Origin of the sequence: Kocuria sp. CPCC 205258 (assembly GCF_040981005.1) — a bacterium.
In the GTDB taxonomy this organism is placed as follows: domain Bacteria; phylum Actinomycetota; class Actinomycetes; order Actinomycetales; family Micrococcaceae; genus Kocuria; species Kocuria rosea.
This window is the reverse complement of record NZ_JAVKPS010000004.1, coordinates 168,394-225,873: the sequence shown is the minus strand read 5'-3', so window position 1 is coordinate 225,873 and position 57,480 is coordinate 168,394. Positions and strand designations below refer to the sequence as shown.

The window sequence follows — 57,480 nt, the reverse complement described above, 5'->3', positions numbered from 1 at the left end:
GAGGCGGTCGGTAGCCTGCGGGGCAGGACCCGGAGCACCGGGACCGCCCCGGGCCCCGGGGCGAGGCGAGGGAGAGGCGACGAGCAGCGTGACACAGCCCAGGCTGGCGGAACAGACCGAGTACGGGCGGATGTACGCGAGGTCCGTGGCGGACCAGGCGACCGTCCCCTCCATCACCACGGTCCTCTCCCGGGCCGCCACGGACCTGGACGGGTGGTACGGCTACTCCGCCGCGCAGGCCGCCGTGCGGGACGACCGGCTGCGCGCGGCCCTGGGCTCGCCGGCCCAGCTGCGCGCCGTGGTGCGCGACGCGGCCAAGGCGGCCGAGCGGCACCGCGACGAGGCCGCCGCGCGCGGGGACCGCGTGCACACCTACGCCGAGCAGATCGCCCTGCGGGCCCTCGGCCGGCCCCACCGGGCCGCGGAGGCGCGGGCCGCGCTGGCCGAGCACGGCGAGGAGCGCTTCGCCTCGCGCTTCGACGAGTGGTGGGACCTCTACGCCCCCGAGCCGCTGGCCGTGGAGGTCACGGTGTGGAACTCCACCGTGGGCTACGCGGGGACCCTCGACCTCGTGGCCCGGATCGCGGGCAAGGTGTGCCTGATCGACTACAAGACGAAGGGCACGGACCGGGACGGGCGCGTGAAGTCCCTGGACCCCAAGGTCGTGACCCAGCTCGTGGCCGGGCTCAAGGCGGAGGAGTCCCTCGTGGACGCGGACGCCGGCACCTGGGAGCCGTGGGCGTACGGCAGCGCGGACCTGCTGCTGGGCGTGGCGGTCGGCGAGACGGAGGTCGTGCCCGTGCAGGCCGTCCCGGCGGTGCTCGAGCAGCACTGGTACAAGTTCTGCGCCCTGCACCGGCTGTGGACCCAGGAGACGGCCCTCGCCGCGGCCGGCCCCGCCCTGCGCCCCGTGCCGCCGCCGCCGCTGCGCGAGCAGGCGTAGGCCGGGAGCGCCCCGCGTGCCCGCGGGGTGGCGGGCGGCCCGTAGACTTGCCGGGTCGAGAGCGAGGTCCCGCCATGTCCGTCCTGCCCATCCGCACCATCGGTGATCCCGTCCTGCGCACCCGCGCGGAGGAGGTCACGGCCTTCGACGACGCCCTGCGCCGGCTCGTCGCCGACATGCACGAGACGATGCTGGACGTCGGCGGCGTAGGCCTCGCCGCGCCCCAGGTGGGCGTCAGCGTGCGGCTGTTCACCTGGGCGGTCGAGGGCAGCGCGGGACACGTGGTCAACCCGGTCCTGGAGGTGGGCGAGGAGCCCCAGGAGGGCGGCGAGGGCTGCCTCTCCGTCCCGGGACTGGCCTACGACACCCCGCGCCGGAACTGGGCCCGGGTCACCGGCCTGGACCAGCACGGCGCCCCCGTGACCGTCGAGGGCACCGGCCTGCTGGCGCGCTGCCTGCAGCACGAGACCGACCACCTGGACGGGCGGCTCTACGTCGACCGGCTGACCGGCGCCGAGAAGCGGGACGCGATGCGGGCCATCCGCGCCGCCGGCTACGACGGCGTGGTGCGCGGCGTGGCCGGGCAGCGCGCCGCGCACGTCGGCACCTCCTTCGGCGCCGGCTCCTTCGGCGCCGGCCCGGCCTGAATCCCGCCCCCGTCCCCACCCGTCAGGAGAGCCGTGAAGATCCTCTACGCCGGCACGCCGTCCGTCGCCGTGCCGCCCCTGGTCCACCTGGCCGAGCGGCCCGACGTCGAGATCGTGGCCGTCCTCACCCGCACCGACGCCCCCGTGGGTCGCAAGAAGGTGCTCACCCCCTCGCCCGTGGCCGAAGAGGCCGGGCGGCGGGGCCTGCCCGTGCTCAAAGCCAACCGGGTGGACGCCGAGCTCACCGAGCGGATCCGGGGACTGGGCGCGGACGTCGCCGCCGTCGTCGCCTACGGGGCCCTGGTCCCGCAAGCGGCCCTGGACGCCGTGCCGCACGGCTGGATCAACCTGCACTTCTCCCTGCTGCCGCAGTGGCGCGGTGCCGCCCCCGTCCAGCGGGCCCTGATGGCCGGGGACACGGTGGTCGGGGCCAGCACCTTCCTGCTGGAGGCCGGCCTGGACACCGGGCCCGTCCTCGGCACGATGACCGACGAGGTCCGTCCCGACGACACGGCCGGGACGGTCCTGGAGCGCCTGTCCCGCACCGCGGCGCCGCTGTTGGCGGACTCCCTGCGCGCCGTGGTCGACGGCTCCGCGCGCCCGGCCCCGCAGCAGGGCGACGCGACCCACGCCCCGAAGCTCACCGCCGAGGACGGGCGGGTCCGCTGGTCGGACCCCGCCGTGGCCGTGGCCCACCGGGTGCGCGGGGCGACCCCCGAGCCCGGGGCGTGGACCCGGCTCGAGGAGCGCCGGCTCAAGCTCGACCTCGTGCTGCCCCGGCCCGACGTCCGAGACCTCGCGCCGGGCCGGTGCGTCCTGCGCGGGGACGCCGTGCTCGTGGGCACGGGTTCGTACGCCGTCCAGCTCACCCGGGTGCAGCCGGCGGGGAAGAAGACCATGGAGGCCACCGCCTGGGCGCGGGGCCGCAGCACGGAGGACGAGGTGGTGTTCCAGTGAGCGGGCACGAGGACAGGCAGGGCGGCGACCGGCGGGGCGACCGCGACCGGCGACCAGGAGGCCCGCGGCGCAACACGAGGGGCCACGAGCGCAACCGGCGGGCGCAGTCCGACCGCGCCTTCTCCTCGTCGGCGCCCGCGGGACGCACGCGGCGGGCCGATCCGGCCCGGCTGGCGGCGTTCGAGACCCTGCGCGCGGTGTCCGAGGAGGGCGCCTACGGCAACCTCGTGCTCCCCAAGCTGGTCCGGGCCCACCGCCTGGACCGGCGGGACGCGGGCTTCGCCACGGAGCTGGCCTACGGGGCGCTGCGCTGGCAGGGCACCTGGGACGCCGTGCTGGCCCGGTGCGTCGACCGCCCCCTGGGCGAGCTCGACGGCGCGGTGCTGGACGCCCTGCGCCTGGGCACCCACCAGCTGCTCGCGATGCGGGTGCCCGACCACGCGGCCCTCGACCAGACGGTGGGCCTCGTCCGGGCCGTCGTCGGCGCGGGCCCCGGCGGGCTCGTCAACGCGGTGCTGCGCAAGGTCGCGGCCCGGGACCTGCCCGCGTGGATCGCGGAGCTGACCGCCGACGCCGCCGACGAGACCGCCCGCCTGGGCCTGGCCCACGCCCACCCGGCGTGGGTGGTCCGGGCCCTGCGCCAGGCGCTCACCGCCCACGGGCGGGACGCCGCCGAGCTCGAGGCGCTGCTCGAGGCGGACAACGCCGCCCCCGTGGTCAACCTCGTGGCCCTGCCCGGCCTCGGCGACCTCGACGAGGCCCTCGTCGCCGGCGCGGAGCAGGGGACGCTCGTCCCGGGCTCGGCGCTGAGCAGCGGCGGCGACCTGCACCGGCTCGCCTCCGTCCGGGAAGGCGGGGTCCGCGTCCAGGACGCCGGGTCCCAGCTCGTCGCCCGCGCCCTGCTCACCGCCGGCCAGGACGCCGACGGCGGCGCCGGGGGCGGGCGCTGGCTGGACCTGTGCGCCGGCCCGGGCGGAAAGGCGGCCCTGCTGGCGGCGCTCGCCGACCGGCAGGGGGTGCACCTGACGGCCAACGAGGTGGCCCCGCACCGGGCCGAGCTCGTGCGCCGGGCCCTGCGGCCGGTCCCGGAGCGCGCCTGGACGGTGCGCACGGGGGACGGCCGCGCCGCCGACGAGCTGCTCGGCGGCCGCCCCGTCGAGGAGGCCGGCTTCGACCGGGTCCTCGTCGACGCCCCGTGCACCGGCCTCGGGGCGCTGCGCCGCCGCCCGGAGTCCCGCTGGCGGCGCACCCCCCGCGACCTGGCCGAGCTCGGGCCGCTGCAGCGGGAGCTGCTGCACGCCGCCCTGGACGTCGCCCGCCCCGGCGGCCTGGTCGCCTACGCGACCTGCTCCCCGCACGCGGCCGAGACCCTCGCCGTGGTCCAGGACGTGCTGGCCCGCCGCGAGGACGCCGAGCTGGTCGACGCCCTGGCGCCGGTCCGGGCCGCGGCCCTGCCCGGCAGCCTCGACGGGGACCGCGACCCGTCCCGCCCGTGGGCGGGGGAGTCCGGCCCCGCGACCGTGCAGCTGTGGCCGCACGTCCACGGCACGGACGCCATGTTCCTGGCCCTGCTGCGCAAGCGCTGAGCCCCCGACCGCCCGACCACCAGGAGTCCCCGTGCCCCGCACCTGCATCCACCCCTCGATCCTCTCCGCCGACTTCGTCAACCTCGAGACCGAGCTGGGCCGGATCGCCGCCGCCGACGCCGTGCACGTGGACGTCATGGACAACCACTTCGTCCCGAACCTGACGCTGGGCATGCCCCTCGTGGAACGGATCCTCGCCGTCAGCCCCCTCCCGCTGGACGTGCACCTGATGATCGAGGACGCGGACCGCTGGGCCGCGGGCTACGCCGAGCTCGGCTGCGAGTCGGTCACCTTCCACGCCGAGGCCGCGCGCGCCCCGCTGAAGCTGGCCCGCGAGCTGCGCGCCCACGGCGCCCGCGCCGGGATGGCCCTGCGCCCCGCGACCCCCGTGGAGCCGTACCTCGACCTGCTGCCCGAGCTGGACATGCTCCTGGTCATGACGGTGGAGCCCGGCTTCGGCGGCCAGGCCTTCCTCGACGTCACGCTGCCGAAGATCCGCCGGGCCGCCGAGGCGATCCGGGCCGGCGGGGGACGGGTGGCGCTGCAGGTGGACGGCGGGATCACCGAGGAAACCATCGTGCGGGCCGCGGAGGCCGGGGCCGACACGTTCGTGGCGGGCTCCGCCGTCTACGGCGCGGAGGACCCCGGGGCCGCGATCACGGCCCTGCGCGGGGCGGCCCGCTCCGCGCAGTCCTGAGCCGGCCGGCCGCGGGCCGCCGCGGGCACGCCCTGTGACATAATCGGGGCACGAACAACGTGTTCCGGGGTCGGTGGAAGTCCGAACCGGCGGTCACAGTCCGCGAACCGGACGACCACGTCCCTGCGGGCGCCCAGCGCCCGCACCGACGGGTCGCCCGGCCGAACCGGTGGAACTCCGGTACCGACAGTCACAGTCTGGATGGAAGGCAACACGTTCAACGGCCCTCGTGGCGTGCCGTCGACGGCACCCGCCACGGCGCCGTCCGGACCCGTGGGTCCCGACGGCGGCACCGTTGTCCTGCGCCCCGGTTCCGCCCCGGGAAAGGACGACGTGATGGACCCGCAGCACCGGACCGGCGACGACGCCGAGCGCTCGGTCATGCGGACCGCCCTGCACGCGGCGGCGCGCGGCCCGCGCGGGGCCAACCCCCTCGTCGGAGCCGTCCTCGTCGACGCCGAGGGGCGGATCCTGCACGTCGGCCACCACCGCGGGGCGGGCACCGTCCACGCCGAGGTCGACGTCCTGGATCGCGCCGGGTCCGCCGGCACCGACCTCCGGGGCACCACCATGTACGTCACCCTCGAGCCGTGCAACCACTGGGGCCGCACCGGCCCGTGCGCCGAGGCGATCGTGGAGGCCGGTGTGCCCCGCGTGGTCTACGGCGCCCCCGACCGCACCGCCGCCGCCGCCGGCGGAGCCGCCACCCTGCACGCCGCGGGCCTCGAGGTCCGCTCGGGGCTGCTGGCCGAGGAGGCCGAGCGGCTCAACGACCGCTGGGGCGAGACCGTGCGCGCCCAGCGCCCGTTCGTGACCCTGAAGGTCGCCCAGAGCCTCGACGCCCGGATCGCCGCCGCGGACGGGACCAGCCGGTGGATCACGTCGTCGTCGGCCCGCGAGCACGGGCACGACCTGCGCGCCCGCGCCGACGCGGTGCTCGTGGGCAGCGGCACGGTCCTGGCCGACGACCCCCGGCTCACCGCCCGCACCGGCGACGGCGGCGTGGTCCCGCGGCAACCCCTGCGCGTGGCCATGGGCCTGCGCCCCGTGCCCCGGGACGCCGCGATCCGCGGGACCGACGGTCGGTTCCGGCACGTCGCCACCCACGACCCCCACTCCGCCCTGGCCGAGCTCTACGACGCCGGCGTGCGCCACGTGCTGATCGAGGGCGGGGCCACCGTCGCCGCCGGCTTCCTGCGCGCGGGGCTCGTCGACGAGCTCAGCCTCTACCAGGCGCCCCTCGTGCTCGGGGCGGGACGGCCCGCCTTCGAGGAGCTGGGCATCGGCACCCTCGCGGACGCCTCCCGGTGGCGGCTCGACCCCGCCGGCGGCGGGCCCGTGCAGCAGCTCGGCCCCGACCTGTGGATCCACCTGCGGCCCGTCCCGCCGGACTGAGCGGACCAACGGCCCCGAAGACCGACAGACAGACAGACAGACAGACAGAGTCAGAGTCAGAGACCAAGACAGAGACAGAGGTAGCACCGCATGTTCACAGGAATCGTCGCCGGCCAGGGCACCGTGCGCTCGGTCGACCCCCGCCCCGACGGCACGAGCGCCCGCCTCCTCGTGGACGCCGGCCCGCTCGTGGCCGACCTGCCGCACGGCGGCTCCCTCGCCGTCAACGGGGTCTGCCTCACGGCCACGCGCACCGAGGAGATCGGCCCCGGGCAGTTCCTGGCCGACGTCATCGGCGAGACGCTCGTGCGCACCAACCTCGGGGCGCTGGCCGCCGGGGACACCGTGAACCTGGAGCGCTGCGTGCCCGCCGGCGGGCGGCTGGACGGGCACGTGGTCCAGGGCCACGTCGACGGCACGGGCACCGTCACGGTCCGCGAGGACCTGGGGGAGTGGGAGCGGGTCCGGATCGCCGTGCCCGCCGAGCTCGCCCCGTTCCTCGCCGAGAAGGGGTCGATCGCCGTGGACGGCGTGTCCCTCACCGTGACGGCGGTCAGCGCCCCCGGTGCCGGGGAGCACTGGTTCGAGGTCGGGCTCATCCCGGCCACCCTCGCCGAGACCACCCTCGGACGCCGCCCCGTCGGCGCGTCCGTCAACCTCGAGGTCGACGTCCTCGCGAAGTACGCCCAGCGCCTGCTGGCCTTCGCCCGGACCGACAGCACCCCGGCGCCGGAGACGGCCCGGACCACGGCAGGAGAAGGAGCATGATGCGGACCAGCAGCACCCACGAGGGGACCGGCCGCGGGGGCGACGGGGCGACCGGGGAGATCCGGCTCGACCCCGTGGGGGCGGCCGTCGAGGCCATGGCCCAGGGCCGGCCCGTCGTCGTCGTGGACGACGCCGACCGGGAGAACGAGGGCGACATCGTCTTCGCGGCCGAGCACGCCACGCCCGCGCTGATGGGCTTCACCATCCGGCACAGCTCCGGGGTCGTGTGCGTGCCCATGACCGGGGCGCGGGCCGAGGCGATGCGGCTGCCCCCGATGGTCGACGTCAACGAGGACTCGAAGGGCACCGCCTACACCGTCACGTGCGACGCCCGCCTCGGGGTGAGCACCGGCATCAGCGCCGCCGACCGCGCGCTCACCGCCCGGGTGCTGGCCGACCCCGCGGCCGGGCCCGGGGACATCACCCGGCCCGGGCACGTGCTGCCCCTCCGGGCCGCCGAGGGCGGGGTCGCCGTGCGCCGCGGGCACACCGAGGCCGCCGTCGAGCTGTGCTCCCTCGCCGGGCTCGAGCCGGTCGGCGTGATCGCCGAGCTCGTCCACGACGAGGGCGAGATGATGCGGCTGCCCGCCCTGCGCGCCTTCGCCGACCGGCACGGCATCCCGCTCGTGAGCATCGAGGACCTGGCGGCGCAGCTGCAGGAGGACCGCCGATGAGGCCGGACGCCCCCCTGGTCAGCTCCGAGCCCGTGGTGGTGCCCACGCCCGAGGGCCGGTTCGAGGTCATCGGCTGGCAGCTGCCGGGCGGGCCCGGGGACGCGGTCGCCGAGCACCTCAGCCTCACCGCGCCCTCCTCGGACCGCGTGCCCGTGGGCCGGCCCCCGCTCGTGCGGCTGCACTCCGAGTGCCTCACGGGGGACGTCTTCGGCTCCTACCGGTGCGACTGCGGGCCCCAGCTGCACCTGGCGCTGCGCCGGATCTCCGACGACGGCGGCACCCTCATCTACCTGCGCAACCACGAGGGCCGGGGGATCGGGCTGGTGAACAAGCTGCGCGCCTACAAGCTCCAGGACGGCGGGGCGGACACGGTCGAGGCGAACGAGCTGCTCGGCCTGCCCGCCGACGCCCGGGACTACACCGCCGCGGCGGCCATCCTGCACCGGCTCGGGCTGACCCGGATCCGGCTGCTGAGCAACAACCCCGTCAAGGCCGAGCGCCTGGCCGACCTGGGGATCGAGGTGGTCGCCATGGTGCCCAACGAGGTGCCGGCCCGCCCGGAGAACCACGACTACCTCGTGACCAAGCGGGACCGCATGCGGCACCGCCTGCGCCACGTCGACGACCCCACCGCCCACCGCGGCCCCGCGGCGGAGCCCGGCGGCCGGGCCGACCGCACCACCGACCGCACCACCGACCGCACCACCGATCGCACGACCGACCGCACGTACGACAGCACCACCGACAGCACCACCAACGGCACCACCAACGGCACAGGAGACCACACCCCATGAGCGGACACGGCGCCCCCGACATCGACCTCAGCACCGACGACGCGAGCGGCCTGCGCGTCGCCGTCGTCGCCTCCAGCTGGCACACGGAGATCATGGACGGGCTGGTCGACGGCGCCCGCCGCGCCCTCGCCGACGCCGGCGTGCGGGACGCGCCGGTCGTGCGCGTGCCCGGCAGCTTCGAGCTGCCCGTCGCCGCGGCCCGCCTCGCCCCGGGCCTCGACGCCGTGGTGGCCCTCGGCGTGGTCGTGCGCGGCGGCACCCCGCACTTCGACTACGTGTGCTCGGCGGCCACCCAGGGCCTCACGGACGTGTCGGTGCGCACCGGCGTGCCCGTGGGCTTCGGCGTGCTCACGTGCGACACCGAGCAGCAGGGCCTGGACCGCGCCGGGCTCGAGGGTTCCCAGGAGGACAAGGGCTACGAGGCCACGGCCGCCGCGGTGCGCACCGCGCTGCTGCTGCGCTCCCTCGGGGTCTGAGCCCCGCCCCGCGGGGCGTACGGGCCCGCGCCGGTCCGGAGGCCGTCGCGGACCCATTACCCTGGTAGTCGTGAAAACCTTCGAGACCCTCTTCGCCGAGATCAGCGACAAAGCCGTGACCCGACCGGAGGGCTCCGGCACGGTCCGGGAGCTCGACACCGGCGTGCACGGCATCGGCAAGAAGGTCGTCGAGGAGGCCGCCGAGGTCTGGATGGCCTGCGAGTACGAGACCTCGGAGCAGGCCGCGGAGGAGATCTCGCAGCTGCTCTACCACGTGCAGGTGATGATGGTCGCGAAGGGCCTGCGGCTCGAGGACGTCTACCGCCACCTCTGAGCGCCCCGCCGCACCGTCCGTCCCCGCCCCACCGAACTCCCTGAGCCGAGAAGGAACCCCATGCTGCGTGTCGCAGTGCCCAACAAGGGCGCCCTGTCCGAGTCCTCCGTCACCATGCTCAAGGAGGCCGGCTACCGGCAGCGGCGGGACTCCCGCGAGCTGGTGCTCGTGGACCCCGAGAACAACGTCGAGTTCTTCTACCTGCGCCCCCGGGACATCGCGGTGTACGTGGGCGGGGGCATCCTCGACGTCGGGATCACCGGCCGGGACCTGCTCCTGGACTCCGGGGCCCACGCCGACGAGGACCTGGGGCTGGACTTCGCCCGCTCCACGTTCCGGTTCGCGGGCCCGGCGGGCGAGTTCTCCTCGATCGCCGAGCTGGCCGGGAAGCGCATCGCCACGAGCTACGACGGCCTGCTGCGCGACTACCTCGCCGAGCAGGGTGTGGAGGCCTCTGTGGTCCGCCTCGACGGCGCCGTGGAGTCCTCCATCCGGCTGGGCGTGGCGGACGCGATCGCCGACGTCGTGGAGACCGGCAACACCCTGCGCGCCGCGGGCCTGCAGGTCTTCGGCGACCCCATCATGACCTCCGAGGCGCTGCTCATCCGCAGCCGCGCGGCCGGGGAGCCCGAGGGCCTCGCCGTGCTGCGCCGGCGCCTGCAGGGCGTGCTCGTGGCCCGGCAGTACGTGCTGATGGACTACGACGTCGCCGAGGAGTACGTCGAGGCCGCCACCCGGATCACCCCCGGCATGGAGGGGCCCACCATCTCCCGGCTCGGCCGCGGCAACGCCTGGGCCGTGCGCGCCATGGTCCCCAAGTCCGAGACCAACAAGGTCATGGACGCCCTCTACGACGTCGGGGCACGCGCCATCCTGGTCTCCCCGATCCAGGCCGCCCGGATCTGACCCCCTTCCCGCCCCATCCCCGCAGCCGAGGAGGTGCCGCCCGTGGGCGTTGCCGTACGTGTCATCCCCTGCCTGGACGTCGACGCCGGTCGAGTCGTCAAGGGAGTGAACTTCGAGAACCTGCGCGACGCCGGTGACCCGGTGGAGCTCGCCAAGCGCTACAACGAGGCCGGTGCGGACGAGCTGACGTTCCTCGACGTCACGGCGTCCTCGGCCGCCCGGGCCACGACCTTCGACGTGGTCTCCCGCACGGCCGAGCAGGTCTTCATCCCGCTCACGGTGGGCGGCGGCGTCCGCGCGGTCGCCGACGTCGACCGGCTGCTGCGCTGCGGCGCGGACAAGGCGTCCATCAACACCGCCGCGGTCGCCCGGCCCGGCGTGATCGACGAGATCACCGGGCACTTCGGCAGCCAGGTGCTCGTCCTCTCCCTCGACGCCCGCCGCACGGGCAACACGCCCTCCGGCTTCGAGGTCACGACCCACGGGGGGCGCACGCTGACCGGTCTCGACGCCCTGGACTGGGCGCAGGAGGCCGAGGACCGCGGCGTGGGGGAGATCCTGCTCAACTCCATGGACGCGGACGGCACCCAGGCGGGCTTCGACCTGGAGATGATCCGGGCCGTGCGCGCCCGGGTGCACGTGCCCCTCATCGCCTCCGGCGGCGCGGGCGCCCCCGAGCACTTCCCGCCGGCGGTGGACGCGGGCGCTGACGCCGTGCTCGCCGCCTCGATCTTCCACTTCGGTCCCGTGCACGCGATCGCCGAGGTCAAGGACGCGCTGCGCGCGGCCGGCCACGAGGTCCGCTGAACGGCCCCGTGGTCCGGGACGTCCACCGGGCGTAGAGTCGACAGTGAGCTGACGACAGTCGCTCGACAGGCCGACCCGAAGGAGAATCCACCGTGGGACTGAACAGCATCATCAGGAGCTTCACCGGACGTGCCGGGGGGACCGCCGGCCGTCCCGCCGGCGGACGCCGGGGCACCCGCGGAATGAACGCCGCCGGACAGGCGGGCGCGGGCAGGAGCGGCCGCGGTCTGGGCGGCAAGCTGCGAGGCCTCCTCAACCGCCGATAGCGCACCGCACGAGGGGCGGCCCCGGGACGGGGCCGCCCCTGCACATGCCGAGGACATCCATGACCACGAACGAGACGTCCGCGCCGGGAGAGGACTCCGGCCCCGCGGCGGACCCGGTCCGCCGGACGTCGTTCGCCACGAACGACGCCGACCGGGGCATCGCCGCCATGTCAGAGCTCTACACGGGCCTCGGCATGCGCTCGCCCACCGACGGCTCGTTCGAGCTACGCATGGCTGCGGCCTCGACGGGTCCGCTCCTGGCACACCGGTTCCGGCTGTCCACCTCGGAGTCCTCCGGCACGGGCGACGTCTCGGGCACGTACTCGGTCGTGCACGTGCTGACCGGGCGGCTGACGGTCAGCTCCGGGAAGGAGCGCATCGGCACGACCCTGCCGTTCCTGCTGCCCCAGGGACTGTACGGCGGCCGGTGGGACGGGCTGCTGGAGCTGAGCACCGTGGTCCTGGACGCCCGCTCGGTCGAAGAGCTCGCGCGCGACCTGCTCGGCGCGCCGGACTTCGCGCTGCGCTTCACGGGCAGCACGCCCGTGTCCGCGCAGATGACGCGGCACTGGCTGGCCCAGGTCCGGCACTTCCACCGGGACCTGCTGCCCAACGCGGAGGCGCTGCGCACGCCCCTGGTGCGGGCCGAGGCGTTCCGGTCGCTGGCCGGTGCCCTGCTGCACTGCTTCCCGAACACCTTCCTGGGGCAGCCGGCGCCGTCGGAGAGCGCCCCGGCGCTGCCGGCGCAGGTGCGCCGGGCGGTCGCCTTCGTCGACGAGCACCTGCACGAGGACGTGGGTCTCGCCGAGATCGCCGCGGCGGCACGGATGAGCCCCCGCGGGCTGCAGGCCGCGTTCCGCCGGGAGCTCGGGCGCACCCCCGTCGGCTACCTGCGGGAGGCCCGCCTGGATGCCGCCCGGCAGGAGCTGCTCCGGGTCGACCCGGCCGGGGGCGTGACGGTCGCGGCCGTCGCCGCCCGCTGGGGCTTCGGCCATCCCGGGCGCTTCGCGACCGCCTACCGGGCCAGGTTCGGGGAGCCGCCCGGCGCCACACTGCACCGCTGAGACCTCAGGCTCGGTCCCCGTCCCGGCAGGTCTCCTCCAGCCAGTCCCGCACCGGGACGAGCGCCTCGTCGAGCGCCTGCCCGTCGAACCGTGCCGAGGGGTCCTCCGCCAGGTCCTCCCCGTAGGAGTCGACCAGCAGCTGAACCCGCGCGTAGTCCGCGGCCAGCGCCGGAGGAGCGGCCCCGCGCACGGACTCGACCTCGTCCTCGACGTCCTGCACCTCCGCCACGGTCGGGCCCGCCGACAGTCCGGCCGGCAGCAGCGCGAGCACCAGGAGGTCGTCGGCGACCGCCGCGCACGCCTCCCGGCGGTTCGGATAGGCGCCCCACGTGACGTCCGTGGCGGGAGCGGTCGACGCAGCGGGGGAGGCCGGGGACGCCGTCGCCGTGGGGGACCCGGCCGGCGGGCCCGGTGCGCCGGGGCTCCCGCAGCCGCACAGCACCGCGACGACGAGCGCGGCCACCGCCGTGCCGGGGGCGGCGCGCCGCCCCGTCGCCGTCCTGGGATGCATCGTCTCGGTCCCGCCCGCCGTCGCCGCTCTGGTCCTGCTCCCACCATAGGCGCCGCCGACCCGACCCGGCAGGGCCACGGGCGGGCGGGCACGGCCTGCGGGTGCCTGAACTCCTATCCTGGAGCCCGGAGGGCCGGGAGGAGGACGCACGTGCGAGTCGTCGTCGTCGCCGCCCGGGCCTGCGCCCTGGCCGTCGCGGTCTGGGCCCTGGTCTCCCGGGCGGACTGCGCCTTCGTGACGCGCACCTGCCTGGGGTCGAACCTGTTCAGCTACTTCACGGTCCACAGCGCCGTGCTGCTGATCCTCGCCGTGCTGCTGGCCCTCCTGCACACCGCCGCCGGGGCGCGGGAGCCGGGCTGGCTGACCGGGCTCCGGGCGATGGCCACCACCTACACCGTGGTCTCCGGGGCGGTGTTCGGGGTGCTGCTGGCCAACGCGGAGCTGTTCGGCCACCTCTTCCTCGTCCCGCTGTCCTCGCAGGTGCTGCACTTCGTGCTGCCGGTCTACGCCGTGGCCGACTTCCTGCTGTGCCCGGGCCGCCGGCGGCTGCGCTGGGCCGCCACCTGGGCGTCCACCGTGTTCCCGGCGCTGTGGGCCGTGTACACCCTGGTCCGGGGGCAGCTGGTGGGCTGGTACCCGTACTTCTTCCTCGACCCCGCCCTGGTGGGCGGCTATCGCGCGGTGGGCACCTACGCCCTCGGGCTGTCCGTGCTGATCCTCGCGGTGTCCTTCCTGACCGTCGCCGCCACCCGTCTGCCCACCGTCCCGGTAGGGTCGGCCCATGGACGACTCCTCTCCCGCCGGCCCGCTCCCTGATCCGGACGACGCCCAGCTCCTGCGCTCGGTCCGGCGCCTGGTGGACCGCCTCGCCGCCCTGCCGCCCGAGCGCGGGGACGAGCCCACGCCGCTCGGGCGGCACCTGTCCGCGGTGCTCGGCGCGGACGTGCGGACCCTGCCCGTGGTCCAGGAGGACTTCGCCCCGCACCGCCTGGCGGACGTCGACATCGCCCTCGCCGAGCTGGCGGGGGACGGGCCGGGCTCCCTCCTCGGCGTCAGCGGCGGCCGGAGCCGCGACGACCTCGGCCTCGCCGAGCTGCTCACGGCCCCGTACTCCGGGGCCGACATCGGCCCCGTCGACTACGCGACCCGGGCCACGGGCCCGGCCACCGGGCGGCAGGTCGTCGCGTTCGGCATCCGGTGCCTCACCGTGGACGGGGTGCCGGTGGCCGTGCTCCAGCGCATGCCCCGGCCCGAGTACGGCCGGCCGCAGGTGGTCCTGGAGGTGCTCGCCGCGGACCCCGCCGTCTGCGGCACGTTCCTCGCCCGGCTGCGGGCGCTGATGCTCGAGCGCAGCGTGCTGCGCGGCCAGGTGCTCTCGTTCGCCGCCACCGAGTACGGCAGCGAGGCCGGGGCCACGTTCCTGCCGCGCCCGCACGTGCCCGCCGACGAGATCGTGCTGCCCCCGGGCCTGCTGGAGCAGGTGGTGGGGCACGTCGTGGGCATCGGGGAGCACCGCGACGCGCTCCGGGCCGCGGGCCAGCACCTCAAGCGCGGGATCCTGCTCCACGGCCCGCCGGGGACCGGCAAGACCCTCACGGTCCGGCACCTGCTCTCCGTCACCCCGGGGACCACGGCGATCCTGCTGACCGGGTCGGGCCTGCACCTCATCGGGGCCGCCGCCGAGGTGGCCCGCACCTTCCAGCCGTCGATCGTGGTGCTCGAGGACGTCGACCTCGTGGCGATGGACCGGGACCTCGGGCCCGGGCCCCAGCCGGTGCTCTTCGAGGTGCTCGACGCCCTGGACGGGCTCGACGGCGACGCCGACGTCGCGTTCGTGCTCACGACCAACCGCGTGGCCGTGCTGGAGCGGGCGCTCGCCGAGCGCCCCGGGCGCGTGGACCTCGCGGTCGAGGTGCCGTTGCCGGACGCGGACGCCCGGTCCCGGCTGTTCCGGCGGTACGCGGGGGAGCAGCGGTTCTCCGCCGCCGCCCTCGACGCCGCGGCGGCGCGCGCGGAGGGGACCACCGGCTCCTTCCCGAAGGAGCTGGTCCGCCGGGCCGTCCTCGCGGCGGCGGTCCGGGGCGAGGACGCGGCGGACGCGGACCTGTCCGCCGCCCTCGACGAGCTCCTCTCCGGTCGGGAGGCGCTGACCCGCCGGCTGCTCGGCCACGCGGACACCGGGGGGTCCCCCGACGAGTACGAGGACACGGACGAGGACACGGGCGAGGACACGGGCGAGGACACGGACGGGCTCCGGTGGTGCGCCCGGCCGGAGGCCCCCTGACGGCTCCGGAGGTCCCCGGCGAACGCCGGGGGACGCCGGGGGCCGGGCCGCCCGGACAGGTCGATAGGATGGGTGGCGATGAGCGAGCAGACCCCCGACACCGGAACCGACGTCCTCGACCCCGCCGTGGCCCGGCGGCTCAAGCGCGACCCCTCGGGCCTCGTGGCCGCCGTGGTGCAGCAGCACGACACCCTCGAGGTGCTCATGCTGGGCTGGATGGACGACGAGGCCCTGCGCCGCACCCTCACGGAGGGCCGCGTGACCTTCTGGTCCCGCTCCCGCCAGGAGTACTGGCGCAAGGGCGACACGTCCGGGCACGTCCAGGCCGTGCACAGCGTGAGCCTCGACTGCGACGGCGACGCCCTCCTCGTCCGGGTCGACCAGACCGGGGCGGCCTGCCACACCGGCACCCGCAGCTGCTTCGACGGCCGCGACCTCGGCGCCGTCGCCGCCGTCTGAGTCCCGCCACCCTCCTCCCTCCCGTCCGCCACCAGGAAGTCAGGTCGACACCCATGCAGGACCTGGGCAGCATCAGCCCCACGCTCGAGGAGTTCCGCGCGCTCGCCGCGGAGCGCCGCGTCATCCCCGTCCGCGTCAAGATCCTCGCGGACGCCATGACCCCGATCGGTCTCTACCGGGCCCTCGCCCTCGAGGACGGGGCGGCCCGGGCGGGCACGTTCCTCCTCGAGTCCGCCGCCGAGGGCGGCGTCTGGTCCCGCTACTCCTTCATCGGCGCCGACTCGCGGGCCACGCTCACCGCCCGGGACGGAGAGGCGCACTGGATCGGGCAGGCCCCGGCCGGCGCCCCCACCGGCGGCAACCCCGTCGAGGCGCTGCGGGACACCATGGCGCTGCTGCACACGGAGCGCTTCGAGGACGTCCCCCCGCTGACCTCCGGGCTCGTGGGCTTCGTCGGCTGGGAGGCCGTGCGCCGCTGGGAGAAGCTCCCGCACCCGCCGGAGGACGACCTCCGCATCCCCGAGCTGGCCATGAACCTGGTCTCGGACATCGCCGTCCACGACAACACGGACGGCACCGTGATGCTCGTGGCCAACGCGATCAACTTCGACGACACCGACGAGCGCGTCGACGAGGCCTGGGCCGACGCCGTGGACCGGGTGCACGCGATGCTGGAGCGGCTCGCCCGGCCCCTCGGCCACGGCACGGCCTCGACGCTCACCGGCAGCGACGAGATCCGGGGGGACCTGGAGTCCAAGGTCGACCAGAGCTGGGACCGCACCCTGTTCATGAACTCCATCGTGGAGGGCAAGAAGGCCATCGTGGACGGGGACATCTTCCAGGTGGTCGTCTCCCGGCGCTTCGAGACCGGGTGCACGGCCGACTCCCTCGACGTCTACCGCATGCTGCGCGCCATCAACCCCAGCCCGTACATGTACCTGTACAGCTTCGAGGACGCCGGCGGCCGTCCCTTCTCGATCGTCGGCTCCTCCCCGGAGGCGCTCGTGACCGTCACGGGGGACCAGGCGGTGACCCACCCCATCGCCGGGTCCCGCCCGCGCGGGCGCACCGTCGAGGAGGACCTCGCGCTGGAGCGGGACCTGCTCCAGGACGAGAAGGAGCGCTCCGAGCACCTCATGCTCGTGGACCTCGCGCGCAACGACATCTCCAAGATCGCCGTCCCGGGCTCGGTGGAGGTCACGGAGTTCATGGAGGTGGAGCGCTTCAGCCACATCATGCACCTGTGCTCCAACGTCGTCGGCCGGATGCGCCCGGACGCCACCGCCTACGACGTGCTCGCCGCGACGTTCCCCGCCGGCACCCTCTCCGGGGCGCCCAAGCCCCGGGCCCTGCGCCTGCTCGACGAGTACGAGCCCCTGCGCCGCGCCGTCTACGGCGGCGTGGTCGGCTACCTCGACTTCGCGGGGGACATGGACATGGCCATCGCCATCCGCACGGCCCTGCTCGTCGACGGCAAGGCCTACGTCCAGGCCGGCGGCGGGATCGTCGCGGACTCCGACCCCGAGACCGAGGCCCTCGAGTCCCTCACCAAGGCCACCGCACCGCTGCGAGCGGTGCTGCTCGCCGAGCGGTTGCACGCCCTGGACCTCGACCGGGTGGCCGTGCCGGAGACGGGCGCCGGGCGTGCCTGAGGCCAGCGGCTCCCGGCGGGCGGCGCTGTCCCGGCGGTCCACGGTGGTGCTCGCCACCCTGGTCGCCGCCCTGGCCGTGTTCGCCTGCTCGGCCGCCACCTGGGTCTCCGCCACGGTGCAGACCACGCTCGAGCCCGTGACCGTGGACGTCGCCGGGTCCGACGCGGCGCCGGCCGTCACCGCCCTCGGGCTCGTCGCGGCCGCCGGCGCCCTCACCACGGCGATCTCCGGCCGGGTGCTGCGCACCGTGGTCTCCGTGGTGGTCGTGCTCGCCGGCCTCGGCGCCCTGGCCGCGTCCGTGGCCGTGCTGGCCGATCCGGCCGGGGCCGCGCAGACCGCCGTGGGCGAGGCCACCGGCATGATCAACGCCGGCGGCGACTTCGCCGTCACCGCCTGGCCCCCGCTCGCGGCGGCCGCCTCGGCGCTCGTGGCGCTGTGCGGCGCCTGGGCCCTCGTGGCCGGCCGCACCTGGACCGCGGCCCGGCGCTACGAGCGCTCCGGGGCGGACGGGCCCCCGGCCGGGACGGCCCGCTCCGGCGACGAGATCGACTCGTGGGACGCCCTCACCGAGGGCCGCGACCCCACCGCCTGAGCGCCCTGTCCGCCCCGGGGCTCCGGGCGCGCCGCGGCGGGGCAGCGGGCGCCCCCGGGCCCCGTGGGGCGTGCGCGGGCGCGGCCCGAGGGGTGGCACAATGGGACGGGACAGACTGTCAGCAACCGCCGCGCCCCGCCGGGGCCGTGCGCGCGGAGCCGGCTGGCTCCGGCAGGGAAATCGGGAGTGCAACAACATGGCAAACGGAAACGAGATCGTCCTCGACCACACCGGCTTCGTGGGGCACGGCAACACGCTGGCCGCGTGGGTGACCGTCGGCATCATGTCGGTGGGCGTCATCGTGGGCGTGGTGGGCTTCACGGTGGGCAGCACCGCCCTGCTGATCGCGGGCATCGTGCTGGTCGTCGTCGGGCTCGTCGCCGGCGCCGTGCTGAGCAGGATGGGCCACGGCAGCGGCTCCGAGCAGCGCAAGCACGAGGCGCGCCAGCACCAGGGCTGAGACCGGGCCGGCGCGGGCCGGCCCCGGCAGCGCGGCACGCGCACGGGCCGACCGGTCCCCGGAAGGGACGGGTCGCCGTCCCCGCCCGGTCCGGGCGCGGCCCACGAACGCACCAGCGCGGCCAGCGCCGCCGAGAGGACAGGAAACCATGTCGCAACAGAGCACCGGGACGGTCCTGGACGCCATCATCGAGGGCGTCCGGGCGGATCTCGCGGAGCGCCGTGAGCACGTCGGCCTCGACGAGCTCCGCCGGGCCGCCGCACAGCGGCCGCCGGCCCTGGACGCCGAGTCGGCGCTCCGGGGACCCAGCGCGGACGCCGTGCAGGTCATCGCCGAGGTCAAGCGCTCGAGCCCCTCCAAGGGCGCGCTGGCACCGATCGAGGACCCGGCGCGCCTGGCCGCGGCCTACGAGCACGGCGGGGCCTCGGTGATCTCCGTGCTGACGGAGCAGCGACGCTTCAACGGCTCCCTGGCGGACCTCGACGCCGTGCGCGCGGCCGTGGGGGTGCCCGTGCTGCGCAAGGACTTCACGGTCGACGAGTACCAGATCTGGGAGGCGCGCGCCCACGGGGCCGACCTCGTCCTGCTGATCGTCGCCGCCCTCTCCGACGACGAGCTGCGCCGCTTCCTCGCGCTGACCCACGAGCTGGGCATGCACGCCCTGGTGGAGACGCACACGCCCGAGGAGATCGAGCGGGCGGTCGCCGTGGGCGCGCGCATCGTGGGCGTCAACGTCCGCAACCTCAAGACCCTCGACACCGACGTCGAGACCTTCGGCCGGCTCGCCGGCCTCCTGCCCCAGGACGCGGTGATCGTGGCCGAGTCCGGTGTCGAGGGCGAGGAGCAGATCGCCCTCTACGCCTCGCACGGGGCCAAGGCCGTCCTGGTCGGCGAGGCCCTCGTGCGCAGCGCCGAGCCCGCGTCCACCATCGCGGCCTTCCGCGCCGCCGGTGCCGCCGCGCGCGCCCGGCGGCACGTCCCCGAGACCGAGGCGGAGGCCGTCGCCGCGGAGGCCGCCTCCCTGCGCGAGGCCCCCGGGCCGTACTTCGGGGACTTCGGGGGCCGGTGGATGCCCGAGTCCCTCATCGCCGCCCTCGACGAGCTCACGGACGTGTTCGAGAAGGCGAAGGCCGACCCGGAGTTCATCGCGGAGTTCCAGCGGCTCTCCCGCGACTACTCGAACCGGCCCTCCCTGCTCACCGAGGCCCAGCGCTTCGCCGCCGAGGCCGGGTGCCGGATCTTCCTCAAGCGGGAGGACCTCAACCACACCGGCTCGCACAAGATCAACAACGTGCTCGGCCAGGCCCTGCTGGCGCGCCGGATGGGCAAGACCCGGCTGATCGCCGAGACCGGCGCCGGCCAGCACGGCGTGGCCTCGGCCACCGCCGCCGCCCTGTTCGGCATGGAGTGCGTGGTCTACATGGGCGAGGAGGACACCCGGCGCCAGGCCCTCAACGTCGCGCGCATGGAGCTGCTGGGCGCCACCGTGGTGCCCGTGACCAACGGCTCCCGCACGCTCAAGGACGCGATCAACGAGGCCCTGCGGGACTGGGTCGCCTCCGTCGAGCACACCCACTACCTGCTGGGCACCGCGGCGGGGCCGTACCCGTTCCCCGCGATGGTCCGCTACTTCCACGAGCAGATCGGCGAGGAGACCCGCGAGCAGATCCTGGCCCAGGCCGGGCGCCTCCCGGACGCCGTCGCGGCCTGCGTGGGCGGCGGGTCCAACGCGATCGGCATCTTCCACGGCTTCCTGGACGACCCCTCGGTGGAGCTCTACGGCCTGGAGGCCGGCGGGGACGGCGTGGAGTCCGGACGCCACGCCGCCACGATCTCGCTGGGCCGTCCCGGGGTGCTGCACGGCGCCCGGACCTACCTCATGCAGGACGAGGACGGGCAGACGCTCGAGTCCCACTCGATCTCCGCGGGCCTGGACTACCCGGCCGTGGGCCCCGAGCACTCCTACCTGCACGACATCGGGCGGGCGCGCTACGAGGCGATCACCGACGTGGAGGCGATGGAGTCCTTCCGGCTCCTGTGCCGCACCGAGGGCATCATCCCCGCCATCGAGACCTCCCACGCCCTGGCCGGCGCGCTGAAGATCGGCCGGCGCTGGGTGGAGGAGCTCGGGCCGGAGGCGGCCGCGGAGAAGATCATCGTGGTCTCCCTCTCCGGGCGGGGCGACAAGGACGTGGCGACCGCCGCGGAATGGTTCGGGATGCTACCGGACGACAGCGCCGAGGCCGAGCTCGGCGAGAAGGGCGAGCGACTGTGAGCACCACCCGACACGAGACCCCCGGGGCGGACCTCGCCTCCCGCCTCCTGCCGCCGGGCCTGAGCGCCGACCCCGGCTCGCGGCTGGCCGCGCGCATCGCCGAGTGCCGGGACCAGGGCCGGCCGGCCCTCGTCGGCTACCTCCCCGCCGGCTTCCCGACCGTCGACGAGTCCATCGAGGCGGCCGTGGCCCTGGGCACCAACGGCGCCGACGTCATCGAGATCGGCATCCCGTACTCGGACCCCGTCATGGACGGGCCGGTGATCCAGCACGCGACCACCACGGCCCTCGCCAACGGGTTCCGGGTGGCCGACGTGTTCCGCGTGGTCCGTGCCGTGGCCGAGCGCACCGACGCGGTGCCCGTGGTGATGACCTACTGGAACCCCGTCCTGCAGATGGGCGTCGACACGTTCGCCCGCCGGCTCGCCGAGGCCGGGGGAGCGGGGATGATCACCCCCGACCTGATCCCCGACGAGGCCCGGGAGTGGTTCGCCGCGTCCCAGGCCCACGGCCTGGACCGGATCTTCCTGGTGGCGCCCTCCTCCTCGCGGGAGCGGCTCGACCTGGTGGTCAAGGCCGCGAGCGGCTTCGTCTACGCGGTCTCCGTGATGGGCGTCACCGGCGCCCGGGACGCCGTCTCCGACGTCGCCGAGAAGCTCGTGGCGGACACCCGCGCCGCCGGGGCCCAGCACGTGTGCGTGGGCCTGGGCGTCTCCCGCCGGGAGCACGTCGAGGAGATCGGGGCCTACGCGGACGGCGTCATCGTGGGCACCGCCCTCGTGCAGGCGCTGGCCGACGGCGGCCCCGAGGCCGTGGGCGCGCTGGCCCGGGAACTGGCCGGGCGCGCCTGATAGCGTGACGTGGCGCCCCGCCCTCCTCCGGGCGGGGCCGCCCGTCCCGACGACCCCACGAGCCGAGGCCCCACCGCATGCTGCTGAGCGCCGTTCCCCCCGTGCCCGCCCTGATGAGCGCCCCGCTCCGGCAGGGCATCCCCTCCCCGGACTGGTCCGGCTTCTCGCTCGGCCCGCTGACCGTGCACGCCTACGCGCTGTGCATCCTCGCGGGCATCGCGGCCGCGCTGTGGCTGACCACGCGCCGCTGGGCGGCCCGGGGGCTGGACCCGGAGATCGTGTGGGACATCGTGATGTGGGCCGTTCCCGCCGGGATCGTGGGCGCCCGCGTCTACCACGTGCTCATCACCGACCCGGCCGGCTACTTCGGCCCGGGCGCCGACCCCGTCGACGCGCTGCGGATCTGGGAGGGCGGTCTCGGGATCATGGGGGCCGTGGCCTTCGGCGCGGCGGCCGCGTGGTGGGTGTGCCGCCGCAACAACGTCTCCCTGGCCGTCTTCGCCGACGCCGCGGCACCCGGCCTGCTCCTCGCGCAGGCGATCGGGCGCTGGGGCAACTGGTTCAACCAGGAGCTCTTCGGCCGGCCCACCACCGCCCCGTGGGGCCTCGAGATCGACCCCGGAAGCCCGAACTTCCCGGCCGGGCTGCCGGCGGACACCCTCTTCCACCCCACGTTCCTCTACGAGTCCCTGTGGAACCTGCTCGGCGTGGTGCTCCTGCTGGCCCTGGACCGGCGGTTCCGCCTGGACGGCGGCCGCCTCTTCGCGCTCTACCTGGTCCACTACGGCCTGGGCCGGATGCTCATCGAGCTGTTCCTGCGGATCGACCCGTCCCTCATGGTGCTGGGCCTGCGCGTGCACGTGTGGACCGCCCTGGGGCTCGTGCTGCTCGGGCTGGCCCTCTTCGCGGCGGTGGTGCTCCGCCGCCGCAGGGCCCGCGGCGCCGCGGTGGAGGCCTCGCGCGCCTGATACCGCACCGGGGGCCGCACCGGAGCTCCTGGCCGGAGAGTTTTCAGAGCTGTAACATCTGAGTGCTAGATTTTTCCAGCGCCTGACCGGCGGACGGGTGAACCACGTCCACCGCTCCGGTGCACGCCACGATCGTCCATCGTCGGACATTCCTGGAACGGGGCCCTTCCGCCGCCCGGCACCTCCTCGACCACTGCTCGAGGACGCCGGCGGCAGCTCACGATCCGGCGGCACCTCCCGACCGGAGCTCTGCCGCGGGGGCCGCTCCTGTTGACCGCATCCCATGGTGAGGAGACGTCAGTCATGACCTCTACCCCGGCCGGCACCCCCGGTGACACTTCCGCCCAGGGCGGCACGGACCCGCGTCCGGCCGATCCCGCCGAGACCGCGCAGGAGCAGCCGGAGTCCCCGTTCGAGCAGTTCTCCAACGCGCCCGAGGAGCAGGGCCTCTACCACCCGGACGAGGAGAAGGACGCGTGCGGCCTCGCCGTGGTCGCGACCCTCAACGGCGCCCCGAGCCACGAGATCGTCGACGCGGCGCTGACGGCGCTGCGCAACCTGGAGCACCGCGGCGCCGTGGGCGGCGACGAGGGCACCGGTGACGGCGCCGGTCTGCTGACCCAGCTGCCGGACGCGTTCTTCCGCGCCGTGCTGGACTTCGAGCTGCCGCCCCTGGGCGGCTACGCCGTGGGCACCGCGTTCCTCCCGCACGGCGGGGAGAACGCGGAGCGGATCCAGGGCGCCCTCGAGGAGCTCGCGCGCTCCGAGGAGCTGCAGGTCCTCGGCTGGCGGCCCGTCCCGGTCGCCGAGTCCGTGGTGGGCCGGTCCGCGCTGGAGGTCATGCCCTACTTCGTGCAGCTGTTCGTGGCCGAGTCCACGCCGGCCCCCGAGGACGAGGCCGCCCGGCGGCGCCTGGACCAGAAGGCGTTCCGGCTGCGCAAGCGCGCCCAGAACCGGTCCGGCGTCTACTTCCCCTCGCTGTCCTCGCGCACGATCGTCTACAAGGGCATGCTGACCACCCAGCAGCTCGAGCCCTTCTACCCGGACCTGTCCGACGAGCGGTTCACCACCGAGCTCGCGATCGTGCACTCCCGGTTCTCCACCAACACCTTCCCCTCGTGGCCGCTGGCCCAGCCCATGCGCACGCTCGCGCACAACGGCGAGATCAACACCGTCAAGGGCAACCGGAACTGGATGCGCGCCCGCCAGTCGCAGCTGAAGTCCCCGCTGCTGGGCCGCAACCCCGAGGAGCTGTTCCCGATCTGCTCGGAGGGCGCCTCCGACTCGCAGTCCCTGGACGAGGTCGCCGAGCTGCTCGTGCTCTCCGGCCGGCCCGTCACCCAGGCCATGATGATGATGATCCCGGAGGCCTGGGAGAACCACGAGACCATGGACCCCGCCCGCAAGGCGTTCTACCGCTACCACGCCTCCTTCATGGAGCCGTGGGACGGGCCCGCCGCGGTGGCCTTCACCGACGGCGTGCAGGTCGGGTCCCTGCTGGACCGCAACGGGCTGCGCCCCGGCCGGTTCTGGGTCACGGACGACGGCCTGGTCGTCTTCGCCTCGGAGGTCGGCGTCGTCGACGTCGGGGACCGCAAGATCGTGCGCAAGGGCCGCGTGTCCCCGGGCACGATGTTCCTCGTGGACACCGCGCAGGGCCGGATCGTCGAGGACGCCGAGATCAAGGCCCAGATCGCCTCCGCCGCCCCGTGGGAGGAGTGGGCCGACAGCAACATCGTCGACATCACGGACCTCCCCGAGCGCGAGCACATGATCCACCCGCGCTCCTCCATCACCCTGCGCCAGAAGACCTTCGGGTACACGCAGGAGGAGCTGAAGATGATCGTCGGGCCCATGGCGGCCAAGGGCGCCGAGCCCATCTACGCGATGGGCACCGACACCCCGATCGCCGTGCTCTCCGAGAAGTCCCGCACCCTGTTCGACTACTTCGTGCAGTCCTTCGCCCAGGTCACCAACCCCCCGCTGGACGCCATCCGCGAGGAGCTCGTCACGAGCCTGCGCGGCTCCGTGGGCCCCTCCGGCAACCTGCTGACCACCGAGCGGGTCCGAACCCGCCAGGTCGCGGTGGACTTCCCGGTCATCGACAACGACCAGCTGGACCAGTTCCTGCACATCGAGGGCGAGGACGGGATGCCCGCCGCGCTCAAGGTGCGGGGCCTGTACCGCCCCGACGGCGGCGCGGAGTCCCTGCGCGCCCGGATCGCGGAGATCTGCGAGAAGGTCTCCGCGGCCGTGGCCCGCGGCGTCGAGTACGTGATCGTCTCCGACCGCGACTCCAACGGCGCGTGGGCCCCGATCCCGTCGCTGCTGCTCACCTCGGCCGTGCACCACCACCTCCTGCGCTCCGCGACCCGCACCAAGGTGGCGCTGATCGTGGAGGCGGGCGACGTGCGCGAGGTCCACCACGTGGCGTTGCTCATCGGCTACGGCGCGTCCGCGGTGAACCCCTACCTGGCGATGGAGTCCGCGGAGGAGCTGGTCCGCTCGGGCGACCTCACCGGGATCACCACCGAGCACGCGGTGCACAACCTGATCAAGGCCCTGGGCAAGGGCGTGCAGAAGATCATGTCCAAGATGGGCATCTCCACGGTCTCCTCCTACTGCGGCGCCCAGGTCTTCGAGGCCCTCGGCCTGTCGCGCGAGCTCGTGGACGACTACTTCACCGGCACCCACACCCAGATCGGCGGCATCGGCCTCGACGTGATCGCCGAGGAGACGGCCTCCCGCCACCGCCGGGCGTACCCGGCCGACGGCGTGACCGAGCCCCACCGGGACCTCGAGACCGGCGGCGAGTACGACTGGCGCCGGGACGGCCCGCCGCACCTGTTCAACCCGCAGACCGTGTTCCGGCTGCAGCACGCCACCCGCACCGGGCGCTACGACATCTTCAAGTCCTACACGAAGCTCGTGGACGACCAGACGAAGAAGCTGCTGACCCTGCGCGGGCTGCTCGGCTTCACCGCGGACCGCAAGCCGGTGCCGCTCGAGGAGGTCGAGCCCGTCAGCTCGATCGTCAAGCGCTTCCAGACCGGGGCGATGAGCTACGGCTCCATCTCCCAGGAGGCGCACGAGACCCTGGCGATCGCGATGAACCGGCTCGGCGCGAAGTCCAACACCGGTGAGGGCGGCGAGGACGTCGACCGGCTGCTCGACCCGCAGCGGCGCTCGGCGATCAAGCAGGTGGCCTCCGGTCGGTTCGGCGTCACGAGCCTGTACCTGACCAACGCCGACGACATCCAGATCAAGATGGCCCAGGGCGCCAAGCCCGGCGAGGGCGGCCAGCTCATGGCGCAGAAGCTGTACCCGTGGATCGCCCGCACGCGCCACTCCACCCCGGGCGTGTCCCTGATCTCGCCGCCGCCGCACCACGACATCTACTCGATCGAGGACCTGGCGCAGCTGATCTACGACCTCAAGCGCTCCAACCCGCAGGCCCGGGTGCACGTCAAGCTGGTCTCCGAGATCGGCATCGGCACCGTGGCCTCGGGCGTCACCAAGGCCAAGGCGGACGTGGTGCTCGTCTCCGGGCACGACGGCGGCACGGGCGCGGCCCCGCTGAACTCCCTCAAGCACGCCGGCGCCCCCTGGGAGCTCGGCCTCGCCGAGACCCAGCAGACGCTGATGCTCAACGGGCTGCGGGACCGCGTGGTCGTCCAGGCGGACGGGCAGATGAAGACCGGCCGGGACGTGATCGTCGCCGCGCTGCTCGGCGCGGAGGAGTTCGGCTTCGCCACGGCGCCGCTGATCGTCGAGGGCTGCATCATGATGCGCAAGTGCCACCTGGACACCTGCCCGGTGGGCGTGGCCACCCAGAACCCGGAGCTGCGCAAGCGGTTCACGGGGCGGGCCGAGCACGTGGTGAACTTCTTCGAGTTCATCGCCGAGGAGGTCCGGGAGTACCTGGCCCAGCTCGGGTTCCGCTCGATCGAGGAGGCCGTCGGGCACGCCGAGGTCCTCGAGACCAAGGACGCCATCGACCACTGGAAGGCGCACGGGCTGGACCTCTCGCCGATCCTGCACTCCACGGTGCTGGAGCACCGGGGCGCGGCGGTGCGCAACATGCGCGGCCAGGACCACGAGCTGGAGAAGCACTTCGACAACGAGCTGATCCGGCTCTCCCGGGCCGCTCTGGAGAAGCGCGAGCCCGTGCGGATCCAGCAGCACATCATCAACACCGACCGCGCGGTCGGCACGATGCTCGGCCACGTGGTGACGCGGACGTTCGGCACGGACGTCCTCGCCCACGACACCATCGACGTGACGCTCACGGGCCAGGCCGGCCAGTCCCTCGGCGCGTTCCTCCCGCAGGGCATCACCCTGCGGCTCGAGGGCGACGCCAACGACTACAGCGGCAAGGGCCTGTCCGGGGGGCGGATCATCGTGCGCCCCGAGCGGGACGCGGTGTTCGAGGCCTCCGAGAACGTCATCGCGGGCAACGTGATCGGCTACGGCGCCACGAGCGGGGAGATCTTCCTGCGCGGCACCGTGGGCGAGCGGTTCCTGGTGCGCAACTCGGGCGCCACCGCGGTGGTCGAGGGCATCGGCGACCACGGCTGCGAGTACATGACCGGCGGCACCGCCCTGGTGCTGGGCCGCACCGGCCGCAACTTCGGCGCCGGCATGTCCGGCGGCGTGGCCTACGTCATCGACCTCGCCGAGACCTCGGTCAACAAGCAGGCGCGCGACGGCGGCGAGCTGCAGCTGCTGCCCCTGGACGAGGCCGACGCCGAGGTCGTGCTGGCCCTCATCACGAAGCACGCCGAGGAGACGGGCTCCGAGCTCGCGGACCGGCTCCTGGCCGACCCCGTGGCCACGCTCGGGCGTTTCACCAAGGTCCTGCCGCGGGAGTACGCCGCCGTGCAGGGCATCCGCGAAGAGGCCCGGACGCAGGGGCAGGACCCCGACGGCGACGAGGCCTGGCACAAGATCCTGGAGGTGACGACCCGTGGCTGATCCGCGCGGTTTCATGAAGGTGACCGAGCGCGTCGACCGCCCCAAGCGGCCGGTGCCCGTCCGGATCATGGACTGGAAGGAGGTCCAGGAGGCCCAGGACCGGGGGGTCCTGCAGAAGCAGGCCGGCCGGTGCATGGACTGCGGGATCCCCTTCTGCCACGAGGGCTGCCCCCTCGGCAACCTGATCCCCGAGTGGAACGACCTCGTGTGGCGGGGCCTCGACGCCGAGGCGGTCGAGCGCATGCACGCCACCAACAACTTCCCGGAGTTCACCGGGCGGGTCTGCCCGGCCCCGTGCGAGTCCTCGTGCGTGCTCGGCATCAACCAGCCGGCGGTGACCATCAAGCAGATCGAGTACTCGATCGGGGAGATGGGCTTCGACGAGGGCATCGTCAAGCCGTACGTGCCCCAGCGCCTGGTCGGCAAGACCGTGGCGGTCGTGGGCTCCGGTCCCGGCGGCCTCGCGGTCGCCCAGCAGCTGACCCAGGCCGGGTTCACTGTGGCGGTCTACGAGCGCGACGACCGCATCGGCGGGCTGCTGCGCTACGGCATCCCCGACTTCAAGATGGAGAAGGAGGTCCTCGACCGGCGCCTCGACGTGATGCGCGCCGAGGGCACCCGTTTCCGCCCCGGGGTGGAGATCGGCAAGGACATCACCTGGGACCAGCTCAAGCGCCGCTACGACGCCGTGGTGGTCGCCACCGGCGCCACCCGGCCGCGGGACCTCGAGATCCCGGGCCGGGACCTGGACGGCGTCCACTTCGCGATGGACTACCTGGTGCAGGGCAACCGCGTGGTGGCCGGGGACGAGGTCGAGGACCAGATCTCCGCGGCGGGCAAGCACGTGATCGTCCTGGGCGGCGGTGACACCGGCTCCGACTGCATCGGCACCGCCAACCGCCAGGGCGCGGCGTCGATCACGTCCCTGGCGATCGGGCGCAAGCCCGCCGCAGACCGCTCCGACGCCGACCCGTGGCCCATGATGCCCAGGGTCTTCGAGGTCTCGACCTCCCACGAGGAGGGCGGCGACCGCACCTACATGGCCTCCACCGTGGAGTTCGTGGGGAAGGACGGCAGGCTCACCGGCCTGAAGGTCGCCGAGACCGAGTACCTGCCCGACGGCCGGCGCGCGCCCAAGGGCGGCACCGAGCGGGTGATCCCGGCGGACCTCGTCTTCCTGGCCCTGGGCTTCACCGGCAACGAGTCCGAGGACATCACGGAGCAGATCGGCGCCGAGCTGGACGGCCGGACCAACCTGGCCCGGGACGACCGGTACATGACCAGCGTGGACGGCGTGTTCGCGTGCGGCGACGCCGGCCGCGGCCAGTCCCTCGTCGTCTGGGCGATCGCCGAGGGCCGCGCCTGCGCGGCCGCCGTCGAACGGTTCCTCATGGGCTCGACCCGTCTGCCGGAGCCCGTGGCCCCGACCGACCGGGCCATCGACCTCACCCTGTAGGGCGGCACCGGGCCCCACGGTCCCGCGGCGCGGGCCGCCCCCTTCTGAGAGGGCGGCGGTCCGCGCCGTCGCACGTCCGGGGCGGGCGGACGGGCCGGGCGCCTCGACACCGGCGGCGGCGTTGGTAGGCTGGGAACGACCTCCCGCCCCAGGGCGGACATCCAGGCAGTGCGGCCGGGAGCTGCGTCGTGTCCTGCGCGACGGAGCCCCCGGCCGCAGTGCTGTGCACGTCCTCCCCGGTGGCATCCCTCGACCCAAGGCGGCACACATGCGACGAGCAAAGATCGTGGCCACGATCGGCCCGGCCATCTCCTCGTACGAGAACCTCTCCCAGGCGATCCGGTCCGGCATGAACGTGGCCCGGCTCAACATGAGCCACGGCGACCACTCCGTGCACGACGCGTCCTACGAGAACCTGCGGCGCGCCTCGGCGGACGTCGGGCAGACGGTCGCGATCCTCGCGGACCTCCAGGGGCCGAAGATCCGGCTCGGCCGCTTCGCGGACGGTCCGCACGAGCTGCTCCCCGGCGACGTGTTCTCCATCACCGTCGACGACGTCGAGGGCACCGCGAGCCTGTGCTCCACCACGCACAAGGCCCTGCCGGGCGACGTCAACGTGGGCGACCCGCTGCTCATCGACGACGGCCGGGTGGCGCTGCGCGCCACCGCCGTCTCGGACACCACCGTCACCACCGAGGTGGTCGTGGGCGGGGCGGTGTCCAACAACAAGGGCATCAACCTGCCCGGCGTGGCCGTGAACGTCCCCGCCCTGTCCGACAAGGACGAGGACGACCTGCGCTGGGCCCTGCGCCGCGGCGTGGACCTGATCGCCCTGTCCTTCGTGCGCGACGCCAAGGACATCGTGCGGGTGCACGAGATCATGGACGAGGAGGGCCGGCGGCTGCCGGTGATCGCCAAGATCGAGAAGCCGCAGGCGGTGGACTCCCTGCACGAGATCATCGACGCGTTCGACGGCATCATGGTGGCCCGCGGGGACCTCGGCGTGGAGCTGCCGCTGGAGCAGGTCCCGATCGTGCAGAAGCGCGCCATCGAGCTCGCCCGGCGCTGGGCCAAGCCCGTGATCGTCGCGACCCAGGTGCTCGAGTCGATGATCGACAGCCCCCGCCCCACCCGGGCCGAGGCCTCCGACTGCGCCAACGCCGTGCTCGACGGCGCCGACGCGGTCATGCTCTCCGGGGAGACCTCGGTGGGCAAGTACCCGATCGAGACGATCGAGACGATGGCCCGCATCATCGAGGCCATCGAGTCCCAGGCCCTCGAGCGCGTCCCGGCGCTGGGCACGGAGCCCCGAACCCGCGGTGGCGCGGTGACGCGGGCGGCGGTGACCATCGCCCGGCAGCTCGACGTCAGCTACCTCTGCACGTTCACCCAGTCCGGGGACTCCGCCCGCCGGCTCTCCCGGCTGCGCCCGGCCCACCCGATCCTGGCGTTCACCCCGGAGCCCCTCGTCACGGCGCTCATGTCCCTGCTGTGGGGCGTGCAGCCGATCCAGGTCGCGAAGGTCGACCACACCGACGAGATGACCCGGCAGGTCGACCTGCACCTCCAGGAGCAGGGCCTCGCGGGAAAGGACGACCTCGTGGTGATCTGCGCCGGCTCGCCCCCCGGGGTCGCCGGCACCACGAACCTCGTCAAGGTGCACCGCGTGGGCGACGTCGCCGACGCCGGGGAGCTGCTGGGGAGCGGTCAGCGGCGCGAGCGCGTGGGACCGTGGCGGGAGGGGTGAGCAGCCCCCCGGCCATGACCCCCGAGGAGCACTCCCGGGACCTGCGCGAGCACGGGGTCCCCGAGGAGCTGCACGCAGCCTTCCCCGGGCACGGGATGGGCGGTCTCGCCCGGGCGATGGGCATCCGGTTCACGGAGCTCACGCCCGGGCGGGCGGTCGCCACGATGCCGGTCGAGCCGAACACGCAGCCGGGCGGGATCCTGCACGGGGGAGCGCACTGCGTCCTCGCCGAGACGCTCGCCTCGACCGCGGCCAGCGTGCACGCCGGTCCGGGGCGGTACGCGGTGGGTGTCGACGTCAACGCGACGCACCAGCGCGGCGTGGCCTCCGGGACGGTCACCGGCACGTGCACGGCGCTGCACCTGGGCGCTACGCTCACCGTCCACGAGGTCGTGATGACCGACGAGCGGGGGCGGCGGCTGTCCACCGCCCGGGTCACCAACCTGGTGCGGGAGCGGGGCGCCGCGGGCTGACGGCACGGGGGTGGGACGAGAAGACCCCGGACCGAGAGGTCCGGGGTGCTGGTGCCCAAGGTGGGACTCGAACCCACACTCCAGGGGAACCGCATTTTGAGTGCGGCGCGTCTGCCAATTCCGCCACTTGGGCCTGCGGTCGCAGTCCGCGCCGCCTCGGGAGGGCGGCTCCTGCGCTCGACCACTCTACAACAGTTATAGGCTGGGGCTGATCGGACGGAACGCGCGGCGCCGGGCAGTCGGGCGCCGCCGGCCCCGCTGCCCGCGCGGCGCGGGCAACGACGCACCAGCAGCCAAGGAGTCAGCGTGACGGAGCAGCCGAACCCCTCCCCGGCGGAGGAGCCCGAGACCCGCGACGACCTGTCCGGCGAGGCGGCGGAGAACGACCTGCGCCCGGCCCGCCGGGTGGTGGTCGCCGAGGACGAGACCCTGATCCGCCTGGACATCGTGGAGATGCTCCAGGACGCGGGCTACGAGGTGGTCGCGGAGGCCGACAACGGCCAGCGCGCCGTGGAGCTCGCCCGCGAGCACCGCCCCGACCTCGTGCTCATGGACGTGAAGATGCCCGTCCTCGACGGGATCACCGCGGCGGAGCAGATCGCCTCGGACCGGATCGCCCCGGTGGTCCTGCTGACGGCCTTCAGCCAGCGGGAACTCGTGGAGCGCGCCCGCGAGGCGGGGGCCATGGCCTACGTGGTCAAGCCGTTCACGGTGGACGACCTCGTGCCCGCGATCGAGATCGCGATCTCCCGCGCCGAGGAGATCGCCGCGCTCGAGCGCGAGGTCTCGGACATGAAGGAGCAGTTCGCCACCCGCAAGCTCGTGGAGCGCGCGAAGTCGCTGCTGACCACCAAGATGGGCCTCACTGAGCCCGAGGCGTTCCGCTGGATCCAGAAGACCTCCATGGACCGCCGGCTCTCCATGCGGGAGGTCGCCGAGGCCATCATCAACCAGGTCGCCTGAGCGCACCGTCCGGCCGCGCGGGCTGACCCGCCGGGCCCCGGCGGACCGCCGACCCCCGCTCCCGCCCGGCCCTAGGATGGGTCCGTGGAGAAAACGACGCAGCACACGCAGACCGACCCGAGCCCCGAGACCGCTGTCCGCACGGTGACCGTCGGGACCGACACCGACCACCCCGTCGACGTCGAGATCCCCCACCCGGTCTCCCGGCCCGAGCGCAAGCTGCTGCTGGTCGACGGCCACTCCCTGGCGTTCCGCGCGTTCTTCGCGCTGTCCCGCGCCGCGGAGTACGGCGGCGGGCCCGCCTTCGTGACCTCCGACGGCCGGCACACCGAGGCCGTCTACGGCTTCGTGAACACGCTCGTGAAGCTGATCCGCGAGCAGAGGCCCACCCACCTGGTGGTCTCCTTCGACCTCGACGGCCCCACCCTGCGCTCCCAGGAGTACGAGGAGTACAAGGGCGGACGGGACGAGACGCCCGAGGAGTTCCACGGGCAGGTCCCGCAGATCCGCCGGATCCTCGACGCCCTGGGCGTGCCCGTGGTCACCGCCGAGGGCCACGAGGCCGACGACGTCCTCGCCACCCTCGCCCGCCGCGGCGCCGAGCAGGACTATGAGGTGCTGGTCTTCTCCGGGGACCGGGACGCCTTCCAGATGATCGACGAGCACGTCACGGTGGTCTACCCCGGACGCACCCCGTCCGACCTCAAGCACATGGACGCCGCCGCAGTGGTGGAGAAGTACAAGGTGCCGCCCCAGCACTACCCGGACCTCGCGGCCCTGACCGGGGAGCAGGCCGACAACCTCCCCGGGATCCCCGGCGTGGGCGCGGGGTTCGCGGCCAAGTGGATCCTCGCCTACGGCGGCGTCGACGCGATCCTCGCGCACGCGGACCGCGTCAAGGGCAAGAAGGGCGAGGCGCTGCGCGAGCACCGCGCCGACGTCGAGCGCAACCGCCGGCTCAACCGCCTGATCACCGATCTCGCGCTGGACGTCGACCTCGCCGACGCCGGCCTGCCCGTGCCCGACGCCCAGGCGGTGGGGGAGGTCTTCGACGACCTCGAGTTCGGCGACGGCCTGCGCAACCGGCTCTTCGACGCCTTCGGGCGCCCCGCCGAGGAGGCGGCCCCGCCGGCCGACCTCGGCCTGGGCGAGGTCGAGCGTCCCGGCACCGCCGAGGACCTCGAGCAGTGGCTGGCCGGCGGGGAGGGCCCCGTGGTGCTGCACGCCCTGCACCGCGACGACGACCCCGTGCTGCCGGGCGCCCGCGAGCTCTCCGGGGTGGTCCTCGCCCGCGGCGGCCACCAGCCGTCCGCGCTGTTCCTGGACCTCGCGGCCGCCGACTCCGGCCTCGAGTCCGCACTGGCCCGCTGGCTGGCCGACGCGGACCGGCCCAAGATCGTGGACGGGCTCAAGGACGTCTGGAAGTCCCTCGCGGTGCGCGGCCTGCCGCTGGCCGGGGTCGTGGACGACCCCCAGCTCTCGGCCTACCTGCTGCAGCCGGCGCGGCGCAGCTACGAGCTCCCCGCGCTGCTCGAGGACCGGCTCGGTCTGGCGGTGGCCCCCGCCGCGGACGGGCCCGCCGCCGAGGGGCAGCAGCAGCTCGCCCTGGACGCCGAGCCCTGGCCCGCCCCGGCGGTGCTGCGGCGGGAGGCCGAGCTGGCGGTCGCCACCGTCCAGCTCTCCGAGCACCTGCTGGAGAAGCTGGCCGAGACCCACCAGACCGCCCTCCTCACGGACCTCGAGCTGCCCCTGGCCGTGGTGCTGGGCCGGATGGAGCTCGCCGGGATCGCCGTGGACCCCGAGGGGGTGCAGGTCCTGCTCGACGACTTCGCCCGGGTGATCGAGCAGGCGCAGCAGGAGGCGCACGCCCAGATCGCGGAGCCCGTGAACCTCGGCTCCACCAAGCAGCTGCAGCAGGTGATGTTCCAGGAGCTGGGGCTGCCGAAGACCAAGAAGATCAAGTCCGGCTTCACGACCGACGCCGACGCCGTGGCGGAGCTGCTCACCCGCACCGACCCGGACTCCAAGGGGCACCGCTTCCTCGCCGGCCTGCTGGCCTACCGGGACGCCAACAAGCTCCGCCAGACCGTCGAGGGCCTGCAGAAGGCCATCGCCGAGGACGGCCGCGTGCACACCACCTACATGCAGAACGTCGCCGCCACCGGCCGGCTGTCCTCCACCAACCCCAACCTGCAGAACATCCCCGTGCGCACCGAGGAGGGCCGCCGCATCCGCGGGCTGTTCGTGGTCGGGCGCCCGGCGGACGGGCGGGCCTACGAGCAGCTGCTCACCGCCGACTACTCCCAGATCGAGATGCGCATCATGGCGCACCTGTCCGGGGACGAGGCGCTGATCGAGGCGTTCCGCAGCGGCGAGGACCTGCACCGCTTCGTCGGCTCGAAGATCTTCGGCGTGGCCCCGGAGGAGGTCACCGCGCCCATGCGCTCCAAGGTCAAGGCCATGAGCTACGGGCTGGTCTACGGGCTGAGCTCCTTCGGGCTCTCCAAGCAGCTGCGGATCCCCGTGGACGAGGCCCGCACCCTGATGAGCGACTACTTCACCCGGTTCGGGGCGGTGCGCGACTACCTGCGCGGCGTCGTGGAGCAGGCCCGCGAGGACGGCTACACGGCCACGATCGACGGACGCCGCCGATACCTCCCGGACCTCTCCAGCGACAACCGGCAGCTGCGCTCCATGGCCGAGCGCGCCGCCCTCAACGCCCCCATCCAGGGCTCGGCCGCCGACATCATCAAGAAGGCGATGCTCGGGGTGGACCGGCGCTTCGCCGACGAGGGCCTCGGCTCCCGGATGCTCCTGCAGGTCCACGACGAGCTCGTGGTGGAGGTCGTGCGCGGGGAGCGCGAGACCGTGGAGCGGGTGCTGCGCGAGGAGATGGGCGGCGCCGCCGAGCTATCGGTGCCGCTGGAGGTCAACGTCGGCGCGGGCCGCTCCTGGCACGAGGCGGCCCACTGACCGGCCGGACCGGCGCCCCGGCCGGCCCGCTCCCCGACCCCACCGCGAACGAGGAACCCACCATGGACCCCCAGCACGACGCTCCGACGACACCGTCCACCCCCGGCACCGTGACCGAGTCCTACTCGGCCGGCGGGCACGACTACACCTTCGCGGAGTTCGGCGTGGGCCCCGGCGGCGTCGCGACCAACCCCGCCGCCGTGGAGTGGGTGCGGGCCATCCGGCAGGGCTTCCACCAGGCGGAGCCGACCGACGAGACCCTCGAGCGCACCCTGTCCTGGATGCACGCCGAGCGGGTGCGGCTGCGAGCGGCGTACCCGCACGCCGTGCCGGAGGCGGCACTCCCCACCCGGCGGCCCGTGGCGACCTTCACCTCCTGGGAGGGCTCGCTCAACGCGGGCCGCGGCCGGCTGCTGCGGGCCCGGCTCATCTCCGAGGTCACCGTGCGGCCCACGCACAGCCGCCGCGGGCTGCTGCGCCGGCTCATGACGGGGGAGCTCGACCGCGCCCGGCGGGACGGCTACCCCGTAGCGCTGCTGACCGCGACCGAGGCCACCATCTACGGCCGGTTCGGCTTCGGCGCGGCCACGTTCAACCGTGAGGTCACCGTGGACGCCACGACCCGCCTGCAGCTCAAGGCGCCGTCCGTGGGCAGCGTGGAGATGGCCGACGGCGAGGCGGTGCGCCAGCTCGCCCCCGTGCTCTTCCAGCGCTTCCACGAGAGCTCCCACGGATCGGTGAGCCGGGTGGCCTACCACTGGCCCGAGTACACGGGGGAGTACGCCATCACCCCGCAGAAGGCGGACCCCGAGGTGCGCTGCGCCGTGCACTACGACGACGCGATGCGCCCGGACGGCTACGTGACCTACCGGTTCGAGCCCAACACCTCCTACCCGCTGACCCTGACGGTGCTCGACCTCGTGGGCGCCTCCCCGGACGTGTCGATCGCCCTGTGGGAGTTCGTGACCTCCCTGGACCTCGTGGACCAGGTCCGCTTCGGCCGCGCCCCCGTGGAGGACCCGCTGGTGTGGGCGATGGCGGACCGGGCCAAGTACCGCGTCACCGCGGAGTCCGACAAGGTGTGGGTGCGGGTCCTGGACCCCGCCGCCGCGCTGGAGGCCCGCCCGTACACCTTCCGCGGGCGGATCGTGATCTCCCTCGTGGACTCGATGGGCTACGCCGACGGCGTCTGGGCGCTGGACACCAGCAGCGGCAAGCCCGTGGTCGAGCGGCTGGGCGACCGGCCCCGCACCGCCGACGACGACGCCGGGCGCTCGGTCCCCGCGGTGGAGCTGCCCGACGGGGCCGACGTGGCGATGCGGGTGGACGTGCTCGGGTCCCTGTACCTCGGGGCGGTGAAGGCGAGCACCCTCGCACAGGCGGGGCTGATCGTGGCCCGGGACGAGGACGCGCTGCGGGACCTGCAGGACTTCATGGAGACCCCGACCGCCCCGTACGGCGTCACACAGTTCTGAGCCCGCGCGGCGCGGCGGGTCGCGTGTTGCGCCCCTTTTCCTCCGTCCGTAGACTGATCCGGTGCGTGCTCTGCACGTGCCCTGTCCAGCAATCCTTCGGAACGGCCGCGGTCCGGCCGGACAATCTCCGTTCCGACTGATCACAAACTATCCCCATCGGAGCCCCTACTACATGACCACCACCACCCCGCAGGTTGCCGTCAACGACATCGGGTCCGCCGAGGACTTCCTCGCCGCTGTCGACGCGACCATCAAGTACTTCAACGACGGCGACCTCGTCGAGGGCACCGTCGTCAAGGTCGACCGCGACGAGGTCCTTCTCGACATCGGCTACAAGACCGAGGGCGTCATCCCGTCCCGCGAGCTGTCCATCAAGCACGATGTCGACCCGGACGAGGTCGTGACCGTGGGTGATGAGGTCGAGGCTCTGGTCCTCACCAAGGAGGACAAGGAAGGCCGCCTGATCCTGTCCAAGAAGCGGGCTCAGTACGAGCGCGCCTGGGGCGACATCGAGAAGATCAAGGAGGACGACGGCGTCGTCACCGGCACCGTCATCGAGGTCGTCAAGGGTGGCCTCATCCTCGACATCGGCCTGCGCGGCTTCCTCCCCGCCTCCCTCGTCGAGATGCGCCGCGTGCGCGACCTCGCGCCGTACATCGGCCAGCAGATCGAGGCGAAGATCATCGAGCTGGACAAGAACCGCAACAACGTGGTCCTGTCCCGCCGTGCCTGGCTCGAGCAGACCCAGTCCGAGGTCCGCTCCAACTTCCTGCACAAGCTCGAGAAGGGCCAGGTCCGCACGGGCACGGTCTCCTCGATCGTCAACTTCGGTGCCTTCGTGGACCTGGGCGGCGTCGACGGTCTCGTGCACGTCTCCGAGCTGTCCTGGAAGCACATCGACCACCCCTCCGAGGTCGTCGAGGTCGGCCAGGAGGTCACCGTCGAGGTCCTGGACGTCGACATGGACCGCGAGCGCGTCTCCCTGTCGCTGAAGGCGACCCAGGAGGACCCGTGGCAGCTGTTCGCCCGCACCCACGCCCTCGGGCAGGTCGTGCCGGGCAAGGTCACCAAGCTCGTCCCCTTCGGCGCGTTCGTGCGCGTCGAGGACGGCATCGAGGGTCTGGTGCACATCTCCGAGCTGGCCCAGCGCCACGTGGACATGGCCGAGCAGGTCGTCTCCGTGGGCGACGAGCTGTTCGTCAAGGTCATCGACATCGACCTGGACCGCCGCCGCATCTCGCTGTCGCTCAAGCAGGCCAACGAGGGCGTGGACCCGGACTCCACCGAGTTCGACCCGGCCCAGTACGGCATGGCCGCCGAGTACGACGACCAGGGCAACTACAAGTACCCCGAGGGCTTCGATCCCGAGACCAACGAGTGGATCGAGGGCTACGAGACCCAGCGCGCCGCCTGGGAGCAGCAGTACGCCGACGCCCAGTCGCGCTGGGAGGCGCACAAGGAGCAGGTTCGGAAGTCGATCGCCGAGGACGCCGAGGCCGCCGCCGGCGGCACGACGAGCTCCTCGTCCTCGTCCTCCTCGTCCTCCTCCTCGTCCGCGCCGGCCCCGACCAGCTACTCCTCCGAGGCCCCGGCCGCCGACTCCGGCACCCTGGCCTCCGACGAGGCCCTGGCCGCTCTGCGCGAGAAGCTGACCGGAGCCTGATCCGACAGGCACCGCCAGGCCGTTCCGCACGGCGCTGACCACGACGGCCCCCACCCTTCGCAGGGTGGGGGCCGTCGTGCTGTCCCCGGGGCCGCCGGACCGGCCGGGCGCCGCTCAGGGCCGGCTGCCGGCGGGGGTGTCCACCCAGTCCGTGCCGACGGGCCGCAGGACACCGGCGCCGGCGGTCAGCGAGGCCACGCGGGAGTGCAGCGCGGCGACGGCCGCGTCGTCGTCGGGCAGGGCGAGGCCCAGCTCCGCGCCGGCCGCCCCGTAGGCGGTGTCCAGGACCGTGGTCCCGGCCGCGCGCAGCTCGTTCTCGATCCGGCCCGCGTCCGCGTGGGAGGCGGGGAGCCGGTAGAGGCGCTGCCGCCGGCGGACCACCAGGGACGCGCCGTCGAGGGCCTGGGACACGGCCTCGGAGTAGGCCCGGACCAGCCCGCCGGCGCCGAGCAGGGTGCCGCCGAACCAGCGGACCACCACGGCGCTCGCGTCCGAGAGGTCGGTGACGTCCCGGCCGGCGGCGTCCGTGGCGGTGCGCCGCAGCACGAGGGCCTCGAGCATCGGCAGGCCCGCGGTGCCCGTGGGCTCGCCGTCGTCCGAGGAGCGCTGCACGTCCCGGTCCGGGCCCAGGACGAACGCCGAGCAGTGGTGGCGGGCGTCGTGGAATCCGCGCCGCAGCTCCTCGGCCAGGGCCCGGGCCTCGGCCTCCGTGGACGCCCGCCGCAGCACCGCCAGGAAGCGGGAGCGCTTGATCTCCAGCTCGGCCACCGCCTCCGTGCCCGCGGCGAGCGTCGTGTACCGGGTCGCGCGGCTGAGCAGGGGGTCCGGGTCCATGCTCCCCACTCTAGGCCGGGCCCCGCGCGCCCTCGACGGGACTGGGACGGGGTGCTAGACAGGGGAGCAGCCGCGACCGAGGGAGCAGACATGCGCATCGCCGACACCTCCGACCTCTGGTGGAAGCAGGCGGTCGTGTACTGCGTGGACGTCGAGCGGTTCCTGGACACGGACGGCAACGGCGTCGGCGACATCGCCGGGCTGGCCGAGAGGGTGGACTACCTGGCGGAGCTCGGCGTCACCTGCCTGTGGCTCATGCCGTTCTACCCTTCGCCCAACCGGGACGACGGCTACGACATCACCGACTTCTACGGCGTCGACCAGCGGCTGGGCAGCTTCGGCGACCTCGTGGAGCTCGTACGCACCGCCCAGGACCGCGGTCTGCGGGTCATCGCCGACCTCGTGGTCAACCACACCTCCGACCAGCACCCGTGGTTCCAGGCCGCCCGCTCGAGCACGGACAGCCCGTACCGCGACTACTACGTGTGGCGGGCCGACGAGCCGCCGGACACCTCCGGGAAGGCCGTGTTCCCCGACCAGGAGGGCGGCATCTGGACCGGGGACGAGATCACCGGGCACTGGTACCTGCACCGCTTCTACCGCCACCAGCCGGACCTCAACCTCTCCCACCCCAAGGTGCGGGACGAGATCGCGAAGATCGTCGGGTTCTGGCTGCACCTGGGCCTCGACGGCTTCCGCGTGGACGGGATCCCCCAGCTGCTCACGCTGGCGCAGGGCGACGACTTCGAGAACCGGGGCGGGTTCACGGACCCGCACGGGTTCCTGCGCTCGCTGCGCAGGTTCGCCAACCGCCGCAACGGCCGGGCCGCCCTGCTGGGCGAGGTCAACCTGCCCTACCAGCAGCAGCTCGAGCTGTTCGGCACCGAGGACGCGGGGGAGCTGACCATGATCTTCGACTTCGTGGCCATGCAGAACCTCTACCTCTCGCTGGCCCGCCGGGACGCCGGGCCGCTGGCGACCGCCCTGAAGAACCGGCCCCGCATCCCGCAGGACGCCCAGTGGGCCAACTTCGTGCGCAACCACGACGAGCTCACCCTCGACCAGCTCTCCGCGTCCGAGCGGGAGGAGGTCTTCGCCGCCTTCGGGCCCGAGGAGCGCATGCAGATCTACGGCCGGGGCCTCACCCGGCGGCTGCCGCCCATGCTGGACGGGGACCGGCAGCGCATCCGGATGGTCTACTCGCTGCTCTTCTCCCTGCCGGGCACCCCGGTGCTGTACTACGGCGAGGAGATCGGCATGGGCGAGAACCTCGCCGCCGAGGGCCGCATGGCCGTCCGCACGCCCATGCAGTGGACCTCCGGGCGCAACGGGGGGTTCTCCTCCGCCGGCGCCGAGGACCTCTCCGGCCCCGTCGTCGAGGGCGAGTTCGGCCCCGCGGCCGTGAACGTGGCCGACGCCAAGCGGGACCCCGACTCCCTGCTGAACTTCGTCACTGCCCTGGCCCGCCGCTACCGCGAGTGCACCGAGCTGGCCTGGGGGCCTGCCGAGGTCCTGGACCAGCCGCGGCGGGAGGTCCTCGCCCACCGGTGCTCGTGGGAGGGCTCCGGCATCGTGGCGCTGCACAACTTCTCGGCCGAGCCCACCACGGTGCCGCTGCGGCTGCCGGACGAGGAGGAGGGCACCGAGCTGCTGGACCTGCTGGGCAGCGGGACGTGCACCCTCGACGCCGGCTCCTCGGCCGAGCTGGCACTGGAGGGCTACGGGTACCGCTGGCTGCGGGTGCAGCGGGCGCACGGGCCCGGCACGCTGCCGGACGTCATGACCACCGTGGCCGGGGCCGGGGAGGCCTGAGCGCTCGTCGGGGCGCGGCCGGGACCGGCCGATAGCATGGTCCCATGCTGACCATCGGACTCACCGGCGGGATCGCCTCGGGCAAATCCACGGTCTCCCGGCGGCTCATGGAGCTCGGGGCCACCGTGGTCGACGCCGACGCGATCGCCCGCGCCCTGCAGGAGCCGGGCCGGCCCGGTCTCGAGGGGATCGTGGAGGAGTTCGGACCCTCCGTGCTGACCCCGGACGGCCGCCTGGACCGGGCCGCGCTCGGCGCCCGCGTGTTCGCGGACCCGGAGGCGCGCGCCCGGCTCAACGCGATCATCCACCCCCTCGTCCGGGCGGAGGCCGAACGGCTCGCGGCCGCGGCCGGGGAGGACGCCGTCCTGGTCGAGGACATCCCGCTGCTCGTGGAGACCGGCCAGCACGGGCGCTTCGACCTCGTCCTCACGGTCCAGGCCCCGGTGGAGGAGCGCGTGCGGCGGATGGTCGAGGACCGCGGCATGACGGAGGCCGACGCCCGCGCCCGGATCGCCGCCCAGGCCACCGACGAGGAGCGGGCCGCCGTCTCCAGCACCGTGCTGGTCAACGACGGCACCGTGCAGCGCCTGCTCGACCGCGTGGACGCGTGGTGGGAGTGGCACGTGGAGCCGCGCCTGGCGTCCACGCCGTCCCCGGAGTGAGCCTCCACCTCGGGGCGACCACGCGGTAGGGTCGTAGCAACCAGAACGCACCACCGACGCACACAACCGACGCACACAACCGAGACACGGCGGCCGTCCGCTCGTCCGAGGCCGAGGGCAGCCGGGGAAGCACGGCGATGCTGAACAGACTGCACGACTCCCTGCGACTGCGGACCAGTCCCACCATCTTCTTCGGCTCCGCGCTGGTGATCGCCGCGTTCGTGGTCCTGACGCTGGTGTTCACGGAATTCATGGACGCGGTCTTCGCGGACGGCTCCACCTGGGTGATCGAACAGCTCGGCTGGTTCTACATCCTGGGTGTGACCGTCTTCCTGCTGTTCCTGATCTACCTCATGGTCAGCCGCTTCGGTCAGGTCCGGCTCGGGGCCGACGACGAACGGCCCCAGCACACCAACCTGTCCTGGTTCTCGATGCTCTTCGCCGCGGGCATCGGCACGATCCTGATGTTCTGGGCCGTCGCCGAACCGGTGAACCACTTCGCGAACCCGCCCCGGCAGGGCGTCGAGCCGGCCTCCATGGAGGCCGCCACCGAGGCGATGGGCTTCACGCTCTACCACTTCGGGCTGCACACCTGGACGATCTTCACCCTCCCGGCACTGGCCTTCGGCTACTTCATGTACAAGCGCAACCTCCCGCCGCGGGTGAGCTCCATGTTCCAGCCGCTGCTGGGGGAGCGCATCCACGGGCCGGTCGGGCGGCTCATCGACATCCTGGCCATCGTCGGCACCCTGTTCGGCGTGGCCGTCTCGATCGGGCTCGGCACCATGCAGATCAACAGCGGCCTGGCACGGCTCTTCGGCATCTCCGAGTCGGCGCTGTCGCAGATCCTCATCATCGCCGCCGTCAGCCTCGTCGCCTCGGTCTCCGTGGCCCTCGGCCTCGACCGGGGCATCAAGCGGCTGTCCAACACCAACATCCTCATCGCGATCGCCCTGCTGGTCTTCATCCTCGTCTCCGGGCCCACCGTGCTGATGCTCAAGGGCATGGTCGAGTCCGCCGGCACGTACCTGTCGATGCTCCCGGCCCTCGCCTTCTGGAACGACTCGCTCGCGGACACCGGGTGGCAGAGCGGCTGGACCGTCTTCTACTGGGCGTGGACCATCACGTGGTCCCCGTTCGTGGGCATCTTCATCGCCCGCATCTCCCGCGGCCGGACCATCCGCCAGTTCGTCTCCGGGGTGCTCGCCTTCCCCACGCTGTTCTCCGTCATCTGGTTCGGGATCTTCGGCATGGGCGTGTTCGACATCGAGCTCAACGGCGGGGGCGGGCTCGTGGAGGCCGTCGTCGACGAGGGCGACATCCCCGGCGCGATGTTCGTCTTCCTCGAGAACTTCCCGTTCTCCACCGTCACCTCCGCCGTGGGCGTGCTCATCGTGGTGCTGTTCTTCATCACCTCGATCGACTCGGCCGCCCTGGTCATGGACACCATGGGCAGCGGCCACGAGGAGGAGTCCCCGGTGCACCAGCGCGTGTTCTGGGTCGTCGCCATCGGCCTCATCGCCGCGATCCTGCTGACCGCCACCGGCGCCACCGGGCTCGCCGCGCTGCAGAACGTGGCGATCCTCATCGGCCTGCCGTTCTTCGTTCTCGGATACGTGATGATCTACTCGCTGCTCCGGGCCCTGCGCGAGGACGCCGGGGAGGTGGGCGTCCTGCCCACCCGCCAGTGGCGCCGGGTGCTGCCGCCCGAGGAGTTCCACCGCCGCACCTCCACCGGCGCCGCGGTGGACGAGGAGATCGTCGTGGCCCCGGACTACGTGCACGGCTCGGAGCCGGCCAACGCCCCGGCCATCGAGCACCCGGAGCAGCCCGACTACGTGCGGGAGTACCGCACGAGCACCGGCTCCCTCAAGCAGATCCGCGACGTCGAGTAGCCGCCCGGACACCAGGGACCGTACGGGCCCACCGACGTCACACCCGCCGGTGGGCCCGGTCCGTGCCGGCACCCGGGCGCTAGACTGGTGATCACCATCACAGTCGGCAACGGGGGACGTCATGGCGCGGAACAGGCAGAACACCAACCGGGACGGCGAGCAGCAGCACCGCATCCTCGACCGGCTCAACGCCATCGCGATGCGCGTCTACGGGCCGGGGGACCGGCTGGCCCAGGCGCAGGAGGGCGAGAAGATGAGCGAGGCCGCCCAGACCTGGTACCAGGAGGTCCAGGAGCACTTCTACGTCGAGAAGGACGAGCACGGCAACGAGTACCTCTACCACCGGGACGACTCCGGCGAGGGCACGAACACCGGCAGCTCGCGCAACTAGAACTCTCGCGAAGGGCGGGGAGCCTCCGGAGGCTCCCCGCCCTTCTGCGTGCGCTCTCCGGACGGACGGGCGGGCGGAGGCGACGGGGTGGCGCCGTGTCGGGTCAACGCCCCGAGCCCTGGTCCCCGATAGGCTCCGAGAGCGCCGGAACACCCCTGCCCGGGACGCACCCGCCCCTGCACCGAGAGCGAGCACCTGTCGTGACCCCGGACCCCCAGCCCGTCTCCCGGACCGCCGTGACCGGAAGCCCGGTCGTCCACGTCCAGAGCGAGCAGCGGGCGGACCTGTTCTGGCGCGGCGCCGCGGTGGTCGGCCTGTTCTTCGTCGCGGCCATCGTCGCGCTCTTCATCGGCCTCCCTGTCTGGCTGATGATCGCGTTCTGGAACCCGTGGCTGCTGATCACCCTGGTCTTCGTGGCGGCCGGGGTCGTGCTCCTGGTCAGGACGGTGGACATGGTGCGCAGGGGAGCCTGGCACGCCCGCCACCGCTCGACCTATACCCTGCGCGAGGCCGGCATCGAGACGACCGAGTGGAACACCTTCGGCGCCGACGCACCGGTCCGCCGGGCTATCCCGTGGGAGGCCGTGGCCTCCGTCGTGGCCTCCTACCGGATCCTGCGCCGCATCCTCCTGATCGAGAACGGCGGCGGAACGCTGACCGAGACGGCCCCCGTCCTGCACATCCTGTTCGACCAGGACGGGAGCCGCCGGATCACGAGCGTGCCCTTCTCCTCGCACCGGGATCCCGCGGTCGACGTCTGGATCGCGGCGCTGCGCAAGCACGGCGTGGAACTGGGCTACACCGCCCGGCCGCTCTCGTGGAAGGGCGGGGCCTACCTCGGTCCCGAGGCCCAGCTGGAGCACCTCGCGACCACCGAAGAGGTCATCCCCTTCCCCGCCACCGGCGGGTGGCTGGACAACACGATCCGGCTGGAGAACCGCTGGCATCAGAACGCCACGCAGGTCCAGGAGCAGGCGGAGCGCCGGGGCCCCGCGCTGCGGGAGGCGCGTCAGAGGCCCACCGGCCGGCACTGGATCCTCGGTGCATGGTTCGCCGGCATGTACGCCCTGAGCGCCGGCTTCCTGCTGCCCTACCTGGTGCAGCACGGGTGGTTGCCCGCCGCCGTCTGGCCGCTGGAGCTCCTCGTGGTCCTGCCGGCGGCCGCGCTCTTCTTCCTGCCGCTGCGCCGTGGCCTGCGCTGGTTCCACGGGCTGGTGTGCTGGCTTCTGCTGGTGGTCATCTCCTTCTCGGTCCTGGTGGGCAGCGTGGAGATGGGGCCGGCTGCCGAGCGGACCGCGATGATCGGCTTCGGGCTGACCGTCCTCTCCGCGGCCCTGCTGTGGGCCCCGTACCTGCTCGTGAAGCGCAGCGTGCCCCGGCACGACCTCGTCGGCGGCTCCGTGTAGTCCGTTCATCGGGGGACGGGCGGGGTTCCTGATCGGTGCGGAAGGGCCCCGTCCCGCGAGTGCCGCCTGCTCGGTCCTGGGCCGGAGTGGCGAGGGAGCCGCCTCAGGGGGCGGCGGGAACGGGTGCGGTGCTGGTGCGGGTGACCAGCTGGGCGGGGAGCACCACGTGCTCGCCGGTCACCGCGGTGTCCTCAGCCGTCGCATCCAAGCGGCGCAGCGCCAGGTCCACGGCGGTGTGTGCGAGCAGGCAGGGGTCCTGGGCCAGGGTGGTGAGGTCGAGGTAGGGCAGGGACGCCTGCTCGGAGTCGTCGAAGCCGACCACCGACAGGTCCTCGGGCACGCACCGGCCCAGGACGCGGGCCTGGCTGATCACCCCGACGGCGCAGCGGTCGTTGAAGGCGATGACAGCGGTCGGCGCGGGGTCCTGGGCCAGGAGCCCGGTGATGGCGGTCGCGCCGCCGGCCTCCGAGGCGCCGCCGCGCACGATCAGCATCTCGTCGACCAGGCCCGCGGCGGCCATGGTGTCCTGGTAGCCGGCCCGGCGCCGCGCCCCGCCGGCCTCGCGGTCGGCGTCGATGTAGGCGATCCGCCGGTGCCCCAGGTCGAGGAGGTGCTCCACGGCCAGCACCGCGCCGCGGTGGTCGTCGGTGGCCACGCTGTCGAGGGCCGCCGCGTCGAAAGCCCGGGTGACGGAGACGACCGGCAGGGTTGCACTGATCTGCTCGAGGCGGGTCCGCGGCAGGGCGCTGCCCAGCAGGACCAGGGCCTCGCACCGGTCGCGCAGCAGGGCCTCCACCGCGGCGTCCTCCGCCCGGTGCGGTGTGACGGCCGAGAGCACGACGTCGTAGCCCCGCCGCTGGGCGGCGGTGTGGATACCGTCGAGGATCTCCCCGTGGAAGGGCTGCACGGGTTCGAAGGCCACCCCCAGCAGCCGGGAGCGGCCCTGGCGCAGCAGCCGGGCTCGTTCGTCGCGGCGGTAGCCCAGCTCGGCGGCGACCCGCAGGACGTGGGCCCGGGTCTCCTCGCTGGCGCCGGGGGCGTCGCGGAAGACGATCGAGACCAGGGGCTGGGAGACCCCGGCCGCCCGGGCGACGTCGCGCATGGTGACGCGGCGCCCGGACGGGCGGCCGGGGGCTTCCCGCCCCGGGGCGTCCGGGCTCACGGGCAGGGAACGGTGAAGGCGTCCCGGAATCGTCTCAGCGCCAGCTCGGGGTCGGCGGCGGCAAAGGCCTCCATCGCGATCACTCCTTCGTATCCGGCCTCGGCCAGGGCGGTGGCCACCCGGGGGTAGTGGATCTCCCCGGTGCCCGGCTCGCACCGCCCGGGGACGTCGGCCACCTGGATCTCTCCCACGTACGGGAGGGCTCTCCGGCACAGTTCTACCAGGTTCCCCTCCCCGATCTGGGCGTGGTAGAGGTCCAGGTTCAGCCGCAGGTGCGGACTGTCCACCGCCGCGACCAGCGCCAGGGTGTCCTCGGCCGCCCCGAAGGGCACCCCCGGGTGGTCGACGGCGCGGTTGAGGTTCTCCAGGGTGAAGACCCGCCCGTGGCGCTCGCCCAGGACGGCCAGCCGCTCCAGCGTGCGGGCCGCTGCCAGCCAGTCCGCCCCGGTGACCACCTCGTTCGGCACCACGGGGAGCCCCTGGGGGTCCAGGCCGGTGCCGTGGACGTTGAGCCGGGGGCAGTTGATGACCTCCGCGGCGGCCAGCGAGTCCTCGGCGGTGCGCAGCAGTTCCGCCGCCCCGTCCGGGTCCACGAGGGCCCCGCGCACGTAGCCGGTCATCGATCCGAACCGGGCCCCGGTGGCGGCCAGGGAGGGCAGGTCCTTGGTGGTCCAGTCCCAGATCTCCACCTCGAACCCGGCTTCGTGCAGCCGGCGCACCCGCTGCTCGAACGGCTGGTCGACGAAGAGCATCTCCGCACTCGCTGCCAGGACGAAGCCGCTCATCGAGTGGCTCCCACCGGATCCAGGCTCACCGGGGCGCCGGTGCGGCAGGACTCGACGCACCCCAGGGCGATCCGCAGCGCGTCCCGGGCCGCCTCCACCCCCGGACCCGGCGAGCGGTGCCCGAGGGCGGTGTCGGTGAAGGCCTGCAGCTCCGCGGTGTAGGCGCCGCGCATCGACTGGGTGTCGGCGCGGACGGTCTCCGCGGCGAGACCCTCCGGGCCGTAGTAGCGCATGCTCGAGGCCGCCAGGTCCCCGGCGGTGACCATGCCGGCGTTGCCGAAGGCCTCCGCCCGGGTGTCGTAGCCGTAGGCGGCCGAGAAGCTGGCCTCGGCGGTGGCGATCGCCCCGTTGTCGTAGCGGATGGTGACCACCGCGGTGTCCAGCAGCCCGGCGTCCTTGAAGTCCGGGGCCACGAGGGCGTCGGCCACCGCGTGGACCTGTACCGCCCGGGCGGCGGGGTTGAGGAAGTTCAGGGTGTCGAAGTCGTGGATCAGCGTCTCGAGGAAGATCGTCCACGGGGCCACCGCGCCGGGGCTCGCCAGTCCCGGGTCGCGGGTGGTCGAGCGCAGCAGCTGCGGGGTGCCGATCCGCCCGGCCTCGATGGCCGCGCGGGCCTGCGGGAATCCGTCGGCGAAGCGACGGTTGAACCCGATCCGGAACAGCACTCCGTGGGTCTCGACGGCCTGGTGGACCCGGTCGATCTCCTCCAGCGTCATCCCGGCCGGCTTCTCGCAGAAGATCGCCTTGCCGGCCGCGGCGACCTGCTCCACCAGCTCGGTGTGGAACCGGGCCGGTGCGGTGATCACCACCGCCTCCACCTCCGGGTCGGCCAGCAGCTCGGCGATGTCGGTGCAGGCCGCAGGCACGTGCAACGCCTCCGCCAGGCGCGCCGCGGCGCCCTCGACGGGATCGGCGATCGCGACCAGTCGGGCGTTGGGCACGGTGCGGGTGATCAGGTCGGCATGGCTGGAACCGATCCGGCCGGCGCCGATCAGGCCGATGTTCAAGGTACGGGGCTCGGACACGGGATTCTCCTTCAGGTCAGGGATGGAGCGCGGAAGGGGATGCCCGGGAACGATGTCGTGAACATGTCCTGACAAAACCCTTGGCAGAAACACTAGTACGTATTAGTGTGATCGCCAACACCTCTGCCGAACGAGTTTCCGGCAGTGCGTCGAAGGGCCGAGGCCCGGCCAGAAGAGGAGACCTTTCATGACCGCAACGCTGTCCCTGCCGATCGACAGGAACTCCCCGGTGCCCCTCTACCACCAACTCGCCCTCCTCCTGGAAGGGGTAATCCACAGAGGGGCTCTGGCGCCGGGCACCAAGCTGGACAACGAGCTCGAGCTCGCGTCCCGACTGCGCATTGCCCGGGTCACCGTGCGCAGCGCTCTGCAGCATCTGGTCGAGGCCGGCCTGGTGGTACGCACGCCCGGATCCGGCACGCACGTCACCCCGCCCCACCGGTGGGCGCGGCCTCCGGCGCACTCCACGTCGCAGCAGTCGCTGTAGACGTTTCGCGACCGTCGCACCGGATGTCGGGTGCGGCAACCGACCGGAAGCCGCGACCCCGTCCGGGCGGCGAAGCGCATTCCGCCTGCACGCCCGCCGGCCCCGAGCGGCGTCCTTCCTTCTCGGCCGCTCCCCGATCCACCCGCACGAACAACCCACCATCCGACCGGTGCCGCACACGGTTCGACCGTGCTCCACGAGGTCATCACCCAAGGAGTTCCCATGTCCCACCAGTCTCCGAGCGACAGCAGGGTCGCCCTTCCACCGTTGACCCAGGGGCCGCACCGGAAGCGGCTCGGACTGATCTCGGTCGTGGCCTGCCTGGGCGGGCTGCTGTTCGGCTACGACACCGGCGTGACCAACGGCGCCGAGGGGCCGATGGCCCAGGACCTGGGGCTGAGCCTGCTCCAGCTGGGCGTGGTGATCAGCTCGCTCATCTTCGCCGCCGCCGTCGGCGCCCTGGTCTGGGGCCGGGTCTCGGATGCCTGGGGGAGGCGCCGGACGATCATCCTGCTGGCCGTGCTGTTCTTCCTCGGCACCGCGCTGGTGGTCTTCACCCCGACGCCTCCGGAGGAGGGAACGTTCTCCCTGACCGGGTTCACGGTCCTGGTCTGTGGCCGGATCATGATCGGCCTCGCCGTCGGTGGAGCCTCCACGGTGGTGCCGGTGTACCTGGCCGAGCTCGCCCCCTATGAGATCCGCGGGTCGATCACCGGACGCAACGAGCTGGCGATCGTCACCGGACAGCTGGCCGCCTTCGTCATGAACGCCATCATCGCCGTCACGCTCGGCGACGTCGTGGACGGGGTGTGGCGGATCATGTTCGCCGTCTCCGCGCTGCCGGCGATCGGATTGTTCATCGGGATGCTGCGCATGCCCGAGTCCCCGCGCTGGCTCACCGAGAAGGGCCGGTACGACGAGGCTCTGGCGGTGCTGGAGACGGTCCGCCCGGCCGACCGGGCCAAGGCCGAGCTGCAGGAGATCGAGCGGATCGCGGCCCTGGAGGTCAAGACGCACCAGGTCGGGCTGAAAGCGGTCCTGACGAACAAGTGGCTGCTGCGGATCATCCTGATCGGCATCGGGGTGTCCATGACCCAGCAGCTCACCGGCATCAACTCCGTCATGTACTACGGCACCCGCATCCTGGAGGAGTCGGGGATGACAGCGCAGCAGGCCGTGCTGGCCAACATCGCCTTCGGCGCCGTGGCCGTGATCGGCGGACTCATCGCCCTGTACAACATGGACCGGCTCGACCGGCGCAAGACCTTCATCATCGGCCTGAGCCTCACCACCACCTGCCACCTGCTGATCGGGATCGCCGGCAACCTCCTTCCCGAAGGCAACCCGGGCCGCCCGATCGTGATCCTCGTCCTCGTGGTCGCCTTCGTGCTCTCGATGCAGACGTTCCTGAACATCGCCGTCTGGGTGTGGCTGGCAGAGATCTTCCCGCTGCACATGCGTGGACTGGGCATCGGCATCTCGGTGTTCTTCGGCTGGACCATGAACGGTTTCCTGGCCCTGTACTTCCCGACCCTGGTGGGCACGGTCGGGATCTCGGGCACGTTCTTCCTCTTCGCCGGCATCGGCGTGCTGGCCCTGATCTTCGTCATCACCCAGGTCCCCGAGACCCGGAACCGCTCCCTCGAAGACCTCGAGGAAGACGTCTCCACCGGGGCCATCTACCAGGTCGCCAAGCCCGCCGACGCCCACCGGTCCTGATTCCTGCAGCGTGACCCCGCGCAAGCCGTGGGTCAGGGGGTGGTGATGGCTGCTGCGACGGCCCTGCCCAGGTCCTCGGTGGTGGACCTGCCGCCCATGTCGGGGGTCAGGGCCTGGGGCCCGCTGGCCAGCACCTTTTCCATGGCGGTGGTGATGGCGGCGGCGGCGGCGGCTTCGGCTTCGCCGAGGTGGTCCAGCATCATGGCGGCGGCCCAGATCTGCCCGACGGGGTTGGCGATGCCCTGGCCGGCGATGTCGGGGGCGGAGCCGTGGACGGGTTCGAAGAGGCTGGGGTGCTTGCGCCCGGGGTTGATGTTGCCGCTGGGGGCGATGCCGATGGTCCCGGTGCAGGCCGGGCCCAGGTCGGAGAGGATGTCGCCGAAGAGGTTGCTGGCCACGACCACGTCGAACCAGTCGGGGTGCATGACGAAGTTCGCGGTGAGGATGTCGATGTGGTACTTGTCCACGTCGATGTCGGGGTAGGCGGCGGCCATGGCTTCCACGCGCTCGTCCCAGTACGGCATGGTGATGGAGATCCCGTTGCTCTTCGTCGCCGAGGTCAGGTGCTTCTTGGGGCGGGTCCGGGCGAGGTCGAAGGCGTACTCGAGGATCCGGTCGACGCCGGTGCGGGTCATCACGGTCTCCTGCATCACGGTTTCACGCTCGGTGCCTTCGAACAGTCTCCCGCCGATGCTGGAGTACTCGCCTTCGGTGTTCTCCCGGACGACGTAGAAGTCGACGTCGCCCGGTGTGCGGCCGGCCAGCGGGCTGGGCACCCCGGGCAGGAGCTTGACCGGGCGCAGGCTGACGTACTGGTCGAAGTGGCGGCGGAACTGCAGGAGGCTTCCCCACAGCGAGACGTGATCGGGGACGACCTCGGGCCAGCCGACGGCCCCGAAGAAGATGGCATCGAACTGGTTGAGCTGCTCGAACCACCCGTCGGGCAGCATCGTGCCGTGCTGGGTGTAGTAGGCCGCCGAGGCGAAGTCGAAGTGCTCGTACTCGAGGTTCAGGTCGAAGGCGGCGGCGACCGTGTCCAGGACGCGCAGTCCTTCGGGCACGACCTCGGTGCCGATGCCGTCGCCGGGGATGACAGCAATGCGGTGGGTGTTCGACATCAGGATCCGTTCCTTGTTCTGTGCTGGTGACGTTGCGGGGTTGACGGTGGGGGTCAGCGGTCCACCGGGTGGGCCGGTTCGCGGCCGGCGAGGACGTCGATGACGGCCTGGGCGGCTGTGCGCCCGGCGCGCGCGCGGGCTTCGACGGTCTGACCGGCGAGGTGGGAAGTGACGATGACGTTGTCCAGTGCCCGCAGCGGGCTGTCCTGGGGCAGCGGTTCGGTCTCGAACACGTCCAGGGCGGCGGCGGCGATGCTGCCCTCGCGCAGGGCGGCGGCCAGGGCGTTCTCGTCCACCAAGGAGCCGCGGGCGGTGTTGATCAGCACCGCGGTGGGCTTCATCGCCTGCAGCCGGGGGGCGTCGATGAGCCGCCCGGTGGTGCCACCGGCCCGGGTGTGCAGGGACAGGTAGTCCGCGGTGGCGACGACGGTGTCGAGATCGGCGAACTGCACCGACGAATCGTCCGGGTCCGGGTGAGAGGTGCTGACCATCACGGTCATGCCCAGGGCGATCCCGAGCCGGGCGGTGGCCCTGCCGCTGGGCCCGTAACCGATGATGCCCAGGGTGGCGCCCCGGAGCTCGTGGCCGGCGTCGCGGGGCCATCGGCCGGCCCGGACGGCGGTGGTGACTTCGGCCAGGCGGCGGGCGGTCATGATGATCAGCCCGATGGTCAGCTCGGCCACGGAGTGGTGGTTGGTGCCCGGGGCGTTGCACACCCGGATGCCGGCGGCGGTGGCGGCTGCGACGTCGATGGAGTCGTACCCGACGCCGCTGCGGGCCAGGACCTTGAGACGGTCCGCGCCGGTGAGCATGTCGGCGGTGACCGGTTCGCTGGCCAGGACGGCCCCGTCGATGCCGTCGAACAACCCCGTCCGATCGCCGGGCTGCCGGGCCCCGGTGGCCGGGGCGTAGACGGGCTCGTGGCCGTGCCGGCGCAGGAGCCGGTCCACGTCGTCGCCGGGGACGAGGTAGTCGGTGGTGATCAGGATGCGTCCCACGATCGGGTGTCCTCCATGTGTGGTGTGGTGAGTGGTGTCTCGGTCATTCTCGGCGCGGTGCCCTCGGGCGGGGAAGCTCGAGCGCCGTCCCGATCCCCTCGTCCATCCGGGCCGTGCTCCACCCCCGTCGGTCAGGGTCTCTTCCAGCACCGCAGGACTCCCGGCGACCTCGGCGCCCGGGGTGCCGGGCGCCGAGGTCGTGGAGCACAGGATCACCGGGCGCTTTCTGCGCAGCCGTCGCGCAGCGGCCGTGCGTGTGCGGGGGCGGACGGGTGGGTCACTGGAAGGCCGCCGGTGTCGACATCAGGTCGATGCCCCACAGGGCCGGCAGGACGTAGAGCACTGCGGCGACGATGAGCAGGAGCGCGGCGATGTTGAGCCAGAAGCCGGTTTTGACCATTTCCATGATCGTCACCTTCCCGGTGCCGAACAGGATCGCGTTCGGGGGTGTGCCCACGGGGAGCATGAAGGCGCAGTTGGCGGCCATGGCGCAGGGCACCATCAGGGCGTAGGGGTGGACGCCCAGGGCGATCGCGAACGCCGCCATGACCGGCAGGATCATGGTCGCGGTCGCCGCGTTCGACGTGATCTCGGTCATGAACAGCACCAGGGCGGTGGCGAGCAGGATGATGAGGACGACGTTGGCCCCGTCGAGGGCGCGCAGCTGCTCGCCGATCCATCCCGACAGGCCGGTCTCGACGAATCCTGCTGCGATGGCCAGGCCTCCGCCGAAGAGGAGAAGGATCCCCCACGGGATCTTCTTCGAGTCCTCCCAGTGCATGATGCGCTTCTCGTCGGCACGGCGGGTGGGCAGGGTGAACAGGACCACGGTGGCGATGATCGCGATGATGCCGTCGCTGATGCCCGGGAGCACGTCCTCCCAGATGAAGGAGCGGGTCACCCACAGGAAGGCCACGCCCAGGAAGACCGCGAGCACGGCCTTCTCCTCGTGCGACATCGCGCCCAGTGCCTTCTTCTCACTGCGGATCAGTTCTGCACCGCCGGGAAGGTGCTTGAACCGCACCTTGAACGAGACGTTGGTGAGAAAGAACCAGGTGAAGGCCAGCAGGAGGATGACGATGGGAACCCCGAACATCATCCACTGGCCGAACGAGATGGTCTCCCCGAACAGTTCCCCGGTCGTCGCGGCGAGAATCGCCAGCGGTGGGGTGCCGATGAGAGTGCCGAGACCGCCGATGGTCGCCGCGTAGCCGATGCCGAAGACGATGGACTTCTCGAACTTCGGCAGTTCGGCGGCATGCTCTCCACCGCGGAGCGTGTGGGCTGCCTGGTACACCACGGCCAGGCCGACGGGGATCATCATCATCGTGGCCGCGGTGTTGGAGACCCACATCGACAGGAACGCGGTGGCGACCATGAAGCCGAGCACGATGCGCTTCGGGCTCGTACCGATCGCCGAGACGATCGAGAGGGCGATGCGCTGGTGGAGGTTCCACTTCTCCATCGCGATCGCCAGGGTGAAGCCTCCGATGAACAAGAAGATGATGTCGTTGCCGTAGGCGGAGACGACGAGGTCGCCCTCCAGGGCCCCGGTCAGGGGCAGGAGCACCACGGGCAGCAAGGAGGTCACCGGGATCGGGATCGCCTCGGTGATCCACCAGGTCGCCACCCACAGGGTGACGGCGAGGACCGCCTGCCCTTCCGGGGAGAGCCCTGCCGGGTTGAAGAACAGCATGGCCGCCACGAACAGTCCCGGGCCGAGGAACAGACCGGTGAGGCGTGCGGGCGTGTAGCCAGGTCCGGGGTTGCCGGAGCCTCCCGGGGCTCCGGGGCCCTTCTGTGCGTCCGGGACCGTTGTGGCGCTGGGCTTCTTGTCCTGTTCGGTGGTCGTCGGGGTGCGCCCCGAGGACTGCCTGATTCTCGATAAGGTCAGGAGACGCTTGGTCTCGCGGTGCGATGTCCACAGGTTTCCCCATAGGGAATGCAGGGCAGATGTTGCCATGGCAGCACTTTCTGGGTTGGTTGACTCAGCAGGGTCGACTGCAGAAACACGGTGTGGATGTCGCACGGGTCGACATCGGTCGCGAATCACTGGAGGGTTGCGGGCACTCTGCAGGAGGAGAAAAGCTGACGATCTCGGTCATGGGACCGGTACCCCTAGGCGGCAGTCACGCAGAGGACTTGTCGGTGCGCCATGGTCGGGGTGAAGTGGTGGTGCCGTGATCGGCAGCTCCCGTGTCCGGGATCGGTGCGGGAACTGCCGATCTGCGGTGGTCAGTGGTGCAGGGCGCTCAGGACCTTGTGGAACTCGGCCTTGCCTTCCAGGCCGATACCCGGCAGGTCGCCGGGGGCCACACGGCTGTCGACGACGACGGCGTCGTCGGTGAAGCCGCCGGTGGGCTGGAACTCCCCGGGGTAGGACTCGTTGCCGCCCAGCTTCAGGGCCGCGGCGATGTGCAGGGAGAACTGGTGACCGCCGTGCGGGATGCACCGGCGGGAGGACCAGCCGTGCTGGGCGAGCATGTCCAGCACCCGGCGGTACTCGGTGAGCCCGTAGCTCAGGGCCGGGTCGACCTGGATGTAGTCGCGGTCCGGGCGCATGCCGCCGTAGCGGATGAGGTTGCGGGCGTCGTGCACCGAGAACAGGTTCTCGCCGGTGGCGATCGGGTTGGCGTAGTGCTCCGACAGGGCGGCGTTGAGGGCGTAGTCCAGCGGGTCACCGACCTCCTCGTACCAGAACAGACCGTACTGGTCGATGGCCTTGCCGTACTCCAGGGCCGTCCGCAGTTCGAACTTGCCGTTGACGTCCACCGCCAGGCGCGACCCGTCGCCGCCCAGGCACTCCAGGACCGCCTCGATGCGGGTGAGGTCATCGGCCAGATCGGTGCCGCCGATCTTCATCTTCACCACGTCGTAGCCGGCGTCGAGGAAGCCGCGCATCTCCTGCTGCAGGTCCTGCAAGGTCTTGCCCGGGGCGTAGTAGCCGCCGGCGGCGTAGACGAAGACGTCCTGGTCCGGGTCGCCGTCACCGTAGTGGTCGGAGATCCAGCGGTAGAGCGGGACCCCGGCGATCTTGGCGGCCAGGTCGTGCAGGGCCATGTCCACCACGCCCACGGCGACCGACCGTTCCCCGTGGCCGCCGGGCTTCTCGTTGCGCATCATCAGCTCCCAGGCCTTCTCCGGGGAGAGCTCACCGTGCTCGTCCAGGAGGTCCTCGGCCGGGGCGTCGAGCACGCGCGGGAGCATCCGCTCCTTCAGGATGCCCGTGGCGTTGTACCGGCCGTTGGAGTTGAAGCCGTAGCCGACCAGGGGCTTGCCGTCGACGACCACATCACTGACCAGCGCGAGGATGGTGCAGTCCATCTTGCTGAAGTCGATGTAGGCGTTGCGCATCGAGGAGCTGATCGGGATGGTGTCGACGTGGGCGGAGACGATTCTCATGGTCCTCTTCCTGACGATATGGATCTTATAAGACGCTTATAAGATGGTCAGGACACTACACTGGGCGTGATGCAGGGCACAACCCCTGTGGAGAAGAACCTGGGAGCGATGCGGCAATGAGCACTACGAAGGTCTCCTCGAGCAAGGGAGCGATCGCCTACACCGAGCTGCGCCGCCGGATCCTCTCCGGCGATCTGGCCCCGGGGTCACGCCTGTCGCAGTACGACCTGGCCGAGGAGATGGGCATGAGCATCACCCCGCTGCGCGAGGCGGTGCGGCAGCTGGCCAGTGAGGACTGGGTGGAGGTGGACACCCACCGGGATGTGCGCGTGGCGCCGATGAGCGCCTCCGAAGCACGCCAGCTCCTGGAGGTCCGCCTCTCCCTGGAGCCCTCCGCCACCGAGCTGGCCGCCCTGCGGCGCACCGACCAGGAGGTCGCCGTGATGCGGGCGGCGGCCGAGAAGCTCCTGCCCGTCACCCGCACCTGGGGTGAAGACGCCGTGACCGCCCACCGGGCGTTCCATCGGGCGATCTACCTCGCCTCGCACAACACCGTGATGATCCGGCTGCTGGACGACCTGTGGGACAAGTCCGACCGGTACCGCCGGATCGGACTGGAGCTGCCCGCCGGCGATGAGCCACGCACCATCGACCTCAACCAGCACCACCGGCTCCTCGAGCTGGTCATCGCCGGAGACGGGCCTGCCGCTGCGGACCTGGCCCGCGCGCACATCCTCAACAGCCTCACGGCCTCTGTCACCGGCGCCCTGGAAGCCCGCGAGAGCGGACCGCTCCAGCTGTCGTACCGCTCCTACGCCGGCTGATCCGGGCGTGGAAGGCCGTGGGGATCGGAGAGCCGTTTTCAGCATGATGTCTGGTCTGCCGGAGATGCTTGTGGTTAGGCTGAGGTGTGGTCGAGCAGCCGGCCCGCAGTGCGCTGCTGTCGATGGAGGAAGCTCCTGTGGACCACACCCTGCTCGTGCCTGCCCAGGCCGCCCGCCGCGATGATGCCTCTGCTGAGGCGACTCCGGGCCGCCTCCGCAGGAGCACTCCTGTTCCCGGCCTCCTGGCCGATGCCCGGTACGTCCTGCCGCTGAAGTGGTCCGACGACACCGGTCTGGCCGAACTCGCCCGCTACCTGGCCGAGGTCGTGACGTGGATGCCCGTCACCGTCGTCGACGGCTCCGCCGAGAAGCTCTTCGCAACCCACCGCGAGGCGCTGCCGGAAGCGGTCGAGCATGTGCGCCCCGATCGGTGGCAGGGGGCCAACGGCAAGGTGGCGGGGGTGATGACCGGTGTCCGGCGGGCGGCCGAGGAACGGATCGTGGTGGCCGACGACGACGTGCGCCACACCCGGTCCACCCTGGAACGAATCGTGGGGCTGCTGGGGGAGGCCGCGGTGGTCCGCCCGCAGAACTACTACCTGCAGCTGCCCTGGCAGGCCCGCTGGGACACCGGGCGTACCCTGCTCAACCGCGCCCTGGGCGGGGACTGGCCCGGCACCCTCGGCGTGCGCCGGTCGAGCCTGCTCGCGGCCGGTGGCTACGACGGCGACGTGCTGTTCGAGAACCTCGAGCTCGTGCGCACCGTCCGGGCGGTCGGTGGGAGGGAGATCGTGGCCATGGACGTGCTGGTGGGCCGGGTGCCGCCCACCGCGTCCCACTTCCTCGGCCAGCGCGTCCGTCAGGCCTACG

The 57,480-nt window shown here is 72.8% G+C and carries 49 protein-coding genes, 1 tRNA gene and 1 riboswitch (1 of these 51 only partly in view); of the genes, 40 read left to right on the top strand and 10 right to left on the bottom strand.

Annotated features, from left to right (window positions below; genetic code table 11):
- Window positions 1-88: 88 nt before the first annotated feature.
- From RF644_RS09385 to RF644_RS09320, 14 genes are all read left to right on the top strand, one after another.
- Window positions 89-943 carry a hypothetical protein gene (locus tag RF644_RS09385; RefSeq protein WP_031283248.1) on the top strand — a complete coding sequence of 285 codons (855 nt, stop codon included), beginning with the start codon at window positions 89-91 and terminating at the stop codon, window positions 941-943.
- 74 nt (window positions 944-1,017) lie between these two features.
- Window positions 1,018-1,590, top strand: a complete 573-nt coding sequence (gene def / locus RF644_RS09380; protein WP_017833939.1) for a peptide deformylase — start codon at window positions 1,018-1,020, stop codon at window positions 1,588-1,590.
- A gap of 33 nt (window positions 1,591-1,623) precedes the next feature.
- Window positions 1,624-2,547, top strand: a complete 924-nt coding sequence (gene fmt / locus RF644_RS09375) for a methionyl-tRNA formyltransferase (protein ID WP_368796321.1) — start codon at window positions 1,624-1,626, stop codon at window positions 2,545-2,547.
- Entirely contained in the window at window positions 2,544-4,133 is a 1,590-nt protein-coding gene (locus RF644_RS09370) for an RsmB/NOP family class I SAM-dependent RNA methyltransferase (protein WP_368796320.1), read from the top strand. The genes fmt and RF644_RS09370 overlap by 4 nt, the downstream gene beginning before the upstream one ends.
- A gap of 31 nt (window positions 4,134-4,164) precedes the next feature.
- Complete coding sequence (gene rpe, locus RF644_RS09365) at window positions 4,165-4,830, top strand: ribulose-phosphate 3-epimerase (RefSeq protein WP_017833942.1); 666 nt, start codon at window positions 4,165-4,167, stop codon at window positions 4,828-4,830.
- A 55-nt stretch (window positions 4,831-4,885) separates the two neighbouring features.
- A riboswitch (FMN riboswitch) is annotated at window positions 4,886-5,049 on the top strand.
- Window positions 5,050-5,166: 117 nt separating this feature from the next.
- Entirely contained in the window at window positions 5,167-6,225 is a 1,059-nt protein-coding gene (ribD, locus tag RF644_RS09360) for a bifunctional diaminohydroxyphosphoribosylaminopyrimidine deaminase/5-amino-6-(5-phosphoribosylamino)uracil reductase RibD (protein WP_368796319.1), read from the top strand.
- 90 nt (window positions 6,226-6,315) lie between these two features.
- On the top strand, window positions 6,316-6,993 hold the full coding sequence (locus tag RF644_RS09355) for a riboflavin synthase (RefSeq protein WP_368796318.1): 678 nt from the start codon (window positions 6,316-6,318) through the stop codon (window positions 6,991-6,993).
- The gene (gene ribB / locus RF644_RS09350; protein ID WP_368796403.1) at window positions 6,993-7,667 is read left to right on the top strand and encodes a 3,4-dihydroxy-2-butanone-4-phosphate synthase; all 675 of its coding nucleotides are present in this window, start codon (window positions 6,993-6,995) and stop codon (window positions 7,665-7,667) included. The genes RF644_RS09355 and ribB overlap by 1 nt, the downstream gene beginning before the upstream one ends.
- Window positions 7,664-8,461, top strand: a complete 798-nt coding sequence (locus RF644_RS09345; protein ID WP_368796317.1) for a GTP cyclohydrolase II — start codon at window positions 7,664-7,666, stop codon at window positions 8,459-8,461. The genes ribB and RF644_RS09345 overlap by 4 nt, the downstream gene beginning before the upstream one ends.
- Window positions 8,458-8,937, top strand: a complete 480-nt coding sequence (ribH, locus tag RF644_RS09340) for a 6,7-dimethyl-8-ribityllumazine synthase (protein WP_017833947.1) — start codon at window positions 8,458-8,460, stop codon at window positions 8,935-8,937. The genes RF644_RS09345 and ribH overlap by 4 nt, the downstream gene beginning before the upstream one ends.
- A 70-nt stretch (window positions 8,938-9,007) precedes the next feature.
- Entirely contained in the window at window positions 9,008-9,271 is a 264-nt protein-coding gene (locus tag RF644_RS09335) for a phosphoribosyl-ATP diphosphatase (RefSeq protein ID WP_017833948.1), read from the top strand.
- Window positions 9,272-9,331: 60 nt separating this feature from the next.
- A complete protein-coding gene (gene hisG, locus RF644_RS09330; RefSeq protein WP_368796316.1) occupies window positions 9,332-10,177 on the top strand; it encodes an ATP phosphoribosyltransferase in 846 nt (281 codons plus the stop codon).
- 42 nt (window positions 10,178-10,219) lie between these two features.
- On the top strand, window positions 10,220-10,984 hold the full coding sequence (gene hisF, locus RF644_RS09325) for an imidazole glycerol phosphate synthase subunit HisF (protein ID WP_035924012.1): 765 nt from the start codon (window positions 10,220-10,222) through the stop codon (window positions 10,982-10,984).
- 325 nt (window positions 10,985-11,309) lie between these two features.
- Window positions 11,310-12,314: a helix-turn-helix transcriptional regulator gene (locus RF644_RS09320; RefSeq protein WP_368796315.1), complete on the top strand. Its 1,005-nt coding sequence runs from the start codon at window positions 11,310-11,312 to the stop codon at window positions 12,312-12,314.
- A gap of 4 nt (window positions 12,315-12,318) precedes the next feature.
- On the opposite strand, the gene RF644_RS09315 is transcribed toward RF644_RS09320, so the two are convergent.
- Window positions 12,319-12,825 (bottom strand): hypothetical protein, encoded by a 507-nt coding sequence (locus tag RF644_RS09315; RefSeq protein ID WP_368796314.1) that lies wholly within the window; start codon window positions 12,823-12,825, stop codon window positions 12,319-12,321.
- A gap of 150 nt (window positions 12,826-12,975) precedes the next feature.
- Between RF644_RS09315 and RF644_RS09310 the strand changes: the two genes are divergently transcribed.
- From RF644_RS09310 to RF644_RS09250, 13 genes are all read left to right on the top strand, one after another.
- Window positions 12,976-13,641 (top strand): Pr6Pr family membrane protein, encoded by a 666-nt coding sequence (locus RF644_RS09310; RefSeq protein ID WP_368796313.1) that lies wholly within the window; start codon window positions 12,976-12,978, stop codon window positions 13,639-13,641.
- A complete protein-coding gene (locus RF644_RS09305; RefSeq protein ID WP_368796312.1) occupies window positions 13,607-15,109 on the top strand; it encodes an AAA family ATPase in 1,503 nt (500 codons plus the stop codon). Before RF644_RS09310 ends, RF644_RS09305 begins: the two co-directional genes overlap by 35 nt.
- A gap of 78 nt (window positions 15,110-15,187) precedes the next feature.
- Window positions 15,188-15,568 (top strand): phosphoribosyl-AMP cyclohydrolase, encoded by a 381-nt coding sequence (gene hisI, locus RF644_RS09300; protein ID WP_017833956.1) that lies wholly within the window; start codon window positions 15,188-15,190, stop codon window positions 15,566-15,568.
- A gap of 53 nt (window positions 15,569-15,621) precedes the next feature.
- Window positions 15,622-17,220, top strand: coding sequence for an anthranilate synthase component I (locus RF644_RS09295; RefSeq protein WP_368796311.1), 1,599 nt, complete (start codon window positions 15,622-15,624; stop codon window positions 17,218-17,220).
- Window positions 17,213-17,812 (top strand): Trp biosynthesis-associated membrane protein, encoded by a 600-nt coding sequence (locus tag RF644_RS09290; RefSeq protein WP_368796310.1) that lies wholly within the window; start codon window positions 17,213-17,215, stop codon window positions 17,810-17,812. Before RF644_RS09295 ends, RF644_RS09290 begins: the two co-directional genes overlap by 8 nt.
- A gap of 196 nt (window positions 17,813-18,008) precedes the next feature.
- Window positions 18,009-18,272: an HGxxPAAW family protein gene (locus RF644_RS09285; RefSeq protein WP_017833959.1), complete on the top strand. Its 264-nt coding sequence runs from the start codon at window positions 18,009-18,011 to the stop codon at window positions 18,270-18,272.
- A gap of 148 nt (window positions 18,273-18,420) precedes the next feature.
- Window positions 18,421-20,547, top strand: coding sequence for a tryptophan synthase subunit beta (gene trpB / locus RF644_RS09280; RefSeq protein ID WP_368796309.1), 2,127 nt, complete (start codon window positions 18,421-18,423; stop codon window positions 20,545-20,547).
- A 47-nt stretch (window positions 20,548-20,594) separates the two neighbouring features.
- Complete coding sequence (gene trpA / locus RF644_RS09275) at window positions 20,595-21,398, top strand: tryptophan synthase subunit alpha (protein ID WP_052132747.1); 804 nt, start codon at window positions 20,595-20,597, stop codon at window positions 21,396-21,398.
- A gap of 77 nt (window positions 21,399-21,475) precedes the next feature.
- A complete protein-coding gene (lgt, locus tag RF644_RS09270) occupies window positions 21,476-22,366 on the top strand; it encodes a prolipoprotein diacylglyceryl transferase (protein WP_368796308.1) in 891 nt (296 codons plus the stop codon).
- Between the two features lie 303 nt (window positions 22,367-22,669).
- Entirely contained in the window at window positions 22,670-27,340 is a 4,671-nt protein-coding gene (gltB, locus tag RF644_RS09265) for a glutamate synthase large subunit (protein WP_368796307.1), read from the top strand.
- Complete coding sequence (locus RF644_RS09260) at window positions 27,333-28,796, top strand: glutamate synthase subunit beta (RefSeq protein ID WP_368796306.1); 1,464 nt, start codon at window positions 27,333-27,335, stop codon at window positions 28,794-28,796. The genes gltB and RF644_RS09260 overlap by 8 nt, the downstream gene beginning before the upstream one ends.
- Before the next feature lie 268 nt (window positions 28,797-29,064).
- Window positions 29,065-30,543, top strand: coding sequence for a pyruvate kinase (gene pyk / locus RF644_RS09255; RefSeq protein WP_368796305.1), 1,479 nt, complete (start codon window positions 29,065-29,067; stop codon window positions 30,541-30,543).
- Window positions 30,540-31,016, top strand: coding sequence for a PaaI family thioesterase (locus RF644_RS09250; protein WP_017832866.1), 477 nt, complete (start codon window positions 30,540-30,542; stop codon window positions 31,014-31,016). The genes pyk and RF644_RS09250 overlap by 4 nt, the downstream gene beginning before the upstream one ends.
- Window positions 31,017-31,065: 49 nt before the next feature.
- On the opposite strand, the gene RF644_RS09245 is transcribed toward RF644_RS09250, so the two are convergent.
- A tRNA-Leu gene (locus tag RF644_RS09245) sits at window positions 31,066-31,149 on the bottom strand.
- Window positions 31,150-31,376: 227 nt separating this feature from the next.
- Here RF644_RS09245 and RF644_RS09240 point away from each other — a divergent pair.
- From RF644_RS09240 to rpsA, 4 genes are all read left to right on the top strand, one after another.
- Entirely contained in the window at window positions 31,377-31,979 is a 603-nt protein-coding gene (locus tag RF644_RS09240; RefSeq protein WP_031282683.1) for an ANTAR domain-containing response regulator, read from the top strand.
- 84 nt (window positions 31,980-32,063) lie between these two features.
- Window positions 32,064-34,952, top strand: coding sequence for a DNA polymerase I (polA, locus tag RF644_RS09235; protein ID WP_368796304.1), 2,889 nt, complete (start codon window positions 32,064-32,066; stop codon window positions 34,950-34,952).
- Window positions 34,953-35,014: 62 nt separating this feature from the next.
- Window positions 35,015-36,427, top strand: coding sequence for a GNAT family N-acetyltransferase (locus tag RF644_RS09230; protein ID WP_368796303.1), 1,413 nt, complete (start codon window positions 35,015-35,017; stop codon window positions 36,425-36,427).
- A 172-nt stretch (window positions 36,428-36,599) separates the two neighbouring features.
- Window positions 36,600-38,090 carry a 30S ribosomal protein S1 gene (gene rpsA, locus RF644_RS09225; protein WP_035924005.1) on the top strand — a complete coding sequence of 497 codons (1,491 nt, stop codon included), beginning with the start codon at window positions 36,600-36,602 and terminating at the stop codon, window positions 38,088-38,090.
- A gap of 114 nt (window positions 38,091-38,204) precedes the next feature.
- Here the strand turns inward: rpsA and RF644_RS09220 are convergent, their stop codons facing one another.
- Entirely contained in the window at window positions 38,205-38,924 is a 720-nt protein-coding gene (locus tag RF644_RS09220) for a YigZ family protein (protein ID WP_126350094.1), read from the bottom strand.
- 90 nt (window positions 38,925-39,014) lie between these two features.
- Here RF644_RS09220 and RF644_RS09215 point away from each other — a divergent pair, with 90 nt between their 5' ends.
- From RF644_RS09215 to RF644_RS09195, 5 genes are all read left to right on the top strand, one after another.
- Window positions 39,015-40,736, top strand: a complete 1,722-nt coding sequence (locus RF644_RS09215; RefSeq protein WP_368796302.1) for an alpha-amylase family protein — start codon at window positions 39,015-39,017, stop codon at window positions 40,734-40,736.
- A 44-nt stretch (window positions 40,737-40,780) separates the two neighbouring features.
- Window positions 40,781-41,398 carry a dephospho-CoA kinase gene (gene coaE / locus RF644_RS09210; RefSeq protein WP_368796301.1) on the top strand — a complete coding sequence of 206 codons (618 nt, stop codon included), beginning with the start codon at window positions 40,781-40,783 and terminating at the stop codon, window positions 41,396-41,398.
- 137 nt (window positions 41,399-41,535) lie between these two features.
- Complete coding sequence (locus RF644_RS09205; protein ID WP_368796300.1) at window positions 41,536-43,293, top strand: BCCT family transporter; 1,758 nt, start codon at window positions 41,536-41,538, stop codon at window positions 43,291-43,293.
- Between the two features lie 121 nt (window positions 43,294-43,414).
- Complete coding sequence (locus tag RF644_RS09200; protein WP_126346359.1) at window positions 43,415-43,684, top strand: hypothetical protein; 270 nt, start codon at window positions 43,415-43,417, stop codon at window positions 43,682-43,684.
- Window positions 43,685-43,884: 200 nt separating this feature from the next.
- Window positions 43,885-45,090 carry a hypothetical protein gene (locus tag RF644_RS09195; protein WP_368796299.1) on the top strand — a complete coding sequence of 402 codons (1,206 nt, stop codon included), beginning with the start codon at window positions 43,885-43,887 and terminating at the stop codon, window positions 45,088-45,090.
- Window positions 45,091-45,193: 103 nt separating this feature from the next.
- On the opposite strand, the gene RF644_RS09190 is transcribed toward RF644_RS09195, so the two are convergent.
- From RF644_RS09190 to RF644_RS09180, 3 genes are read right to left on the bottom strand one after another with little or no spacing between them, the layout of a single operon-like run.
- Entirely contained in the window at window positions 45,194-46,192 is a 999-nt protein-coding gene (locus RF644_RS09190; protein ID WP_368796298.1) for a LacI family DNA-binding transcriptional regulator, read from the bottom strand.
- A gap of 56 nt (window positions 46,193-46,248) precedes the next feature.
- Window positions 46,249-47,037, bottom strand: a complete 789-nt coding sequence (locus tag RF644_RS09185; RefSeq protein WP_368796297.1) for a TIM barrel protein — start codon at window positions 47,035-47,037, stop codon at window positions 46,249-46,251.
- Window positions 47,034-48,062 carry a Gfo/Idh/MocA family oxidoreductase gene (locus RF644_RS09180; protein ID WP_368796296.1) on the bottom strand — a complete coding sequence of 343 codons (1,029 nt, stop codon included), beginning with the start codon at window positions 48,060-48,062 and terminating at the stop codon, window positions 47,034-47,036. Before RF644_RS09180 ends, RF644_RS09185 begins: the two co-directional genes overlap by 4 nt.
- A 187-nt stretch (window positions 48,063-48,249) precedes the next feature.
- Here RF644_RS09180 and RF644_RS09175 point away from each other — a divergent pair, with 187 nt between their 5' ends.
- Window positions 48,250-48,549 carry a GntR family transcriptional regulator gene (locus RF644_RS09175; RefSeq protein WP_368796295.1) on the top strand — a complete coding sequence of 100 codons (300 nt, stop codon included), beginning with the start codon at window positions 48,250-48,252 and terminating at the stop codon, window positions 48,547-48,549.
- Window positions 48,550-48,771: 222 nt separating this feature from the next.
- A complete protein-coding gene (locus RF644_RS09170) occupies window positions 48,772-50,268 on the top strand; it encodes a sugar porter family MFS transporter (RefSeq protein WP_368796294.1) in 1,497 nt (498 codons plus the stop codon).
- Between the two features lie 32 nt (window positions 50,269-50,300).
- Here the strand turns inward: RF644_RS09170 and RF644_RS09165 are convergent, their stop codons facing one another.
- The 4 genes from RF644_RS09165 to RF644_RS09150 all read right to left on the bottom strand — a co-directional run bounded on the left by RF644_RS09165 (window position 50,301) and on the right by RF644_RS09150 (window position 55,786).
- Window positions 50,301-51,386, bottom strand: a complete 1,086-nt coding sequence (locus tag RF644_RS09165) for a tartrate dehydrogenase (RefSeq protein ID WP_368796293.1) — start codon at window positions 51,384-51,386, stop codon at window positions 50,301-50,303.
- 53 nt (window positions 51,387-51,439) lie between these two features.
- On the bottom strand, window positions 51,440-52,384 hold the full coding sequence (locus RF644_RS09160; protein WP_368796292.1) for a phosphoglycerate dehydrogenase: 945 nt from the start codon (window positions 52,382-52,384) through the stop codon (window positions 51,440-51,442).
- Between the two features lie 277 nt (window positions 52,385-52,661).
- Window positions 52,662-54,080 carry a DASS family sodium-coupled anion symporter gene (locus RF644_RS09155; protein WP_368796402.1) on the bottom strand — a complete coding sequence of 473 codons (1,419 nt, stop codon included), beginning with the start codon at window positions 54,078-54,080 and terminating at the stop codon, window positions 52,662-52,664.
- 539 nt (window positions 54,081-54,619) lie between these two features.
- Window positions 54,620-55,786: a mandelate racemase/muconate lactonizing enzyme family protein gene (locus RF644_RS09150; RefSeq protein ID WP_368796291.1), complete on the bottom strand. Its 1,167-nt coding sequence runs from the start codon at window positions 55,784-55,786 to the stop codon at window positions 54,620-54,622.
- Between the two features lie 116 nt (window positions 55,787-55,902).
- On the opposite strand from RF644_RS09150, the gene RF644_RS09145 reads away from it, so the two are divergent.
- Together RF644_RS09145 and RF644_RS09140 are read left to right on the top strand one after the other, a co-directional pair.
- Window positions 55,903-56,610, top strand: coding sequence for a GntR family transcriptional regulator (locus tag RF644_RS09145; RefSeq protein ID WP_109243938.1), 708 nt, complete (start codon window positions 55,903-55,905; stop codon window positions 56,608-56,610).
- A gap of 137 nt (window positions 56,611-56,747) precedes the next feature.
- Window positions 56,748-57,480, top strand: partial view of a glycosyltransferase family 2 protein gene (locus RF644_RS09140; RefSeq protein WP_368796290.1) — the 5' portion only. The gene runs 380 nt beyond the window's last position; the window shows 733 of its 1,113 coding nt (coding positions 1-733); its start codon is at window positions 56,748-56,750; its stop codon lies beyond the right edge, outside the window.

Bases quoted from the DNA above. Each gene is read 5' to 3' on its own strand.
- def (WP_017833939.1), top strand. From the start codon at position 1,018: ATGTCCGTCCTGCCCATCCGCACCATCGGTGATCCCGTCCTGCGCACC.
- ribD (WP_368796319.1), top strand. From the start codon at position 5,167: ATGGACCCGCAGCACCGGACCGGCGACGACGCCGAGCGCTCGGTCATG.
- RF644_RS09355 (WP_368796318.1), top strand. From the start codon at position 6,316: ATGTTCACAGGAATCGTCGCCGGCCAGGGCACCGTGCGCTCGGTCGAC.
- ribB (WP_368796403.1), top strand. From the start codon at position 6,993: ATGCGGACCAGCAGCACCCACGAGGGGACCGGCCGCGGGGGCGACGGG.
- RF644_RS09345 (WP_368796317.1), top strand. From the start codon at position 7,664: ATGAGGCCGGACGCCCCCCTGGTCAGCTCCGAGCCCGTGGTGGTGCCC.
- ribH (WP_017833947.1), top strand. From the start codon at position 8,458: ATGAGCGGACACGGCGCCCCCGACATCGACCTCAGCACCGACGACGCG.
- hisG (WP_368796316.1), top strand. From the start codon at position 9,332: ATGCTGCGTGTCGCAGTGCCCAACAAGGGCGCCCTGTCCGAGTCCTCC.
- RF644_RS09320 (WP_368796315.1), top strand. From the start codon at position 11,310: ATGACCACGAACGAGACGTCCGCGCCGGGAGAGGACTCCGGCCCCGCG.
- RF644_RS09315 (WP_368796314.1), bottom strand. From the start codon at position 12,825: ATGCATCCCAGGACGGCGACGGGGCGGCGCGCCGCCCCCGGCACGGCG.
- RF644_RS09305 (WP_368796312.1), top strand. From the start codon at position 13,607: ATGGACGACTCCTCTCCCGCCGGCCCGCTCCCTGATCCGGACGACGCC.
- hisI (WP_017833956.1), top strand. From the start codon at position 15,188: ATGAGCGAGCAGACCCCCGACACCGGAACCGACGTCCTCGACCCCGCC.
- RF644_RS09295 (WP_368796311.1), top strand. From the start codon at position 15,622: ATGCAGGACCTGGGCAGCATCAGCCCCACGCTCGAGGAGTTCCGCGCG.
- RF644_RS09285 (WP_017833959.1), top strand. From the start codon at position 18,009: ATGGCAAACGGAAACGAGATCGTCCTCGACCACACCGGCTTCGTGGGG.
- trpB (WP_368796309.1), top strand. From the start codon at position 18,421: ATGTCGCAACAGAGCACCGGGACGGTCCTGGACGCCATCATCGAGGGC.
- lgt (WP_368796308.1), top strand. From the start codon at position 21,476: ATGCTGCTGAGCGCCGTTCCCCCCGTGCCCGCCCTGATGAGCGCCCCG.
- gltB (WP_368796307.1), top strand. From the start codon at position 22,670: ATGACCTCTACCCCGGCCGGCACCCCCGGTGACACTTCCGCCCAGGGC.
- pyk (WP_368796305.1), top strand. From the start codon at position 29,065: ATGCGACGAGCAAAGATCGTGGCCACGATCGGCCCGGCCATCTCCTCG.
- RF644_RS09230 (WP_368796303.1), top strand. From the start codon at position 35,015: ATGGACCCCCAGCACGACGCTCCGACGACACCGTCCACCCCCGGCACC.
- rpsA (WP_035924005.1), top strand. From the start codon at position 36,600: ATGACCACCACCACCCCGCAGGTTGCCGTCAACGACATCGGGTCCGCC.
- RF644_RS09220 (WP_126350094.1), bottom strand. From the start codon at position 38,924: ATGGACCCGGACCCCCTGCTCAGCCGCGCGACCCGGTACACGACGCTC.
- RF644_RS09215 (WP_368796302.1), top strand. From the start codon at position 39,015: ATGCGCATCGCCGACACCTCCGACCTCTGGTGGAAGCAGGCGGTCGTG.
- coaE (WP_368796301.1), top strand. From the start codon at position 40,781: ATGCTGACCATCGGACTCACCGGCGGGATCGCCTCGGGCAAATCCACG.
- RF644_RS09205 (WP_368796300.1), top strand. From the start codon at position 41,536: ATGCTGAACAGACTGCACGACTCCCTGCGACTGCGGACCAGTCCCACC.
- RF644_RS09200 (WP_126346359.1), top strand. From the start codon at position 43,415: ATGGCGCGGAACAGGCAGAACACCAACCGGGACGGCGAGCAGCAGCAC.
- RF644_RS09190 (WP_368796298.1), bottom strand. From the start codon at position 46,192: ATGCGCGACGTCGCCCGGGCGGCCGGGGTCTCCCAGCCCCTGGTCTCG.
- RF644_RS09185 (WP_368796297.1), bottom strand. From the start codon at position 47,037: ATGAGCGGCTTCGTCCTGGCAGCGAGTGCGGAGATGCTCTTCGTCGAC.
- RF644_RS09175 (WP_368796295.1), top strand. From the start codon at position 48,250: ATGACCGCAACGCTGTCCCTGCCGATCGACAGGAACTCCCCGGTGCCC.
- RF644_RS09170 (WP_368796294.1), top strand. From the start codon at position 48,772: ATGTCCCACCAGTCTCCGAGCGACAGCAGGGTCGCCCTTCCACCGTTG.
- RF644_RS09165 (WP_368796293.1), bottom strand. From the start codon at position 51,386: ATGTCGAACACCCACCGCATTGCTGTCATCCCCGGCGACGGCATCGGC.
- RF644_RS09155 (WP_368796402.1), bottom strand. From the start codon at position 54,080: ATGCTGTTCTTCAACCCGGCAGGGCTCTCCCCGGAAGGGCAGGCGGTC.
- RF644_RS09150 (WP_368796291.1), bottom strand. From the start codon at position 55,786: ATGAGAATCGTCTCCGCCCACGTCGACACCATCCCGATCAGCTCCTCG.
- RF644_RS09145 (WP_109243938.1), top strand. From the start codon at position 55,903: ATGAGCACTACGAAGGTCTCCTCGAGCAAGGGAGCGATCGCCTACACC.